We start from the raw sequence: 54,549 nt of genomic DNA, 5'->3' as shown, positions 1-54,549 counted from the left end.
CGCCTGCGTGCTGGCCTCGTTCGTCCTGGTCCGCGGCTATCGCCGGCACCAGCGCCCGTTGCCGTTGCGGCTGGCGGTGCCGGGGCTGGCCTTGCTGCTGCTCGGCGTCATCTATCTCGATGGTTCCTCGCCGATCCTGCACAGCGTGCTGGTGACCTGCGGCGGCCTGCTGCTGGCCGGCGCGCATTTCGTCAACCTGCGGCTGGACAGCCACGGCGATGGCGCCCACGTGCACGGCCCGCAGTGCGCGCACTGAGCGGCACTGAACAACGTGGTGATTGTGTAACGGCGGCGGCCGTTCCTAGCATGCACGCATGAACACGGCCCACGTCCACCAGCACGATCACGCGCATCACGAACATGCGCACGGCCACGCCGTTGCGTCCGGAGGGCGCAGTCGCAAGCTGCTGTTTGCGTTCATCTTGACCACCGTGATGATGGTGGTCGAAGTGGTTGGCGGCGCGTGGTCCGGCTCGCTGGCCTTGCTGGCTGACGCCGGACACATGATGGTCGATGCGCTGGCCCTGCTGCTGGCGGTGGTCGGCGCATGGATGGCGACCAGGCCGGCCGATGCGCGGCGCAGTTACGGCTATGGCCGGGCAGAAGTGCTGGCGGGTTTCGTCAATGCACTCGGCCAGTTCGTGCTGGTCGGCTGGATCGCCTACGAAGCCGTCGTGCGGCTGCTGCATCCCGGGGAAATCCTGTCCGGGATGATGCTGGCCGTGGCCGTCGCGGGGTTGCTGGTGAACGTGCTGGTGCTGCGCACCTTGCACGGGCATGCGCACGACGACGTCAACCTGGCCGGCGCCAGTCTGCATGTGCTGGGCGACCTGCTCGGCTCACTGGCGGCGGTGCTGGCGGCGCTGGCGATCCGCTGGTTCGGCTGGCTGTGGGCCGATCCGGTGCTGTCGCTGCTGGTCTCGCTGCTGATCCTGAACAGCGCATGGCGGTTGCTGCGGATGTCCGCGCACATCTTGCTGGAAGGCGTGCCCGACGGCATGGACAGCGCGCTGGTGGAAGCGTCGCTGCGCACGGCCGATCCCGGCATCCGCGACATTCACCACCTGCACGTGTGGCAACTGGCGTCGGGTTCGCGCATGGCCACCGTGCATGCCGAGCTGGATGAGCATGCCGACGGCGCGCGGGCCTTGCAGGCGATCAAGCGGATGTTGCTGGAGCGTTTCGGGATCCAGCATGTGACCGTGCAGATCGACCCCGGCAAGTGCCTCGATGCCAGCGGAGACTGCGCCGGACACGGTCAACCCTGACTATCCCGTACGGCTCCGACACTGCTATGATGGCAGGCCGTTCATCCAATAAATCAAGGAGTTCCCCATGGGTAAGGGCGATCGCAAGACCCGTCGCGGCAAGACCTATCGCGGCAGCTACGGCAATACCCGTGCGCACGGCGTGCTGCCGGCCGTGGTGGGCGCCAAGCCCACCGTGACCAAGCCGGCCGCCGCCAAGAAGGCCGCGCCGAAGAAGAAGTCGGCCTGAGCCGACTCCGGCCTGCACTGGCTCACAGGACCCCCGCCTCGGCGGGGGTCTTTAGTTTTTGGAAGGGGCGGCTGTCGAAGCCGCCCCTGGCGTTTCGGGCAACCACTGCTGAACCCGGGTTGACGCCGGCGAAGGACGGGTTTGCCGCGGTGCCGCATGCCGTGTATGATGCGCACCACTGTGTTAATGCGTTAGTACATTATGAAACGTCGATCACTCGATCCGGAAACCCCCGTCGAATCCGCCGAGCAGAGCCTTTACGAGGCGCTGCTCTCGTTGAAGAACAGCGAGGAGATGGGCGCTTTCCTGAGCGACCTGTGCACGCCGGCCGAGCTCGAGGTGCTGGTGGACCGCTGGCGGGTGGTCCCGTACCTGCTGGAAGGCGTGTCGTACCGCGAGATCCACGAGCGCACCGCAGTCAGCATCACCACGATCGGACGGGTGGCGCGTTACCTCAACCAGGGCAGCGGCGGCTACCTGGCAGCCGCGGCCCGTGCGGCGCGGCGGCAGTCGCAGGCAGCCAAAAAGGCGAAGGCATGAAAACGCGCGATCGCTTGCGCATTGCGATGCAGAAGTCCGGCCGGCTGACCGAGCCGGCGCTGGAACTGCTGACCCGTTGCGGGCTCACCTTCCGGCAGAGCCGCGACAAGCTGTTCTGTTTCGGCGAGGGCGAGCCGGTCGACCTGCTGCTGGTGCGCGACGACGATATTCCCGGCCTGATCGCGCAGGGCGTGTGCGACCTCGGCATCGTCGGGCGCAACGTACTGAGCGAGTTCCAGCTCACCACGGGACGCGACGCCGAACCGCTCAGCGAACTGCGCCCGCTCGGCTTCGGGCGCTGCCGGCTGTCGATCGCGGTGCCGCAGGAGCTGGACTACCGCGAGCCGGCGCAACTGGAAGGCCGGCGCATCGCCACGTCGTATCCGGGCCTGCTGGGTGAATGGCTGCGCACGCAGGGAATCGCTGCCGGCGTGGTGACCCTGGCCGGTTCGGTCGAGATTGCGCCGAAGCTGGGCACCGCCGACGCGATCTGCGATCTGGTGCAGAGCGGCGGCACCCTGGTGGCGAACCAGTTGCGCGAAACCGAAGTGCTGCTGCAGAGCGAGGCGGTGCTGGCGGGACCGCTGACCCTGCCGGTGGACGAGCGCGGCGACATGCTGGAACTGCTGCTGAAGCGGCTGGACGGAGTGATCCAGGTGCGCGAGTCGCGCCTGCTGCTGCTGCAGACCTCGCGCCATACGCTGGAAGCCGTCACCCGCCTGCTGCCCGGCGGTCCGCAGCCGACCCTGCTGCCGGTGGCCGGCCAACCGGACCAGTTGATGCTGCAGGCGCTGTGCGCCGGCGAGATGAGCTGGCGGCAACTGGAAGAAATCAAGAAGGCCGGCGCGCGCGAGATGTTCGTGCTGCCGGTGGAGAAGATGCTTGCATGAAGAGCTGGTTGGCATGAAACGTCTGGACTGGAACGTACTGGATGAAACGGCACGTCGGGATGCGCTGGCGCGGCCCGCGCAGTTGCGCGCGGACGAACTGCGCCGCGGTGTCGAGCGGATCGTTGCCGCCGTGCGCGAACGCGGCGACGCGGCGCTGCGTGAACTCAGCGCGACATACGACCGCTGCACATTGGACGCGATCGCGGTGGACGAGGCCGAATTCGCTGCGGCCGAAGCCTTTCTCGATCCGGACCTGAAGGCGGCGATCCGCGAAGCAGCCGCACGCATCGAGCTGTTCCATCGCGCGGCGGCACCGCAACCGGTGGCGGTGGATACCGCACCCGGCGTGCGGGTGGAGCGCGTGTTGCGTCCGATCAGCCGGGTCGGCCTGTACGTGCCGGCCGGCAGTGCGCCGCTGCCGTCGACCGCCCTGATGCTGGGCGTGCCGGCGCATATCGCCGGTTGCCGCGAAGTGGTGCTGTGCTCGCCGGCGCGCGCCGATGGGCGTTGCGACGAGGCGGTGCTGTATGCCGCGCGCCTCACCGGCGTGCACCAGGTGTTCAAGCTGGGCGGTGCGCAGGCGATCGCCGCGATGGCCTACGGCACCGCCAGCGTGCCGAAGTGCGACAAGCTGTTCGGCCCCGGCAACGCCTGGGTCACCGAGGCGAAGCTGCAGGTGTCGTCCGACCCGGACGGCGCCGCGATCGACATGCCCGCCGGCCCGTCGGAAGTGCTGGTGATTGCCGATGCCGAGGCGAATCCCGTGTTCGTCGCCGCGGATCTGCTGTCGCAGGCCGAGCACGGGCCGGATTCGCAGGTGATCCTGCTGAGTCCGTCCGCCGAGTTGCTGGACCAGGCGGCGGCCGAGGTCGAACGCCAGTGCGCCGCATTGCCGCGTGGCGCGATCGCCCGCCAGGCGCTGGCGCAGAGCCGGTTGATCGCGGTCGACTCGCTGGCGCAAGCGGTCGAAGTCAGCAACCGCTACGCGCCCGAGCACCTGATCCTGCAAGTGGCTGCGCCGCGCGCCTTGCTCGACGGCATCGACAGCGCGGGCTCGATCTTCCTCGGTCAGTGGACGCCCGAATCGGTAGGCGACTACTGCAGCGGCAGCAACCATGTGCTGCCGACCTACGGCTACGCGCGCAGCTACAGCGGCGTGTCGGTGGCCAGTTACCAGAAGCAGATCAGCGTGCAGGAAGTCAGCGAAGAAGGCCTGCGCAACATCGGTCCCTGCACGGCGATGCTGGCGGCGGCCGAACAACTCGAGGCGCACCGCCGCGCGGTGACCTTGCGATTGGCCACATTGGAGGCACTGTCATGAGCGTGCTCGATCTGGCGCGGCCGGAAATCCGCGCGATGCAGCCGTATTCCTCGGCGCGGATGGAGGCCAGCGGCGGTGAGGTATTCCTCAACGCGAACGAGTCGGCGTGGGTCCCGGTGGGCGACGACGGCCTCGGCTGCAACCGCTATCCCGAGCCGCAGCCCGCGGCGCTGGTCGAGGCGCTCGCGGCACTCTACGGCGTGCGGCGCGAACAGTTGCTGGTCGGCCGCGGCAGCGACGAGGCGATCGACCTGCTGGTGCGCGCGTTTTGCCGCGCCGGCCGCGACGCCATCCTGATCCAGCCGCCGACGTTCGGTATGTACGCGGTGTGCGCGCGGGTGCAGGACGCGGGCATCGTCGAGGTGCCGCTGGCGGCGGATTTCACCCTGGACGTGGACGCCGTGCTGGCAGCACTGACCCCGGCGGTGAAGCTGGTCTTCATCTGCACGCCGAACAATCCCACCGGCCAGCCGGTACCGCGCGCCGCGGTCGAGCGGCTGGCGCAGGCACTGAGCGGTCGCGCCTTGCTGGTGGTGGACGAGGCCTATGTCGAGTTCAGCGACGCAGGCAGCGTGGCGGACCTGATCGATCGCTACGACAATCTCGCCGTGCTGCGCACCTTGTCCAAGGCCTGGGCGCTGGCCGGTGCACGCGTCGGCAGCTTGCTGGCGAATGCCGAGGTGATCGCGCTGCTGCGCCGGATCATGGCGCCGTACCCGCTGCCGCTGCCGTGTGTGGACGCCGCGTTGCTGGCGTTGTCCGGCTGGGGCCGGGCGAATGCACGAGGGCATGTCGGCATCGTGCGCGAGCAGCGCGCGCGGATGCAGGCAGCGCTGCGCCGGTTGCCCGGTGTGCGCGAGGTATTGCCGTCGCAGGCGAATTTCCTGGCCGTGCGCTTCGACGATGCCGGTGCCGTCTACCAGTGCCTGCTCGCGGCCGGCATCGTGGTGCGCGACGTGCGCCGTTACCCGAACCTCGGCGATGCACTGCGCATCACCATCGGCACGCCAGCGGAGAATGACCGGGTGCTGGCCGTACTGGCTGCGGCTCGAAGTGTTGCCGGGAAAGCGGCTTTTCCGAGGAGTCCGACCATGGACGGCCGGAGTTCCGCCGAGGGATCGGCATGAACAAGCGCAAGATCCTCTTCGTCGACCGCGACGGCTGCCTGATCGAGGAGCCGGCCGATGAGCAGATCGACAGCTACGAGAAGCTGGCCCTGCTGCCGGGCGTGATCGCCGCGTTGCAGCGCTTCGTCGCCGCCGGCTATGAGCTGGTGATGGTGACCAACCAGGACGGCCTGGGCACCGACCGTTTCCCGGAGCCGCATTTCACCGGACCGCACGAACTGCTGCTGCGCATCCTCGCCTCGCAGGGCATCCGCTTCCGCGAAGTGCTGATCGACCGCAGCTTCCCGCACGAAGGCCGCGACACGCGCAAGCCCGGCGTCGGCATGCTGCGCCACTACCTGGCCGACGACGGCTGGAGCCGCGCGGCGTCGGCGATGGCCGGCGATCGCGAAACCGACCTGCAGTTCGCCGCGAACATGGGCGTGCGCGGCTTCCGCGTCGGCCCGCAGGGCGTGGCTTGGGAGGAACTGGCGCACCAGCTGCTCGACGCGCCGCGCGTCGCCACGGTGGTGCGCAACACCAAGGAAACCCGGATCACGGTCAGCGTGGACCTGGACAAGGTGGCCGAGCCGCAGGCGCACACCGGCCTCGGCTTCTTCGACCACATGCTGGAGCAGATCGGCAAGCACGGCGGCTTCGCGCTGAAGCTCGACTGCGACGGCGACACCCACATCGACGAACACCACACCATCGAGGACTGCGCGCTGGCGCTGGGCAGCGCCTTGAAGCAGGCGCTCGGCGACAAGCGCGGCATCGGCCGCTACGGCTTCACCCTGCCGATGGACGAGGCGCAGGCCAGCGCGGCACTGGACTTGTCCGGCCGGCCGTACTTCGTGTTCGAGGGCAGCTTCCCGCGCGAGCGCGTGGGCGAGGTGCCGACCGAACTGGTGCCGCATTTCTTCCGTTCGCTGTGCGAGAGCCTGGGCGCGAACCTGCAGCTGGTGGTGCGCGGCGACAACGCGCACCACATGGTCGAGGCCTGCTTCAAGGTGGTGGCGCGTACGCTGCGCCAGGCGATCCGCCGCGAGGGCAGCGAGCTGCCCAGCACGAAGGGCGCGCTGTGATGAGCGTGGTCCTGGTCGACGCCGGCGGCACCAATATCGGTTCGGTGCGTTACGCGCTGCAACGGTTGGGCGTGGATGCCGCGCTGACCGCGGACGCGGCGACGATCCGCGCCGCCGACAAGGTGATCCTGCCCGGCGTGGGCGCCGCCGGTCCCGGCATGGCACGGCTGCGCGAGCTGGGCCTGGTCGAGCTGTTGCGTTCGCTGAAGCAGCCCGTACTCGGCGTCTGCCTGGGCATGCAGCTGTTGTGCGCGCATTCGGAGGAGGGCGATACCGAATGCCTCGGCCTGATTCCGGCGCCGGTGCGCCGCTTCGCCGAAGCTCCCGGCTTGCGCGTGCCGCACATGGGCTGGAACCGCTTGAGCGCGAAGCAGGCGCATCCCTTGCTGGCCGGGCTGGGCGGCGATGAGCAGGCGTACTTCGTGCACAGCTATGCAGTGCCGGTGAGCGACTGGACCCTCGCCACCAGCGACTTCGGCGCGGCATTTTCCGCCGTGATCGCGCGCGACAACTACTACGGCATGCAATTCCATCCCGAGCGCTCCGCCGCCGTCGGCGCGAAGCTCCTCAAGAACTTCCTCGAACTATGAGCTTCGACGTGATTCCCGCGATCGACCTGCGCGGTGGCCAGGTGGTGCGCCTGAAGCAAGGCGACTATGCGCAGCAGACCACGTATGCGGCCGATCCGCGTGAACTGGCGCGGCGTTACGCCGACGCCGGCGCACGCCGGCTGCACCTGGTCGATCTGGATGGTGCGCGTTCGGGTCGGCTCGACAATCTCGCCGTGATCGGAACGATTGCTGCGGACGGCATGCAGGTCCAGGCCGGTGGCGGGGTGCGCGACGAGAATGATCTTGAGCGATTGTTCGACGCCGGCGTGGATCGCGTGGTGCTGGGCAGCGTGGCGATCCGCGATCCCGAACTCGTCGCCGGCTGGCTGGGCAAATACGGTGCCGAACGGTTGACCCTCGCGCTCGACACGCGTTGCATCGATGGCCGCTGGACCCTGCCCAGCGCCGGCTGGACCGAAACCGAGGCGCGTACGCTGGACGAGCTGGCGCCGTGGTATGCCGCGCGCGGCGCGCGCCACCTGCTGTGCACCGACATCGACCGCGACGGCATGCTGGCCGGTTTCAACCTCGATCTTTATCGTCACCTTGCCGACAGCGTGCCGCAGCTGGCGGTGCAAGCTTCCGGCGGCGTGCGCACGCTGGACGATATCCGCGCCGCGCGTGAGGCAGGTGCGCAGGGCGTGATCCTCGGCCGTGCGCTGCTGGAAGGGCGCTTCACCGTCGGGGAGGCCTTGGCATGCTGAGCCGCCGCATCATTCCCTGCCTCGACGTGCGCGACGGCCAGGTGGTCAAGGGCGTGCGCTTCCGCGACCACGTGGTGATGGGTGAGATCGTGGACCTGGCCCTGCGCTACCGCGACGAGGGCGCCGACGAACTGGTGTTCTACGACATCACGGCGAGCCCGGAAGGACGCAGCGTGGATCGTGGCTGGGTCGAGAAGGTCGCCCGCGCGATCGACATTCCCTTCTGCGTGGCCGGCGGCATCCGCTCGGTCGACGAGGCGCGCGCGGTACTGCACGCGGGCGCGGACAAGATCTCGGTGAACTCGCCGGCGCTGGAGCGGCCCCGGTTGATCGACGAGCTGGCTGCCGCGTTCGGCGTGCAATGCGTGGTGGTCGGCATCGACTCGCTGCGCGATGCCGACGGCGAATGGCGCGTGCGCCAGTACACCGGCGACCCTGCGAAGACGCGGGCGCTGCCGCGCCGCACGCTGGACTGGATGGTCGAGGCGCAACGGCGCGGCGCCGGCGAGATCGTGCTGAACTGCATGGGCAGCGACGGCGTACGCGGCGGCTACGATTTGGAACAGCTGGCGGCGGCGCGTGCGGTCTGCCATGTGCCACTGATCGCCTCGGGCGGTGCCGGTGCGCCGGAACATTTCCGCGACGCCTTCATCGAGGCCGACGTGGATGGTGCGCTGGCGGCCAGCGTGTTCCATTCGGGCGCCATTGCGATCCCGCAACTCAAGCACTATCTGCGCGGCCAGGGTGTGGCCGTTCGCCTCTAATCCTCTGGAGCCCGCCATGGCCACCGAATCCGTCATCGATGTCAGCCGCCTCGACTGGGCCAAGGGCGACGGCCTGCTGCCGGCGATCGTGCAGCACTGGCTCAGCGGCGAAGTGCTGATGCTCGGCTACATGAATGCCGAGGCGCTGGCGCAGACCCAGGCCGGCGGCCAGGTGACGTTCTTCAGCCGCAGCAAGCAGCGGCTGTGGACCAAGGGCGAGAGCTCCGGCCACGTGCTGGCGCTGAAGTCGATCCGCGTCGACTGCGACGCCGACACCTTGCTGGTCCAGGCCGAGCCGCATGGCCCGACCTGTCACCTCGGCACGTCCAGTTGCTTCGGCGAAACCGTGCGGCCGCCGCTGGGCTTCCTCGCCGAACTCGACGCGCTGGTCGCGCAGCGCCATGCCGAGCGGCCGGCGGGCAGCTATACCACCAAGCTGTTCGAAGGCGGCATGCGCCGGATCGCGCAGAAAGTCGGCGAGGAAGGTGTCGAGACGGCGTTGGCCGCCGTCGTGCAGGACGATGCCGAACTGCTGGGCGAAGCGGCGGACCTGGTCTTCCATCTCACCGTGGCGCTGCGCGCGCGCGGACTCGGCTTGGCCGATGTCGCCCGCGTGCTGGCCGACAGGCACGCGGGACGCGGCTGAGTCGATTTACCGTGGAGTGGCGACGGAGGCGCTGCCGGCCGGTGTCGCGGGTTTGAATGGCAGCTTCGGTCCCGGTGTGATCCCTTTGCGCCACGAGGCGAGCTGCCCCGCGATGCCGCTGCCGATGTCGATCTGCGGTTCCGACGGCGTCAGCTTGTCCTTCTGCTCCCACTGGCTGATCTCGCCGCTGGCCTGCTTGAACGCTTCGATGAAATCGGGAGTGCGGTTCAGCGCATCGACCAGCCAGGCCTTGCCGAAGTAGGTGATGTCCGAGTCGCTGCCGCAGCCGAACGAGCTGCGGTCGCTGCGGGCGGCGGTGAGCACCAGGGTGCCGGGGCCGCGCAGCGGCGGCACGAAGCCGCCCGAATAGCAGGCGTTGACCACGACCACCTTCCACTTGAACGGGTGCATGGACAGGATGCCTGCCAGGTCGCTGGCGCCGAGCTGGTCCAGCGGCAGCGGGTCCATGTCGACCAGCAGGCTGTGATCCTCGCTGCCGTGGCTGGTGAGGTACAGCAGCAGGATGTCCTGGTCCGGCTGCATCACCTTGCCCAGGCCTTCGAGCGCGGTTTCCAGGTTGCTCCAGCTGGCCAACGGGCGGGTGGCCAAGCTGGCCGGGTTGTTCTCCAGCACCAGGCTGTGGGTGGTGGCGCCGAAGCGCTGCGCGAACAGCCGCGCGGCGTATTCGGCTTCATTGCGGAATACGTCCTCGCTGCCGTCGCCGGCGAAGACGAGCAGGTACAGGTTGGGTTTGCCAGGTACGCGCGGGCCGAGCTCCGCCAGCGCGTCGCGCATCATCCGCGGCTGCGCGTACAGCACCTGTTCCGGCGTCGGAGCCCGGCTGGGCCAGTTGTCGACCTCGGCGTCGCTGTCCAGTGCGGTGTCCGGCTCCACATCGACGGACGCAGCGGGCGCGGGATGACCGATGGTCGAACGCATCATTGGGTGGCCAGGCCACCACATCGCCAGCAGCACTCCGGCGGCGAACGCAAGCAGGACGGTCAGGACGCTACGCATGGCGGGATTCGCGCGGCAGGTTCAGGGCGTGATCGCGTCGAAATCGCGATAGACCGGGTGGCGCGGTGATTCGGGCAGGGCCTGCGGCTCGCGGACCAGCCAGCCGGTATGGAAACCGGCTGCCCGTGCGGCGTCGAGCTCCTCCACGATATCGGACAGGAACAGCAGGTGCCGTGGCTGTTCCTCGATCGCCTCGGCGATGCGCCGGTAGGATTCGGATTCGCGCTTCGGGCCGGTTTCGGTATCGAAGTAGCCGGCGAACAGCGCGCTCAGGTCGCCCGCTTCGCTGTGGTGGAAGAACAGCTTCTGCGCCGGCACCGAGCCGGAGGAGTAGACGTACAGCCGCAGCCCGTCGGCGCGCCAGTCGCGCAGTCGCGCGGCCACTTCCGGATAGATGTGGGCGCGGTAGTCGCCGGCCTCGTAGCCGTCCTTCCAGATCATTCCCTGCAGCGCCTTCAGCGCGGTGGATTTGCGATCCTGGTCGATCCACTGCAGCAGCAGTTCGATGATGTCCTGGCGGCGGGCCTCCACCAGCCCGGCTTCGATGGCCGCCTCATGCAGCCAGTGTTGCACTTCGGGCTTGTTGCCGTGGGTTTCGACGAAGGCTGGCAGGCGCTTGCGCGCGTACGGAAACAGCACGTCGCGGACGAAGTCGATCGAGCTGGTGGTGCCCTCGATATCGGTGACGATGGCGCGGATTTCGATCATGGCGACGGTGGCGTAGGTGGGTGGGCCAGCATAGACGAATGGCGCGTCGGCGGCCGTTATCAGCCCGGCGTAGCCTGGTGCGGCTGCATCCGCGGGAACTGCTGCGCGATGTCGTCGCCGGTGAAGTTGGCCACCCAGCCTTCCTTGTTGGTGAACAGCCGGATCGCCACGAAGTAGGGCGCCTCGCTCATGTCGAACCAGTGGCGGGTGCCGTCCGGCACGCCGATCAGGTCGCCCTGTTCGCACAGCACGTCGTACACCTTGCCGCCGATGTGCAGGGTGAACTGGCCGGCGCCGGCGACGAAGAAGCGCACTTCGTCCTCGCTGTGGGTGTGCTCGCTGAGGAACTTCTGGCGCAACATGGCACGGTCGGGATGATCGGGGGCGAGGCTGATCACATCGACGGACTGGTAACCCTTCTCGCCCATCAGCCGGTCGATGTCGCCGCGATAGGCCGCGATCACCTCGTCCTGGCTGGCGCCCGGCGCGATCGGCTGGCTGGCGTCCCACCGTTCGAAGCGGACGCCGACCTTGCCCAGCTCGGCGGCAATCGCGGCGTGCTCGTCGATCGCTGCCAGCGGCGATTGCGGTCGGGTTTCGTCGAAGATGCGCAGTCGGCTCATGATGCCCTCAGCTTTTTCAGGTCAAGTTCGCAGCCGAGCAGGAACTCCAGCGCCTCCAGATGGCGCCGGGTCTCGGCCATGTCGCGGCCCCAGGTGTAGATGCCGTGGCCGTCGATCAGGTAGGCGTGCAGCGGCTTGCCTGCGTCCAGCCAGGCGTTGACCCGGGCCACCAGTTCGGGCATGTGCTGGGTGTTCGGGAACACCGGGATCTCCAGCACGCTTTCATGGGTGTGGTAGCCGGTGATCGCCTTCTGCAGTTCCCAGCCCTGCAGGCGCACGGCGCCCTCGGCAGCGAACAGCCGCGACGCCACGCTTTGCGTGCGCGAGTGGGTGTGCAGCACCACGTTCATCTCCGGACAGCGCCGGTAGACCTGGGTGTGCAGCGCCGTCTCGGCACTGGGGCGGGCATCGGTGCCGACGGCATTCCCGTCCAGGTCGATCAGCATGATGTCGTCGCGGCCGAGCCTGCCCTTGTGCCGGCCGGAGATGGTGATCGCCGCGTGATCCGCATCGACCCGCATCGAGAAATTGCTGCTGGTCGCCGGCGTCCAGCCAAGCGTGGACAGCTCGCGCGCGGCGTCGGCAACGGCGTCGGCGCGCTGCTCGAACAAGCTGGCGGGGATCGTGGCTGGAAGGGTCTGGCTCATGCGGTTTGGACGTCCAAATGAGCGCCGACTATACCATGCGCCAGGTCGCCACCCGGTTGGAATGAGAGCCATTCTCGCAAGTCAGGAAAAATTGGGATGGTGGGCGTAACATCGGCACGAATCCGGCGCAGAGTGTGCTGGATAGATCCCGACGGAGGCTTGCCCATGTCGAAAGAACAAGATATCGAATCGCGTCGCCGATTCCTCAAGGTGGCTGCCGGCACGACGGCGGCAGCCGTGGTGTTCGGTGGCTTGCCGCGCTTTGCGCGTGCGGCGGACCTGCCGCCGGTGAGCGAGTCGGACCCGACCGCGAAGGCATTGGGCTACGTGGAAGATGCCAGCAAGACCACCAACGCCAAGTACAAGGCCGGTGACGATTGCGCGAACTGCCAGTTCTACAGCGGCGGCGCCACCGGTCGCGGGCCGTGTCAGCTGTTCCCCGGCAAGTCGGTGAACGCGAAAGGCTGGTGCGTGTCGCACACGCCGAAGAAGGCCTGATCGCCTCCCGATCACATCGGGAATTCCGCCATGCAAAAGGCCGGCTGATCGCCGGCCTTTTTGTTTTCCCTGATGGAGCGCGAGGCGGAAAGGGGTCGCGCGGACAAAAGTGCGGCCCGGACACATCAGGCTGAGGAGCTTACCCACCTGACGCGCCGAGCCGCGATCCGGGGCCCACTGCCAAGTGATCAACCCGCGGACTGAGGATGATACTCCCGAGTTCGGCGAAAGGGCGACCGGTCCCTCGATTTCTCTTGAAAAGTTCTCGTTAAATCATGCAAAAACAATAACTTGCCATTGAATTCGTAAGATTTATGAAGAACTGTGCCGTTTCGTGCGGATAGAAGAAATTTACTTTATTTCGGCGAAATTTGGAGATTTTTACAGATATTTGCCGAAATTGATGAATCAGGGCTTCGGCGTGTCGGCCATGGCGCGGCGCAGATGGCTGTGCCGGTTGCCGTAACCAAAATAGATCACCAGGCCGAGGATGGTCCAGACGATCATCAGCGACCAGTTGTACCAGGCCATCGTGGACAGCAGGGCGAGGCAGCTGAGGATGCCGAGCGTGCAGATCACCGGTGCGAACGGCACGCGGAAGGTGCGCGGCAGCTCCGGCCGGGTATGCCGCAGGATCCACACGCCGGCACAAACCGCCATGAACGCGATCAGTGTGCCCATCGACACCAGGTCGCCCAGCACGTCCAGCGGGAAGATCGCCGCGAGCAGGGCGATGCCGGCACCGGTGATCAGCGTATTCAGGTGCGGCGTGCGGTAGCGCGGATGGATCCGCGTGAACACCTTGGGCAGCATGCCGTCACGACCCATGATCATGAAGATGCGCGGCTGCGCGATGATCATCACCAGCACCACCGACGACAGCCCCAGCAGCGCGCCGATCTCCACCAGCCAGCGCAGCCATTCCAGTTGCGGGTGCCCGTGCAGGGCGGTCACCACCGGCTCGTCGGTGCCGAGCAGGGTGTAGGAACTGAGGCCGGTCATCACCGCGGCCATCGCGATGTACAGCACGGTGCAGATCGCCAGCGAGGCGAGGATACCGATCGGCAGGTCGCGCTGCGGGTTGCGTGATTCCTGCGCCGCCACCGAAGTCGCCTCGAAGCCGATGTAGGCGAAGAACACCATCGCCGCACCGCGCAGTACGCCGCCCCAGCCATATTTGTAGTGACCCTGCGACTCGGGCACGAACGGAGTCCAGTTGGAAGGGTCGACATAGCGCCAGCCGACCACGATCACCAGGGTGATCAGGCCGACCTTGAGCGCCACCATCGCGGCGTTCGCCAGGCTCGACTCGCGGATGCCCACGTAGCAGATCCAGGTCAGCAGCAGGATGAGCACCACCGCCGGCAGGTTGAGCAGTGCGCCGGTGGCGACCAGGTGATGGTCGGCTGTGAATGCCAACGGCGCACTGGTCAGCGCTGCAGGGATGCTCAGATCCATCTGGAAGAGCGTGCCGACGTGCTCCAGCAGGCTGAGGAAATAACCGGTCCAGCTCACCGCCACCGCCGAGGCGGACACGCCGTATTCCAGCACCAGGTTCCAGCCGATGAACCACGCCATCAGTTCGCCGAGCGTTGCATAGGCGTAGGAATAGGCGCTGCCGGAAACCGGTATAAGCGTGGCGAATTCGGCGTAGCACAGCGCGGTGAACGTGCTGCAGATCGCCGCCAGGATGAAGGAAAGGATCACCGCCGGGCCGGCATGGTCGGCCGCTGCCTGGCCGGTGATCACGAAGATGCCGCCGCCGATCACCGCCCCGATGCCGAGTGCAGTCAGACCCCACGGTCCGAGTGTGCGGCGCAGGGTGGGGCCGTGGGTGTCGTCGGGTTCGTTGAAATCGGTCTTGCGGGCGAGCAACTGCTTGAGCATGGGAGGTCGTCTTCGAAAGCGGGGCGTCCGGTTCTATCCGGTTGGCATTACAAACGCGGCAGCCGGCGCTGTGGGCGCCGGCTGCCGGTGGTTTGTCAGTGGGCGTTCTGGCGCAACTTGCTGTTGCGATAGCCGTAGAAGACGTAGATCAGGAAGCCGATCGCGATCCAGCCAAGCATCAGCGGCCAGCGCTCCTTGAAAGCCTGCCAGAACAGGAACAGGCAGGCAGCGGCACCCAACGGGCAGACGATCCACGGCAGCGGCACGCGGAACGCGCGTGGCAGATCCGGTCGCGTGCGACGCAGCACCAGCACGCCGATGCAGACGGTGGCGAAGGCCAGCAAGGTACCCATCGAGACCAGGTCGCCGAGCACGTCCACCGGGAACAGGCCGGCCAGGATGCAGGCGATCACGCCCACCAGGATGGTGCCGATATAGGGCGTGCGGTGTTTCGGATGCACGCGCCCCAGTGCCGGCGGCAGCAGGCCGTCGCGCGACATCGAATAGAAGATGCGCGGCTGGCCCATCAGCATCACCAGCACCACCGAGCTCAAGCCCGCGAGGGCGGCGAACACCACCAGGATCTTCAGCGTGCCCAGGAGGTAGCTGGACGCGCTGCCGGCGGCGACGGTGCCGAGCACATAGTTGATCGCGGTAGCGACCGGCTCAGGCGTATTGAGCATGCGGAACGGGGTCGTGCCGGTCATGACCGCGGCCATCGCCACGTACAGCACGGTGCAGATCAGCAGCGAGCCAAGAATGCCGATCGGCATGTCGCGCTGCGGGTTCTTGGCTTCACCGGCTGCGGTGGAGACCGCGTCGAAACCGATATAGGCAAAGAACACCAGGGTGGCGCCGCGGTAGACGCCGCTCCAGCCGAACTTCGAGCCGCCTTCGTTGGCCGGAATGAATGGATGCCACAGGTCGGCGTTGATGTAGTTGAACATCACCACCAGAAACAGCAGGATTACGCTCACCTTGATGGCCACGATGATCGCGTTGACCGCCGCCGACTGCGTGATGCCGAGATAGCAAAGCCAGCTGATCGCGGCGACGATCAGAACGGCCGGCATGTTGACCAGGGCGCCGGTGAACACCAGCTTGTGGCCTCCTGTGGCGAAGGTGAGCGGGGCCGAGGAGAGTGCCGTCGGCAAGTTGAAATTCAGCCCCGTCATCGAACTGAGCATGCGCAGCATTTCGCCGAAGTAGCCCGACCAGGCCACCGCCACGGTCGACGCAGCGAACAGGTATTCGAGTACCAGCGCCCAGCCGACGAACCAGGCGACCACTTCACCCAGGGTGGCGTAAGAATAAGAATAGGCGCTGCCGGAAACCGGCAGCATGGCGGCGAATTCCGCGTAGCACATGCCGGCCAGGCCACAGGCGACGGCGGCAATCAGGAAGCTGAGGATCAAGGCGGGGCCGGCGAATTGTGCAGCCGCCGTGCCGGTGATGGCGAAGATGCCGGCGCCGATCACCGCACCGATGCCAAGCATCACCAGGTGGCGTGCGGTCAGTGCCCGCTTCAGCGTGACCTCGCCGGTCGAGTTGCCTTCGACGGGTTCGCCGGCGTCCACATGAGGCATCGCCTCGATGGCGTGAGTGGCAAATAGACCTTTTATCATCAAGCTCCCCTCAAGTGATTTTTGCCCGCTTCCGCTCTGCGGCGGATAGGCGTTACGGGCAGGCAATGGCGGGCCAACATAGCCCAGCAATAGATGATGTACAAGCTTCGTTCATGTTGCGGCGAAACATGCCGCGATGCGTTTCAGCCTACTCAACGGATGTCCATGCAACAGCCAGCCATCATCATGATCGATGCAATCCGGCGCTACCGTGACCAATGGCAGGGGGAGGCAGCGACGGCCGCGCAGTTCGAGACCTTCCTGCATACGCACGCGGATGCATTCGAGCGCAGCAATACGACTGGCCATTTCACCGGTTCGTGCTGGCTGGTGAGCGCGGAAGGGACACGCGTACTGTTGATGCATCACCGCAAACTGGATCGCTGGCTGCAACCGGGCGGCCATGCCGATGGCGACCCCGATCTGGCGCGCGTGGCGTTGCGCGAGGCACAGGAGGAAACCGGCGTCGCCGGCCTGCGCGTCGAGGGCGGCATCTTCGATATCGACCGGCATCGTATTCCTGCGCGCGCCGATGAGCCGGAACATTGGCATTACGACGTGCGCTACGTGGTTCGCGCGGGGACGGAAGATCGCTTCGCGGTGAATGCCGAATCGCGCGCGCTGGCGTGGCGAGCGGTGACGGATGTGGCCGCCGACGCCAGCCTCGATGCTTCGCTGCGGCGGATGGCGCACAAGTGGCTGGGCCGTTCACCGGCTCCGTAGGCTGGCGATGCCGGCCATGGTTTCCTAGGCGTACTTCGCAGGCGCCGGGTTGAGGTGGCCGCAGGCGTCGCAGGTGCGCGCTTCGCGCGAGCCGTAGAAGCGCTCGAACACCGGCGGAAAATCACGCTCGATGCTGTCGAGCACGAAGTACTCCTCGTACAGCTTGTGGTTGCAGTGCTCGCAGAACCACAGCAGGCCGTCCTTCTCGCCGGCGACGCGGCGGCGCTCGATCACCAGGCCGATGGAGCCGGCGGCGCGGTTCGGCGAATGCGGTACGCGTGGCGGTAGGTAGAAGATCTCTCCGGCGCGCAGCGGGATGTCGCGTGCCGCGCCGTCGACCTGCACTTTCAACGTGATCTCGCCCTCAATCTGGTAGAAGAACTCGGGGCCTTCGTCGTAGTGATAGTCGGTGCGCGCGTTCGGGCCGCCCACGATCATGATGATGAAGTCGCCGTCGACGATGCACTTGTTGCCCACCGGCGGCTTCAGCAGGTGACGGTGCTCGTCGATCCAGCGCTCGAGGTTGATGGGCGGCAGCAAGGCCATGGCGGTGGTTCCTGGAAAAGTAACGGGTACCTTAGCGCCGGCGTGGCCGCAAAAAAAGCCGCGGCGGCTCAGACCTCCAGCGTCGCCAGGTCGCCCTTTTCTTCCAGCCAGGACTTGCGGTCGCCGGCGCGTTTCTTGGCCAGCAGCATGTCCATCAGCTTGGCGGTGCCGTCGTCGTCGCCGACGGTGAGCTGCACCAGGCGACGCGTGTCCGGGTGGATCGTCGACTCGCGCAGCTGTGGCGGGTTCATCTCGCCCAGGCCCTTGAAGCGGGTGGTGCTGACCGCACCCTTCATCTTCTCGCGCTCGATCCGCTGCAGCATCGCCTGCTTCTCGCTCTCGTCCAGGCAATAAAACACCTGCTTGCCCACGTCGACGCGGAACAGCGGCGGCATCGCCACGAACACGTGGCCCTCGCTGACCAGCCGCGGGAAATGCCGCAGGAACAGCGCCGACAGCAGGGTGGCGATGTGCAGGCCGTCGGAGTCGGCGTCGGCCAGGATGATCACCTTGCCGTAGCGCAGGCCGGACAGGTCGTCCTTGCCCGGGTCGCAACCGATCGCCACCGCCAGGTTGTGCACTTCCTCCGAGGCCAGCACCGAGGTCGACTCGACTTCCCAGGTGTTGAGGATCTTGCCGCGCAGCGGCAGGATCGCCTGGAACTCCTTGTCGCGCGCCTGCTTGGCGCTGCCGCCGGCGGAGTCGCCCTCGACCAGGAACAGTTCGGTACGGCTGAGGTCGGTGGCGGTGCAGTCGGCCAGTTTGCCGGGCAACTGCGGACCCTGAGTGATCTTCTTTCGGATGATCTGCTTGGCTGCCTTCAGGCGTGCGCTGGCGCGTTCGATCGCCAGCTGGGCGATGCGCTCGCCCATCTCGACATGCTGGTTGAGCCACAGGCTGAAGGCGTCGTGGATGACGTTTTCGACCATGCCGGCGGTTTGCCGCGAGGACAGCCGCTCCTTGGTCTGGCCGGCGAACTGCGGATCCTGCAACCGCGCCGACAGCACGAACGACAGCCGTTCCCACACGTCTTCCGGCGCCAGCTTCACGCCGCGCGGCAGCAGGTTGCGGATGTCGCAGAACTCGCGGATCGCGGTGGTCAGGCCGGTGCGCAGGCCGTTGACGTGGGTGCCACCCTGCGCGGTGGGGATCAGGTTGACGTAGCTCTCCTGCACCAGCTCGCCTTCCGGCAACCAGGCCAGCGCCACCTCCAGGCCTTCCACGTCGCGTGCCATGTGGTGCACGAACAGTTCGTTCGGCAGCGCCTCGATGCCGTCCAGTTCGCCGCGCAGGTAATCGCGCAAGCCGTCCTCGTAATGCCATTCGACGACTTCGCCGCTGGCGACATCGGTGAGCTTGACGTTGAGGCCGGCGCACAGCACCGCCTTGGCGCGCAGCAGGTGCTTGAGCTTGCCCAGCGAGATCTTCGGCGAGTCGAAATACTTCGCCTCCGGCCAGAAGCGCAACGTGGTGCCGCTGCGCTTCTTCGGCACCGTGCCGATCACCTCCAGCGGGCTGACCTTGTCGCCGTGGGCGAACACCATCTGATACTCGGAACCATCGCGCCGGATCGTCACTTCCACGCGATCCGAAAGCGCATTGACCACCGATACGCCGACACCGTGCAGGCCGCCGGAGAAGTTGTAGTTCTTGCCGCTGAACTTGCCGCCCGCATGCAGCCGGGTCATGATCAATTCGACGCCGGACACGCCTTCCTCCGGGTGGATGTCCACCGGCATGCCGCGGCCGTCGTCGCTCACTTCCACCGAGCCGTCGTCGTGCAGCACCACCTCGATGGTCTTCGCGTGGCCGGCCAGCGCCTCGTCCACCGAGTTGTCCACCACCTCCTGCACCAAGTGGTTCGGGCGGGTGGTGTCGGTATACATGCCGGGGCGGCGTTTGACCGGATCCAGGCCGGAGAGGACTTCGATATCGGCGGCGTTGTAACGACTGCTCATGCGTGTTTTCGATCCAGACAAGACGGCAAAGCATGGGGCGCGCGGGCGGGCAGGGTCAAGCCGATCAGCGATAACCCTGCGCCTGCAGCGAGAACAGGTGGGCATAGTGGCCGCCCAGCGCCATCAGCTGTTCGTGACTGCCGTGTTCGACGGTGCGGCCGTCCTGGATCACGATGATCTGGTCGGCCATGCGCACGGTGGAGAAGCGGTGCGAGATCAGGATCGCGATGCGGTTGCCGGCCAGTTCGCGGAAGTGTTCGAAGATGGTGGCCTCGGCAGCGGCATCCATCGCGGCGGTGGGTTCGTCCAGCACCAGGATGTCGGCGCGCGAACGCATGAAGGCGCGCGCCAGCGCGATCTTCTGCCATTGCCCGCCGGACAGCTCGCGGCCGTCGCGGAACCACTTGCCGAGCTGGGTCTCGAAGCCGGCCGGCAGGCTGTCGATGAAGTCGCTGGCCATGCCCTTGTCGCTGGCCTCGCGCCATCGTGCTTCGTCCTCGAAATGGCTGACGTCGCCGGCGCCCACGTTCTCGCCCACGCGCATCTGGTAGCGCGCGAAGTCCTGGAAAATCACGCCGATGCGCTGCAGCAGGGTACTTTCGTCCCAGTCGCGCAGGTCGGTGCCGTCGAGCAGGATGCGGCCGCTGTCGGGCGAGTACAGCCGGGTCAGCAGCTTGATCAGGGTGGTCTTGCCGGAGCCGTTCTGGCCGACCAGGGCCAGCGATTCGCCGGGACGGATGTGCAGGTCGATGTCGTGCAGCGCCGGCTCGCTGGCGCCGGGGTAGGTGAAGCCGACGTGCTCGAAGCGGATGCCGTCATCCGGTTTGGCGCCGCGTTGCGCGACACCCAGCGAAGGCGACACCGGGGTTTCCAGGTATTCGTACAGGGTCGACAGGTACAGGTTGTCCTCGTACATGCCGCCGATCGCCGACAACATCGCCGACACCGCCGCCTGGCCCTGGCGGAACAGCATCAGGTACATCGTCATCTGGCCCAGCGTGATGCGCGCGACCACCGTGCTGGCGGCGATCCACGCGTACGCGCCGTACAGGGTGAGCGTGCCGAGCAGGCCCAGGCCGAAGCCCCAGCTCTCGCGGCGCACGGTGAGGTCGCGGTCGTCGCCGTAGAGCTTGTCGAAGATGTCGCGGTAGCGGCCCAGCAGCAGCGGGCCGAGGCCGAACAGCTTCACTTCCTTGGCATGGTCCTCGCGCGCCAGCACGGTCTCCAGGTACAGCTGCATGCGCGTTTCCGGCGAGCGCCAGCGGAACAGCCGGAACGCGTCACCGGAGAATTTCGTCTCGGCGAAGAATGACGGCAGCCCGGCCAGCAGCAGCACCGCCACCGCCCATGGCGAGAACTGGAACAGCAGGCTGCCGTAGCTGACCAGCGAGATCGCGTTCTGGCCCAGCCCGAACGTGCGCGTCACCAGCGACAGCGGCCGGCTCGACGCCTCGCGGCGGGCGCGGGTGAGCTTGTCGTAGAACTCCGAATCCTCGAAGTGCGCCAGCTGCAGAGTCAGCGCCTTCTCCAGGATCATCACGTTGACGCGCTGACCCAGTTGCGCACGCAGCAGCGACTGGCACATCGACAGTCCGCGCTGCGCGCCGGCCAGCGCCGCCACCAGCAGGCCTTCCAGCGCCACCCATTCGAATACCGTGCGCAACGGGGCATGGCCGCTGGCGGTCCACGACCGGCTGGCGTTCACCACCGCGTCGACGATGTGCGCACCGACGTAGGCCACGCCGGCCGGCAACAGGCCGGCGACCAGGGTCAGCAGCGCCAGTGCGATGGTCAGCGGCCGGCTGGTACTCCACACCAGTTCCAGCGCGCGCCCGCTGTAGCGGAACACGCCCAGGAAACTGCGCGTGAGTTCGGTCGATTCGGCGGGTCCGGGGGAATGGTGGGGCGGCACGTGGGATTCGTCAGGGCGTGGGCGCCGTTTGCGCGGAACTCCCGAGATGGGGGCCGTGCCGCTTCACGCAAGACGGGAGGCATGCCGCCTCGTGCAAGTCACGGCAGCTGAACTTCCACGACCCGTCGGTCCGGCTGATACAACGCCGGGAACAGTCGCTTCAGCTGCGCCACTTTCGGCGCATCGTTGAAGACGATGTACGGGTTGTTCGGGTGCAGGCGGAAGTAGTTCTGGTGGTACGCCTCGGCCGGGTAGAACGCCTTCAGCGGCACCACCTGGGTCACGATCGGTGCCGGGAAGGACTTCGCCGCGGTCAGTTGCGCGATGTAGCTGCCGGCGATCCGCTGCTGCTCGGTGTTGCCGTAGAAGATCACCGAGCGGTACTGCGTGCCGCTGTCCGGGCCTTGCCGGTTCAGCTCGGTGGGATCGAGCGCGACCGAGAAGAACACCTGCAGCAGCGTGCCGTAGCTGACCTCGGCCGGATCGAAGTGCACCTGCACCGATTCGGCGTGGCCGGTATCGCCCTCGCTGACTTCGTCGTAGTGCGCCGTGTCGGCGTCGCCGCCGGCGTAGCCGGCGATCACCTGGTGCACGCCCTTGACGTGCTCGAACACCGCCTCGATGCCCCAGAAGCAGCCGCCGGCCAGCACCGCGACCTGTTCGCCGTGGGCGGTGGTTTTCGGAGCATCGACGGTCGGCGCCGGGAGCGCGTCGCTGGCTGCGGACACCGGCTGGCACGCGCTCATGCCCAGCATCAGCAGGGCGGCCAGCGGCATGACATGGAGTGTGCTGCGACGGATCATGCTGCGCCTCGTCGGGATGGTCATCGGGTGGCCCGATACCTGTTCTTCGCCGGCCGTAGGTCATCGGTTACCTGTGCGGCGCCGGCTGGCCCGGTACCATGGCTGCCGGTCGATTTTCGTGGAGTACGGGATGCACGGTTCCATTGATCTGGATGCCTATCTGCGGCGCGTCGGCTGGCGTGCTGCCGTCGCTGCCGACCTGGCGACCCTGCGCGGGCTGGCCGTCGCGCATGTGGCCACGATCCCGTTCGAGAACCTCAATCCGCTGCTCGGCCTGCCGGTCGAGCTCGATCCGGCAGCACTGCAACAGAAGCTGGTGCACGACGGCCGTGGCGGCTACTGCTTCGAGCAGAACCTGCTGTTCGCCGAGGTGCTGCGGACGATCGGATTCGAGGTGTCAGGGCTGATCGCGCGCGTGCTGTGGCAGCACCCGGAAGATGCCGTCACCGCGCAGACCCACATGCTGCTGCGCGTCGAACTGGACGGTGAGAGCTGGCTGACGGACGTCGGTTTCGGCGGCCAGGTGCTCACCGGCGCGTTGCGGCTGCAGGCCGACGTCGAGCAACCGACCGGCCACGAGCCGTTCCGGCTGGTCGTGCGCGACGGCGACTGGCGCATGCAGTCGCTGGTGCGCGGACAATGGCTGTCGCTGTACCGGTTCGACCTGCGGCCCAGCCAGTTGATCGATTACGTGGTGGCCAACCACTACGTGTCCACGCATCCGGCGTCGCGCTTTCCAAGCAACCTGATCGCGGCGCGCACCACCGCCGACCGGCGCATGAGCCTGCTCAACCATGAGTACACCGTGCGCCGGCTCGGCCAGGAGCCCGAGCGGCACAGCTTGCGCGACAGCGCCGCGATACGGCGCGTGCTGGAAGAAGAATTCCTGCTGCGCCTGCCCGTGCACGCCGACCTTGACCGGCGACTGGACAGCCTGCCCGGTTAGGACTGCGGATCGGCCAGCACGTGGATTTCCACGTCATCGATGCCGACCACCTGGCCTGCGTGGATCTTGCAGGTCTTGCGCAGTTCCATGGCGCCGTCGACGCGCACCGCGCCGCTGGCCACGATCGCCTTGCCGGCGCCGCCGCTGTCGCACAGGCCGACCAGCTTCAACAGCATGTTGAGCTCGACGTAGTCGCCTTCCAGTTCAAAGTCGATGGTTTGCATGGTTTTCCAGGGTGAAGGGAGCGGCCCGCTTTCAGGCGGACGGATGATGGTCGTCGAACGCGCTGTCGGGCAGCGCCAGGAAGGCGAACCACGGCATGTCGTGGTCGCTGCCGAAGGTGGCCGCATCATCGAGGATGCCGAGCAGGATGTCGTAGTCCGCTGCGGCGGACTGGCGCAGTTCGTCGGCGTGCTCGAACAGCAGCACGTAGCCCCAGGCCGGCATCCAGCCGAGATCGCGCAGGCAGTCGGCCAGGGCGTCCCAGTTGTGGCCGAACGTGGCCGGCAGCTGCAGTGACACGGCGAGCCGGCGCAGCAGTGCGTCCTTGTCGTGGCAACCGGCGAGGTCGGTGCGGCAGACGCGCAGCTCGTCGCGTGTGGCGGCGCGCGCGAGCCGGTCGAGATCGTTGACGCCGACGAAGTACACCCCGCTCTGGGTGGGCTTGGTCAGGTCCAGATCGAAACCGTGCGGACTCATCGGCCTGCCTCGAAGCGGCGGAAGCTGCGGTAATGGTCGTCGGTGTAGTACCAGGCCACCGGCGGCGTGCCGCCGGTGATGATGCGCCGCGCACCGCGGTTGCGCGCGCCGGGCGTTTCCACCGTGTACTCGTGGTAGTAGCCGCGCGGCTGCTTCGGCAGCAAGCCCTCGTAGTTGCCGAACACGCTGCCGTCCTGGCTGTGCTCGAACGGGCCACCGCGGGCGATCCGATCCAGCGTGGCGTGCGCCTCCGCTGGCAGGAAGGCGGGAGCGTCGGTGCCGGCGGGGCGGTCCGGCGCGTGGGGCGATGCGCTGCTGTCCGCGCTCGCCACCGGGCCGGTGCTGGCCGACGGCGTGCTGGCGTGGCGGTTCCACAGCGTCACCGCGAGGACGATGAATGCCAGCAGGATCAGGGGTTTGAGTCGGCGCATGCGGTATGGATTGGCGGTGGATGCGCCGCGAGCTTAACAGGGCGGGGCGACGGGCCACGCGAGAGGCGTTGCCCGCGGGGTTTCGTGATCGCAGGAAATTGCGCACACTCCGGCGGACCCGTGGAGACGGCGCTGCGCGCCGCCCACCCGATCCTTAGGAGTATGGATGAGCACCACCCCCGACCACGCCGGCGGGCGCCTGCCGCGGCAGATTGCCTACATCATCGGCAACGAAGGCTGCGAGCGTTTCTCGTTCTACGGGATGCGCAACATCCTCACCCCGTTCCTGATCACCACCTTGCTGCTGTACCTGCCCGAGGGGCAGCGCACGCTGGCGGCGAAGGACGTGTTCCATACCTTCGTGATCGGCGTGTACTTCTTCCCGCTGCTGGGCGGCTGGCTGGCCGACCGCTTCTTCGGCAAGTACAACACCGTGCTGTGGATGAGCCTGGTGTACTGCCTCGGCCACGCCTGCCTGGCGATCTTCGAGCACAACCGCCTGGGCTTCTTCACCGGCCTGGGCCTGATCGCGCTGGGCGCGGGCGGCATCAAGCCGCTGGTGGCGTCGTTCATGGGCGACCAGTTCGACCGCTCGAACAAGCACCTGGCGAAGGTGGTGTTCGACGCGTTCTACTGGATCATCAACTTCGGCTCGTTCTTCGCCTCGCTGCTGATGCCGCTGTTCCTGCACCACTTCGGCGCGGCGGTGGCGTTCGGCATTCCCGGCGGCCTGATGTTCATCGCCACCGTGGTGTTCTGGCTGGGCCGCCGGCAGTACGTGATGCTGCCGCCGACGCCGCCGGACCCCAACGCGTTCTCGCGGGTGCTGCGCACGGCGCTGCTGACCCATCGGCCCGGGCAGGCGCGGCCCGGTTTGTGGATCGCGGTCGCCGGCGTGCTGGTGGCGCTGGGCGGCTTCGCCTTCGTCGGCACGCTGGGTTTCGTGATCGTCGCCTGCCTCGCCCTGGTGGCGCTGATCGGCGGTGTCGGCGGCGGCGCCTGGCTGCAGATGGAGCGCGCCCGCGGCCAGCACCCGGACGCGGCGGTGGACGGCGCGCGCAACGTGCTGCGCGTGCTGGTGATCTTCGCGCTGACCACGCCGTTCTTCTCGCTGTTCGACCAGAAGGCTTCGACCTGGGTGGTGCAGGGCCACGAGATGACCATGCCGTCGTGGTTTCATGCCGCGCAGATGCAGGCATTGAACCCGATGCTGGTGATGCTGCTGATCCCGTTCAACAACCTGGTGCTGTATCCGCTGCTGCGCCGCCTAGGCTACGAGCCCACCGCGCTGCGCCGGATGACCGCCGGCATCGCGTTCAGCGGCCTGGCCTGGATCGTAGTGGGCGGCTTGCAGGTGGTGATCGACGACGGCGACCCGCTGTCGATCGTGTGGCAGGTGCTGCCGTACGCGCTGCTGACCTTCGGCGAGGTACTGGTGTCGGCGACCGGGCTGGAGTTCGCCTACAGCCAGGCGCCGGCGTCGATGAAAGGCGTGGTGATGAGTTTCTGGAACCTCACCACGACCATCGGCAACCTGTGGGTACTGCTGGCCAACGCGGCGGTGCGCAACGGAACCGTCACGGGTTCCATTGCCAGCACGGGGCTCAGCGTCACCGCGTTCCAGATGTTCTTCTTCGCCGCGTTCGCGCTGCTCGCCGCACTGGCGTTCGGCCTGTACGCGCGGCGTTACCGCGAGGTGGACAACTACCGCTCCGGCTGATCAGGCCAACGCGTCCACGCGCGACTGCAGCGCCATCGCCGCGGCCGGGTTGCGGTGCTTGGCGGCGCTGATGAAGAACACGAACACGTCGCGCGGCGGGCCCGGCGGCTGCGGCGTGGCGACGTGCGGCAGCTCGGCGACGTCGCTGCCCGCTGCCCAGGTGCGCGCGTGGCCGGCCCAGCGATCCAGTTCGGCGGGTGCGTAGCCGGCGGGGTTGCCGTCCTCGCTGCGCATCAGCCGTGCGTAGCTGAAGTCGCCGGTGAGGTCGGCCAGCGAGGGATAGTCGGGCGAGTCGGTGAACACGGTGGGCACGCGCTGTGCGCTCGCCAGTTCCACGTAGCTTTCGCTCAGGAAGCTGGGGTGGCGCACTTCCAGCACGTGGCGCAGGGGCTGGCCGTCCAGTTCGCGCGGCAGCGTGTCGAGGAAGGCGGCGAGGTCGCCGGCGTCGAACGGCCGCGACGGCGGCAGCTGCCACAGGATCGGCCCCAGCCGGTCGCCCATTTCGGCCAGGCCACCGTGCACGAAGCCGCTGACGCCCTTGCCGGTATCGGCGAGCCGCTTGCCTTCGGTGATGTAGCGCGGCGCCTTCAATGAAAAGATGAAGCCGGCCGGCGTCTCGGCCGCCCACTTCGCGTAGGTCGCCGGCTTCTGCGCGCCGTAGAACGTGCCGTTGATCTCGATCGCGCGCAGCTGGCGGCTGGCGTATTCCAGTTCGCGCCGCTGCACCAGTTTCGCCGGGTAGAAATTGTCGCGCCACGGCGCGTAGTTCCAGCCGCCGATACCGACGCGGATACGTGGAGCGTCGTGGCTGGCGGGGGCGAACAGGTCGTTCATGGCGTGGCGTCTCTTGCCGGGGCACGCAGATGTTCGGCCATGCCGATGCACAGCACCAGCCATGCCGCGCCCGCGGCGTAGCCGGCCATCACGTCGCTGAAATAATGCACCTGCAGCAGGATGCGGCTGATCCCGACCACGCCGACCAACAGCACCGTGGCGGCGATCACCGCGCGGTGGAAACGCGGCGGCAGCAGGCGCAGCAGCACGTAGGCGAGCATGCCGTAGAACACGATGGAGCCGAACGCATGGCCGCTGGGGAAACTCCAGCCGCGTTCGACGATGAAGCCGTGGTCGTGCAACGGCCGTACCCGCTGGAACAGCGCCTTGAGACTGCCGTTGATCGGCAGGATGCCGAGCAGGGCCACTATCCAAAGGCCCGCCAGTTGCCAGTGCCGGCGAAGCAGCAGGAGCAGTGCCACCACGGCGGCCGCGGGCGCCACCCACCGCAGGTCGCCGAGATGCGTGACCACCGCGATGCCGCGCAGCGCCGGCAGCGACAACTGCGCGCGCAGGTTCTCGGCCAGGCCGGCGTCGAAGCGCACCAGCTCGCCAGCCTGCTGTCCGGCGATGGCGGAGGCGATGGCGAGGAACAGCAGGCCCAGCGCCAGCAGCAGGATCAGCCCGACCTGCCAGCGCAGCGCGGTCGATGCACGACCGTGGGCGAGTGCATGGCGCTGCCAGCGTGCGTTGTGCCGCCAGGCGAGGTCGCCGGCCAGCAGGGCCAGCAACAGCAGCAGCGCCCACAGCCGCAGGGCATGGGCGGCGATCCATTCCACCGTGGGGTCCATCGTGTTCCTCGGTTCGACGCGGCCGCGCTGCGCGGCACGATGGCACCATGATCGGGGTTGCCGTGCGCCGCGTCGAGCCGGGCGGCGCTGGTCATGACTTCCAGCGCTGGCCTTGCATCCGGTTTGCCGCGATAGTTGCGCGACTGTCACCCGCGGAGCCTTCGATGTCCCAGCGACCCCTCTCCCTGCGCCTGGCGCTCTGCTGCGCGCTGCTCGTTCCCGCCACCGCCGCGTGGGCGCAGGCCCCGGCCGCGCAGTCGCCGCCGCCGGTTTCGACTGGCGACATCGTGCGGCCGATGCTGCCGGCGCAGCTCGAGGATTTTTCTGCCTACGTCGACGGCGCGCGCAAGACCTTCGACGTGCCGGGTATCGCCGTGGCGATCGTCAAGGACGGCCACGTGGTGCTGGAGCAGGGTTTCGGCCTGCGCGAGATCGGCAAGGCGGCCCCGGTGGACGCGCGCACGCTGTTCGCGATCGCCTCCAACACCAAGGCGTTCACCGCCGCCGCGCTGCAGCAGCTGGCCGGTCAGGGCAAGCTGAAGATGGACGACCGCGTGATCGACCACCTGCCGTGGTTCCGCATGTCCGACCCGTATGTGACGCATGAGATGCGCATCCGCGACCTGCTGGCGCATCGCAGCGGCCTCAGCCTCGGTGCGGGCGACCTGCTGTACTGGCCGCCGACGTCGTACAGCACGAAGGAAGTGGTCGAGCGGCTGGCCCACGTGCCGATCAAGAACGGCTTCCGCAGCGGCTATGCCTACGACAACATCCTGTTCGCGGTGGCCACCCTGGTGATCGAGCAGGCGTCCGGCCAGAGCTACGCCGACTACGTGCGCGAGCACCTGTTCAAGCCGGTCGGCATGGACGAGTCGCTGGTCGACATGACCTATCTGAAGCCGGGCATGGACGTGGCCACCGGCCACGCCAAGGCCGACTTCAAGGACCTCAAGCCGGTGCCGCCGATGGCCTGGCTGAATGACCCGGGCGCCGGCGGCATCTATTCCAGCGTGCACGACATGGCGAAGTGGATGGCCGTACAACTGGCCGGCGGCGTCTTGCCGACGACCGGCGCCGACGGCAAGCCGGCGCGGCTGTTCTCCGAGGACAGCCAGCGCGAGATGTGGAGCGTGCTGACTCCGATCAAGGTCGGCAAGCCGCCGGTTCCCGAATTGGCGCCGCTGGTGCCGAATTTCTCCGGCTACGGCGAAAGCTGGTTCCTGTCCGACTACCTCGGCAGGAAGCTGGTCTGGCACACCGGCGGCTGGCCGGGCATGGTCTCGCGGGTGACCCTGGTGCCGGAGCTGAAGCTCGGCGTGGTGGTGCTGACCAACGCCGAATCCGGCGCCGCGTTCAACGCGGTGACCTACCGCGTGCTCGATGCGTACCTGAATCCCGACCACAAGACCGACTGGGTCGCCGCATACGACAAGGCGGTGAAGAAATCCGAGGCCAAGGCCGACGACAGCATGGCCAAGCATGAAGCGGCGCGCGACAAGCGCAGCAAGCCCTCGCTGGCGCTGGCGAAATATGCCGGCACCTACCGCGATCCGTGGTATGGCGACGTCATCGTCAGCCATGAGAACGGCAAACTGCGCCTGCGTTTCTCGAAGACCGCGCAGCTGGTCGGCACGATGACGCTGTGGCAGCACGACACCTTCACCGTGCGCTGGGACGATCGCACGCTCAACGCCGACGCCTTCATCACTTTCAGCCTGGACGTGGACGGCCATGTCAGCGAAGTGCGCATGCAGCCGATCTCGCCAATGACCGACTTCAGCTTCGACTTCCAGGACCTGCGCATGGTGCCGGTCGCGGACAAGCCGGATACCGACAAGCATTGAACAGGCGCCGGGGCCGATCGCGGCCCCGGCCTCTCCACCGCCGTGATATGGGGGAATCGACATGCGTGACATGCATCGTGCAGTAGCGATCGTGCTGGGCTGCGGCCTGTTCGCCGGCGTGGCATTGGCGCGCGCCGAGGCGCCGGTGGCGCACAGCCAGTTCCATGTCGAGATGGGCAGTACGCTGACCCAGCCGGCATCGGGCCGGCTGCTGCTGTTCGCCACTGACGCGAAGGCAGCCATCGCCGCGGCGAAGGACGGCAAGGTCGACGAGGTGGATGCGAATCCGTTCGGTGCCACCCAGGCCTCGGTGGCCGCGCGCGAAGTGAGTCGGCTGGCACCGGGGCAGGGCGTGGACATCGACGCCGATGCGCTGGCGTACCCGGCCGGCTGGTCGCAACTGCCGCCAGGCGACTACTTCGTGCAGGCCGTGCTCGACAGCAACCACGACTACAACTACGGCGGACGCGGTGCGGGCGATCTGGTCAGCGAGGTGGTGAAGATGCACCTGCCAGCCGCGACGCCGCCCAGCCTGAGCCTGGACCGCGTGCTGCCCGCGCGCGAGCCATGGGATCTGCCCATGCGCTATTTCAGCGAGGCCACCCGCAAGCACCTCGACGAGGCGCGCCGCGCCGCGCAGCCGCTCGACTTCGTCAGCCCGGCGCTCAGCGCGTTCTGGGGACGCCCCATCCACATGCGCGGCTGGGTGCTGTTGCCGCCGGGCTACGACCCCGGCGCGAAGCAGACCTGGCCGGTGGTGTATTCCACTCACGGCTACGGCGGCAGCGCGGCATCGCTCGCCGGCAGCGCCGCGATGGTCTATGGCGCGATGGCCGAGCATCAGATGCCGCCGATGATCTGGGTATTCCTCGACGAGTCCAGCCCCACCGGCACGCACGAATTCGCCGACTCGGTGAACAACGGCCCGTGGGGCCAGGCGCTGACCACCGAGCTGATCCCGCAGCTGGAGTCGCGTTACCACATGGACGCGCGACCGTCCGGCCGTTTCCTCACCGGCCATTCCTCCGGCGGCTGGGCCACGCTGTGGCTGCAGACACGCTATCCGAAGATCTTCGGCGGCACCTGGTCGACCTCGCCCGACCCCAGCGATTTCCACGATTTCACCGGCGTGGACCTGTACGCGCCGAACGCGAATGTCTACCGCCGGGCGGACGGTTCCGCCTACCCGCTGGTGCGCGACAAGGGCAAGGTGCAGGCCAGCTATGAGGCGTTCGCGAAGCTCGAGCGCGTGCTGGGCGAGTACGGCGGCCAGATGGCCTCGTTCGAGTGGGTGTTCTCGCCGCGCGGTGCGGATGGACGGCCGATGCCGATGTTCGATCGCGACACCGGCGCGGTCGACCCGGCGGTGGTTGCCTATTGGCGCGAGCACTACGACATCGCCCATCTCGTGCAGGCGAACTGGCCGCGGCTGAAGGCCGACCTGGACGGCAAGATCCATGTGGCCGTGGGCACCGCCGACACGTTCTATCTCGACGGCGCTGCGCACCGGCTCAAGGCGGTGCTGGATGGTCTGGGCGCGAAGTCGGACTTCCGCTTCCTGCCGGGCAAGACCCACTTCGACCTGTACGTGCAGGGCAAGGACCGTCAGGGGCTGCTCAAGCAGATGGCGTGGGAGATGTACGCGGTGGCGCGGCCGGATGCGAAGCTGAAGCGCGCCGCGGCGGCGCCGTAATCCGGCAAATGCGCAAGATCCGGACCGCGGGGCGGGGAGCATCCATGCAGACTGCTTCCCGTCCCCACGGAGACTTGCCATGAAAAACCGCACCCGCAACGACTACCTGCGCCGCATCGATCGCGTGATCGCCCTGCTGCAACAGGCGGTGGCGAACGATGCCGAACTGCCGGACCTGGCGGAACTGGGCCAGGCCGCGCAGCTTTCGCCGTTCCATTTCCATCGCGTGTATCGCGCGCTGACCGGCGAGACGATCGGCCGCACGGTGGCGCGGTTGCGCCTGCTGCGCGCCCTGCAGTTGCTGTCCGATCCGGCACGGGCGGTGACCGACGCCGCGCTGGCGGTCGGCTACGAAACGCCGCAGGCTTTCGCGCGGGCGTTTCGCCAGGCCTTCGGCGCCAGCCCGAGCGAACTGCGCGCGCAGCCTGCACGCCTGGCCGGTGAACTCGCGAGGCTCAGCCGGGCGCCAGTGGACGAGGCCATGCCGATGTCGCTACTGCAGGTCGACGTGGTCTCGCTGGAGCCGTTCGCGCTGGTGGCCACGCGCAACACGGGCGACTTCGCCGACCTCGCCGTGGCCTACGAGGCGCTGTTCGGCTGGGCTGCGCAGCACGGCCTGATCGAGTGCATTGCCGGCATCTACGGCGTGCCGCAGCAGGATCGCCGCGACACGCCGCCGGCCGAATGCGAGTTCGATTGCGCGCTGGCGTTCAGCGCTGAAGCCATTGCCGGCGACGGTACCGTGCCGCTCACCCTGGGCGGTGGCCTGTGGGCTCGCCTGCGCCACGTGGGGCCCTATGCCGGACTGGAGCCGGCGACCGACGCACTGCTGGCCGAATGGCTGCCGCACAGCGGCTATGCGTTGCGCGACGAGCCGTTGTTCCACCATTACCTCGACGATCCGGAGCAGACCCCGGAAGCGGTGTTGCGTACGGATGTCTACCTGCCGGTGTCGGCGTTGCCGTAGCCGGCCGGCGTCATTCGGGCTGCCATGGGTCGTAGCTGCCGAAGTACCACAGGTGGCCTTCCGGGTCGTGGCAGCTGTAGCCGGCGCCGCCGTAGTCCTTCTCGGCGTAATCGTCGACGATCAACGCGCCGGCGGCTTTCGCCTGCTGGTAGTGCGACTTGCAGTTGCCGACGATCACGCAGGCGCATTGCGTTTCGCGGCCGCCGATCTCGTCGGGCTGGGCGATGTGCCGGCCGAACTCGTTGTCGCGCACTTCGCCGAGCATGACCATGCCGTTGCCGAACGTGAGCTGGGCGTGTTCCACGCCGCCACTGTCGTTTTCGTAGACGGCCTGCTTCTCGAAACCGAACGCCTTGCACAGCCAGTCGATCGCGGCGTGGGCGTCGCGATAGCGCAGGCAGGGGATGATGGTGCTGCCGTGGGGATGGGGTGTCGGCATGACGGGACTCCGTTGGCGGAAACCGCACACAGGCTAGCGCGCCCACCGTCGCCTGTCTCGTCGGCAGCCGCCGCGGATGGTCGCCGCGGCGGCCGCCGCCTCAGCCGGTGTGCTCGTCTTCCTCGGGCAGCGGCGGCAACGTGCGCACCAGCATGCTTTGCGGGCTGGTCATCGGCAGCCGCTCGCTGCGCAGGCGTTCGAGGATCTCGAACAACAGCTCGCTCTTCACGCCGCCGACCTCGCGCGGGCTGCCGACGTAGGCGACGCAGTTGAAGGTCATCACGCCGGTGGCCACACTTTCCAGTTGCACGTACGGCCCCGGCGTGGACAGCGTGCCGTGATGCGCGCGCAGCACCCCCAGCACCAGCTCGCGCACCTTGCCGGCGTCGGTATCCAGCGGCATCGGCAGCTTGATCTGCACGCGGCCCTGCGCGTTGGCCAGGGTGACGTTGCGCACGTTCTGCGTGATCAGCTGCGAGTTCGGCACGATCACGGTGGAACGGTCCCACATCTGGATTTCGGTGGCGCGCACGTTGATGCGGCGGATGTCGCCCTCGACGTCGCTCGACAGGCTAACCCAGTCGCCCACCTTAACCGGCCGCTCGACCAGCAGGATCAGGCCGGAGATGAAGTTCTGCACGATCGCCTGCAGGCCGAAGCCGATGCCCACCGACAGCGCGCTGACGATCCACGCGATGCTCTTCAGGTCCACGTGCAGCGCGGCCAGCGTCAGCACGAACACCAGCATGCCGCCGAGGTAGCCGAGCAGGGTGGCGATGGAGTCCTGCATGCCAGGTTCCATCGTGGACTTCGGCAGCAGTTGCTCGCGCAGCCAGCGCTTGAGCGTGCGCAGCACGAACAGTCCCGCCGCCAGCACCAACGCGGCGCTGAAGATGCTGCCCGGGTTGATCGCCAGGTCGCCGAGCCTGAAGCTGCCGAGGGTTTGTTCGGCGCTGGCTAGCAGATCCTTCGGGCCGGCGCCGAACGGGGTCAGCACGGTAGCCAGCGCCAGCAGCACCAGCCCGACGCGGCAGACGGCGGTGAGCAGGATGGCGGTCTGCTCCAGTGTGTGCGGTGCCAGCTGGAAGGTGGCCTGCAGCCGCTGGCCGCTGCGCCCGCGCGGCAACAGCAAGGTGTCGATCAGGTCGGTGAGCAGGTGGATCAACAGGTACACCGTGACCACGATCACGCCGACCCACAGCATCTGCACGGCGACGAAGAACGCCATCGCGATGAAACCGGTGGCCACTCCCAGCCAGCTGACCGCCACGCCGAGCGTGGCGGCGGCGGTGAGCAGGCCGATCCATACCGGCCGGTGCTCCGGCTCGGCGCCGCTGGCGGCCAGTTCCCGGCGGGTGCGGCGCAGGCGCAGCAAAGCCAGGCCGATCAGGCCGCTGATGACCAGCGCGAACAGGCCGCGCGTGGCCACCGAAGCCGGCAGGCTGGTACCGATCGCCCGGCTGGTGCGGTCGAGCAGGCCGAACAGCAGCGCTGCCGCGGCCAGCAGCCACGGGAACAGGCGCAACCGCTGCGCCGCCAGATCCGACAGCGCCGGCAGGCGCCACGATGGCCGCGGTACCGACAGCAGCGCCCGGCCCAGCCCGGTCACGTAGGCGGCGAAGCACACCAGCCCGACCACGCTGGTGGCCAGCGCCGCGAGGTCATCTTCCAGGATGTCGTACCAGTTCAATCCCAGGTAGGCCAGCTGCGCCGCCAACCCGGTGGTGAGAACCGCGGTCAGCGCCACCGCAGCGGCCATCGCGCTGCGCCGCAAATGGCCGTCCGGCACATGGCGCGTGGCCAGCTGCAGCAGCAGCCGTTCCAGCACCCAGCGGCCACCGCCCAGCAGCAGCGCGGCGGCGATCAGGCACCACGCCAGGGGTTGCCAGTTCGGTGGCTGCCAGGCCTGTTCCATGGCGCCGGCGAAGCGCGAGCCGAGACGCTTGAGCCGCACGATGTCGTCCGGAAACGTCCGCACCGGATCGGCCCAGAACGTGCGGCTGAACGGCGTGGCCGTGCGCGAGGCCAGCCGTGCCTGGAACTCGTCGTTGCGCAGGCCGGAAATCTGCGCCGCCAGTTGTGCCGCGTTCTGGCCGAGCAGCTGCGCCTGCTTGATCTGCGCGTCCAGGTCGGCCTGCGCCTTGTCGAGTTTGCGGCGCTGCGCAGCGACTTCCGGCGCTTCCGCTGGCGTTCCCTTCGCCGGTGCCGGACCCAGCACGGCAAGCTGCGCCTGCAGGGCGGTCATCTGTGGCGCGAGGTTGGCGGCCAGCTGGCGCGCCTGGTCCTGCACGCCGAGCGCGGTGGTGCGCAAGTCGGCCAACGGCACGTCGGATTTCTTGTCCTGCAGCGCGGCCTTGACGGTGTCGAGCTGGCTGCCCAGCTGATCCAGAGTCTGCGCGGGTGTCGCCGCCGGCGCGACCGGCGACGGGTCGCCGTTCTGGGCAAGCGACGCGGTGCTGCCGAGAGTCAGCAGCAGGATCAGGAGGCAACGGGACAGGATAGGCATCCGCCCATGATCGGAGCGCCGCCGCAGGCGGTCAATCGCGCCGGCCTGATGAGTGCCCGCCTTCGCGGCTGGCGTTCAGATTACGAACGCCTTGCCGCCCGCAGTGCTGCGCGGCGTTCCAGGCTGGCCGGCGACCAGACCTGGTCGATGTCGTAGAACTCCTGCACGGCGGGAACGTCCGGCGGCAGCGTCACCCAGGGCTGTCTGGTCGAGGTGTAGATATGGACGTCCGGCGGCAACCGCCACGGTTCCTTCAGCGTGCCCACGCGCACGAAGGCCACCGCCTTGCCGCCGCCGGGGTAATGGCTCCACAGCGCCACATGACATTGTGCACAGCGCGCGATCTGCTGCCCCTTGCCGCTCTCCGACGGCGTGTTCACCATGATCGGCTCGCCTTGCAGCAGTTGCAGCCGGTCGGTCTCGATCATCGCGTTCAGGGCGAATGCGCTGCCGGTCTCGCGCTGGCACCAGCTGCAGTGGCAGCAGTGCACGATCAGCGGCGCGCTGGTCAGTCGGTAACGGATGGCACCGCAGGTGCAGGCGCCTTCGAAGGTTTCGGTGGTCATGCTGCTGATCCCGTGTGTCACGACGGAGAGGCCGCATCGTCACACCGCATCGTGCGGGCTTCAAGCACAATAGATGGCTCCCGCAGGTCCGGAATGCCCATGATCTTCCGCTGGTTCGAATCCCTCATCGACGCGTTCAAGGAGCCGGTCGACGGCATGCCGCCGGCGTCGGTGTGGCGCTTCTACGCGTTCTACCTGCGCCAGGTGTGGCCGGTGTTCGCGGTGGCGATCGCGGTGGGTTTCGTGGTGGCGATCGTCGAGGTATCGCTGTTCGGCTTCATCGGCAGCATCGTGGACATGGCCAAGGGTGCGCCGGCGGCGGACTTCTTCCAGCGGCACGGCAACGAGTTGCTGTGGATGGGTTTCGTCGCGCTGATCGTGCGGCCGCTGGCGATCGGCGCGCACGACCTGCTGGTGAACCAGGCGATCGTGCCCAGCCTGACCAATCGCATCCGCTGGCAGAACCATCGCTACGTGATCCGCCAGAGCCTGGGCTTTTTCCAGAACGACTACGCCGGGCGCATCGCCAACCGCATCATGCAGACCGGCGGCGCGCTGCGCGAGTCGGCGGTGCAGATCGTCGATGCGATCTGGTACGTCACCATCTACACCGGCAGCGCGGTCGTGCTGTTCGCGCAGGCGGATGTCTGGCTGGCTGCGCCGTTGGTCGCGTGGGTGTTCGCCTATGTCGGGTTGCTGGCGTTCTTCATCCCGCGCATCAAGCAGCGCTCGTGGCTGGCCTCGGAGGCGCGCTCGAAGCTGATGGGGCGCATCGTGGACGGCTACAGCAACGTGCTCACGCTGAAGCTGTTCGCGCATACGCGCCGCGAGGAAACCTACGTCGCCGACGCGATGGCGGAGCAGACCGACAAGCTGCGCCGGATGACCCGCGTCACCACCGCGCTGGACGCCAGCATTACCACGCTCAACGGCTTCCTGATCGTGGGCACCTCGGCGCTGGCGCTGTGGCTGTGGAGCGAGGGCCGGGTGACGGTGGGCGCGATCGCGCTGTCGACCGGGCTGGTGATCCGCATCAACAACATGTCCGGCTGGATCATGTGGGTGGTCAACGGCATCTTCGAGAACGTCGGCACGGTGCAGGACGGCATCACCACGATCTCGCGGCCGCGCGCGGTGCAGGACCGCGAGGGCGCGATGCCGCTGGAGGTGACCAACGGCGGCGTGCATTTCGAGCACATCCACTTCCACTACGGCAAGCAGGGCGGGGTGATCGCCGGGCTCGACCTCAGCGTGCGCGCGGGCGAGAAGATCGGCCTGGTCGGCCCGTCCGGCGCCGGCAAGTCCACCCTGGTCAACGTGCTGCTGCGGCTGTACGACCTCGAAGCCGGGCGCATCCTGATCGACGGCCAGGACATCGCCCACGTCACCCAGGAAAGCCTGCGCTCGCAAATTGGCGTCGTCACCCAGGACACCTCGCTGCTGCACCGTTCGATCCGCGACAACCTGCTGTACGGCCGCCCCGAGGCCAGCGAGGCGCAGGTCGCCGAGGCCGTGCGCAAGGCGCGCGCCGACGAGTTCATCCCGAACCTCAGCGACGGCGAAGGCCGTCGCGGCTACGACGCGCTGGTCGGCGAACGCGGCGTGAAACTCTCGGGCGGCCAGCGCCAGCGCATCGCGATCGCCCGCGTGCTGCTGAAGGACGCGCCGATCCTGGTGCTGGACGAAGCGACCTCGGCGCTCGACTCCGAAGCGGAAGCGGCGATCCAGGACAGCCTGGACATCCTGATGCAGGGCAAGACAGTGATCGCGATCGCGCATCGCCTGTCGACCATCGCGCGGATGGACCGGCTGGTGGTGCTGGACAAGGGGCAGATCGTCGAGACCGGCACGCATGCGCAGCTGATCGCGCACGAGGGCCTGTACGCGCGGCTGTGGAAACGGCAGACCGGCGGCTTCGTTGCGGCGGAGGATGCACCGGTTTAGTCAGCGGCGCAGGTACTGGAGCGTCGTTCCGTGGTGGGTATCGCGTGACCCGGCGGGCAGCCATGTCGGGTCATTTCAGCCCCGGTTCCGTGCATGGCCGTTCATCTTGCGCGCGCTGCAGCGCACTCCTGCCGTTGCCGGGCGCTGGCACGTCACTTGCTGAGATTGGGCACGGGCCGATCGGCGCCGGGCGGCAGGCAGGCCGCCGGGTTCCGCTGGCGTCGATCCCCGTCATCGTCCGGACAACCGGCAATCCAGCGCAGGAGGCTTTTCCTCATGGCCACGACCCGCAAGACCGCAAGCAGCGCGAGCAGAGGCTCGGCCAAACTGTTCACGCTCAAGCCGCACGACCACGCCGGCATCGCCAAGGCTCTCGGCATGGCGCGCAGCGATTATGAAGTGAAGTGGTGGTGGAAGTACGGGCAGCCGGCGATCGACCTGATCCAGGCACAGCTGGAGGTCAATACCAAGCAACTCGGCCCCGTGGTCAGCCAGCTGATGCGGCTGAACGGCCCCGCGATGCAGGTCACCGCGTATTGCTTCCCGTATGGCATCCCGGTGCCGGAGTGGTACCGGGTCGAAGTCGACATACGCAACGCCGGTCGCTGAGGCCGGTCAGTGCAATCCACGGCCGGGCGGAATCGTCCGGCCGCCGTCCTGTCTTGCTGCGAGAACGCCATGGGCCCGACCGGCGACGTCGTCAACGTCATCCAGATCCATCCCACGCTGCGCTGCAATCTGCGTTGCCGGCACTGCTACTCGGTCTCCGGGCCGGAACAGAAGGGCGAGTTGTCGGTGGAAGTGCTGGAGCGCTTCCTGGCCGACGCGGCCGATGAAGGCTACAACGCGATCGGCCTGTCCGGCGGCGAGCCGCTGACCTGGAAGCCGCTACCGCGATTGCTGGCGTCGGCGCGCGCGCTGGGCTTCGCCACCTCGGTCACCAGCAACGGCCTGCTGCTCAGCGCCAGTCGGCTGGCGCAGCTGGCGCCGCATCTGGGCCTGCTGGCGATCAGCCTGGATGGCGTGCCCGAAAGCCACAACCGCATGCGCAACCGCGCACATGCGTTCGAGCAGATGCGCGCGAAGCTCGACCTGGTGCGCGCGGCGGGCGTGCCGTTCGGTTTCATCTTCACGCTGACCCTGGACAACCTGCCCGAACTGGACTGGGTCACCGGCTTTGCCTGTGCCGAGGGCGCGCGCCTGCTGCAGATCCATCCGCTTGAACAGGTCGGCCGCGCCCGCGATTACGAACTGCAGCCGCCGGATGATTTGGAGTTGTCGTATGGCTTTCTCGAGGTGGCGCGGCTGCAGCGGCAGTATCAGGGTCGGCTGACGCTTCAGTACGACGTAGCCGATCGCCAGCTGATCGCCCGCGAACCTTGCCGCGCCTTTGCCGGCCCCGCGCCCGCGGCGGACGTGGCGGGCGGCAGCCCGCTCGCTGCACTGGTCTCGCCGCTGGTGGTGCAGGAGGATGGCTGGGTGGTGCCGGTCCAGCACGGCTTCGGCGCCGGTTACGCGATTGCCCATCTCGATCTCGGCCCATTCCGCGAGCAGGCAGCTCGCTGGAAACGCGAACGCTACCCGCGCTTCCTCGATCTTGCCGGACAGGTCTGGGCGGACATCAGCGAGGCTCCCGAACATCTGCCGTTCACCAACTGGTACGCCGCGATCACCACCGCCAGTGCACGGCGGCCGGTACGACCGCTGGGCACGCCGGTGCGGCTGACGGCGTAGGGCGCAACCACGTGGCCTGACTCGTCAGGGTCGGTGCAGATGGCGCCGCGCCTCAGCACGCTGCGCCGGCGCAGCAGCTTGGCTTGCCTGCGGCGGCCGTGGTTTTCGCGACGCCTTTCGCCGTCGCCGGCATGTCTTCCGTCACGCCGGCCGCGGCCGCCAGCGCACGTGCCGCCGCGGCGCCCTTGCGCTCGCTGTAGCGGTCGACCAGGTAGTCGCTGCGGCCGCGCACCATCAGGGTGAACTTGAACAGCTCTTCCATGACGTCCACCACGCGGTCGTAGAACGGCGACGGCTTCATCCGGCCGTCGTCGTTGAACTCCTGCCAGGCCTTGGCCACTGAAGACTGATTCGGGATGGTCACCATGCGCATCCAGCGGCCCAGCACGCGCAACGCGTTCACCACGTTGAACGACTGCGAGCCTCCGCTGACCTGCATCACGGCGAGCGTGCGCCCCTGCGTGGGCCGCACGCTGCCGTCTTCCAGCGGCAGCCAGTCGATCTGGTTCTTGAACACGCCGGTCACCGCGCCGTGCCGCTCGGGGCTGATCCAGACCTGGCCTTCGGACCACAGCGACAGCGCGCGCAGTTCCTGCACCTTGGGATGACTGGCCGGCACGCTGTCCAGAAGGGGCAGTTCGTGCGGGTCGAACACCCGCGTCTCGGCGCCGAACTGGCGCAGGATGCGCTCGGCTTCCAGCGCCAGCTTGCGGCTGAACGATTGCGGGCGCAGCGAGCCGTACAGGATCAGGATGCGCGGCGGGTGCCCGGCGTCGGCCGGCAAGGCCAGCTTGGCCAGGCTGGGGGTGTCCAGCACTTCGGTGGCGATATGGGGCAGATCCTGGATCGGCACGGCGCGGTTCCTGTTGCTTTGGTTTGATGATTCTATCATTATGGAAATATAGAAACCAATCCGGAGCCGCCGCCATGCACCCGTGCCGCGTCCTGTTCATCTGCACCGGCAACTCGGCCCGCAGCATCCTGTCCGAGGCCACTCTCAACCATCTGGGCAAGGGACGCTTCGAGGCATTCAGCGCCGGCAGCCAGCCGACCGGGCGCGTCAATCCCTATGCGATCGAGGAGCTCAAGGCCCTGGGCATCGCCACGGAGGGACTCAGCAGCAAGTCGTGGGACCGCTTCACCGGAGCGGGCGCGCCGCCGCTGGATATCGTGATCACGGTTTGCGACAACGCCGCGAACGAGACCTGCCCGGTGCTGTTCGGCGACTTCGTGAAAAGTCACTGGGGCCTGCCCGATCCGGCCGCGGCGCAGGGCGCGGGCGCCGCGATCGCGGCGTTCCGGCGTGCCCACACGCTGATCCTGTATCGCATCACGGCGCTGCTGAAGCTGCCGGTGGAAACGATGGGGCGCGACGAGCTGAAACAGGCGCTCGATCACATCGGCAGCATCACCGACGAAGAAGCCGACGCATGAGCCAGGCATCCGCAGAACTGACCGCTTGTGCGGTTTCCTCGGAGGGTGCCCGCATCGGCTTCTTCGAGCGTTGGCTCACCCTCTGGGTGCTGCTGTGCATCGTGGCCGGCACGCTGCTGGGCCACCTGCTTCCCGACAGTTTCGAGGCGCTGGGCGGCATGCAGGTGGCCCAGGTGAACCTGCCGGTCGCCGTGCTGATCTGGCTGATGATCATCCCGATGCTGCTGAAGATCGACTTCGGCGCACTCGGCGGCGTGCGCCGCCAGTGGAAGGGCATCGGCGTCACGCTCTTCATCAACTGGGCAGTGAAGCCGTTCTCGATGGCGCTGCTGGGATGGATCTTCATCCGCCACCTCTTCGCCGGCCAGCTGCCGGCCGCACAGCTCGACTCCTATATCGCCGGCCTGATCCTGCTGGCCGCCGCGCCGTGCACGGCGATGGTGTTCGTGTGGAGCAACCTGTGCAACGGCGAACCGGCATTCACGCTGAGCCAGGTCGCCTTGAACGACGCCATCATGGTGGTGGCGTTCGCGCCGATCGTGGCGCTGCTGCTGGGCATCTCCTCGATCACGGTGCCGTGGAACACGCTGCTGCTGTCGGTGCTGCTGTACATCGTGGTGCCGGTGGTGCTCAGCGTGCTGCTGCGGCGCCGGGTGCTTGCGCACGGCGGCTCGGCGCGCTTGCAGAAGCTGCTGCAGCAACTCGGGCCGGCGTCGCTGTTCGCGCTGCTGGCCACCCTCGTGCTGCTGTTCGGTTTCCAGGGCCGGCAGATCATCGCGCAGCCGGCGATCATCGCGCTGCTGGCGGTGCCGATCCTGATCCAGGTGTATTTCAATGCCGGCCTGGCGTACTGGCTCAATCGCCGTTTCGGCGTGCCGCACTGCGTGGCCGGCCCCTCGGCGCTGATCGGCGCCAGCAACTTCTTCGAGCTGGCCGTGGCCACCGCGGTGGGCCTGTTCGGCGTGCATTCCGGTGCGGCGCTGGCGACCGTGGTGGGCGTGCTGATCGAGGTGCCGGTGATGCTGTCGGTGGTGCGCATCGTCAATCGCAGCAAACGCTGGTATGAATCGCCGTAACAAGTTGGAGCGTTGCCCGCCATGCAGAACAAGCAAGCCATCACGATTCTCGCCGCGCTCGCCCAGGAGTCGCGGCTGGCGGTCTATCGGCTGCTGATCGAGCATGCGCCGGAAGGACTGGCGGCCAGCGCGATCGCGGAGAAGCTGGGTCTGCCCAACGCCACGCTGTCCTTCCACTTGAAGGAGCTGTCGCACGCGGGCCTGGTGAGCAGCCGGCAGAGCGGGCGCTTCATCTACTACGCGCCGGTGATCGAGGCGATGAATGATTTGATCGGCTACCTGACCGATCACTGCTGCAGCCAGTCCGCCGGCACCTGCTCGACCGCCACGGCCAAGTGCGTCCCGGGCAAGCGGCCGGCTGCGGCCACCAGGCGTCGGCCAACTTCGGCCTGAGCCGCCTGACGTCGCCGCGATCAGTCCAGCAGGTCCTGGATCGCCAGCCCATGCTCGCGGCAGTAGCGTTCGTAGTCGGCCAGCTGGGTGCTGGCCGAGGCGCGGCCGGTCACCACGCCGCCGGGGCCGAGGAACTCGACTGTGCCCATCACGATCACCAGCGCCAGCATCGTTTCGTCGCCGACGATCTTCCACCAGTCGGTGTTGCCCGGCGGCTCATAGACATAGTCGCCCGGACCGATCAGCTCGCCGGTGCACAGCTTGCGCGTGCCGCTGAGGTTGTACGCATGGATCTCGCCGCTGTGGCGATGCAGCGGCATCACCACGCCGGGTTCCATGCGCAGCAGCTCCACGAAGCCGCGGTCGTCGGCGAAGAAGCGCAGCGGGCTGGAGGATTTACCCGGTGTCGCGGACGGGATCCATTGCCGTTCGGCCGCGGTGTTGAAGCGGGCGGGCAGGTAGTCGTGCAGGCGGGTGGTGGTCATGCGGGCGGACTCCTTCAATGGACGGATGGGACGCGCGATCAGGCGGCCAGCGCGGCGAGATGGCGTTCGAACGAGGCGTCGACGGCGGCGCGACCGCCGCCGATGATGTTGCGGCCCCAGGTGTAGCCATAGACGTCCTCGAACGCGTAGCCCGCGAGGCGCGCCTGCATGCCGCGCACGGCGTCGGGCCGCATCGGCATGTAATTGGGATAGCTGTACATGAAGCCGACGTGGCGGCGGTCGCTCGCCACTTGCGGCGTGTCGCCCGAGAACAGCGCGCCGCCGGCGCGCGGGCCGTCCTTCCAGTGCAGCGCGGTACTGCCGGGGAAATGGCCGCCGTTGCGGATCAGCGTCACCGCGTCGGACAAGCGGTGCGTGTCGCCGTGCCAGAACCGGATGTTGGGCGACGGCCGACGTACCCAGTCGCGGTCCGCCTCGTGCAGCAGGATCGGCACGTTGCCGAATGCCTCGCTCCATTCCAGCATCGATGCGTAGAAATGCGGGTGCGAGATCGCGATCATGTCCACGCCGCCGCGCGCCTTCAGCTCGGTGACCGCCTCGTCGGTGACCAGGCTCAAGGCTTCCCACAGGATGTTGCCCGCGTCCGTGGGCAGGTACAGCGCGCGCTGGTTGATCGCGAAATCGGGCGCCAGCCCGATGCCGAGCACACCGGCCTCGTCCTGCATGCGCAGCGCGTGGGTGGCCTTCAGGGCCTCGTGGGTCGTCCAGGTCTGGCCGTTCGCGCCGACGTACTGGCGCTCGTCCTCGCACACCGGGCAGTGGCTGGGTGTATCCGGGTACTGGGTGCCGCAGGTCTCGCAGATCGACATCGTCATGGCCTGGTCTCCTTGGAATCGAGCGTCGCTTCGAGGTCCACTCTAGGAGTAATCTGGATCCTTGATTGATCCATTCGCGAGATATTCGATGGAGCCAGTTTTTCCGTTTCCCGTGAACCTGCCGCGCCACCACGGCAAGCTCGCGCACGAGTTGCACCGGCAGTTGCGCGCGGCCATCCTCGACGGCCGCCTGCCGGCCCATGCGCCGTTGCCCGCGACCCGGAAAGTCGCCGAGGCGCTGGGCGTGGCGCGCAACACCGTGGTCACCGTCTACGATCTTCTGATCGCCGAGGGCTACCTGATTCCGCGCAAGGGCGCGAAGCCGCAAGTCGCCGAATTCGCCCGGCGCCGGGCGTCGAAACCGCCCGGGGCCAGCGTCGGCATCGACGAGTCGCGTTTCGCGCCGGTCTGGCGCACGCCGTTCATGGCGCCGTCGCCCGCACGCGTGTTGCCCGAGCGCAATTTCCGCCTCGGCATTCCCGATCATCGACATTTCCCGCACGACATCTGGCGCCGGTTGATGGCGCAGACGCTGCGCAAAAGCTCGCGCGAGCCATTCGCCTATGCGCCATCGCAAGGCATTCCTGCATTGCGCGACGCGATCGCGCAACACGTCGCGTTCGCCCGTGCGGTGGCCTGCGCGGCCGATGACGTGATCGTCACCTCAGGCGCGCAGCAGGCGTTCGACCTGATCGCCCGCCTGCTGGTCACGCCTGGACAGACGAAGGTGGCGGTGGAAGAGCCGGGCTACCCGCCGGTGCGCGCCGCGTTCGCCGCCGCTGGCGCGCAACTGGTGCCGCTGCCGGTGGACGACGAGGGCCTGTGCGTCGAGCGCTTGCCCGACGACGTACGCATCATCAGCGTCACCCCCTCGCACCAGTCGCCCACCGGCGTGGCGATGTCGCTGCGCCGGCGCAGCGCCTTGCTCGAGTTCGCACGCCGCCATCGCGCCGTCATCGTCGAAGACGACTACGACGGCGAATTCCGTTTCGGTGGCCGCCCACTCGATGCGCTGCAGACGCTGGACCGCGATGCCCTGGTGTTCTACGTGGGCACCTTCTCCAAGAGCATGTTCCCCTCGTTGCGCAAGGGCTTCGTGGTCGCGCCGGCATGGGCGCGCGACGGACTGATCACCGTCAAGCACTGTGTCGACTCGCACTGCGACAGCATCACGCAGTCCGTCCTCGCCGCCTTCATCCGCGACGGCCATCTCGCCCGCCACGTGCGCCACATGCGGCCGATCTATGCCGAACGCCGCGAAGCCCTGCTCGACGGACTGCAGCGCGCGCTCGGCGAGTGGCTGCGACCGATCCCCTCCGAAGCCGGCCTGCACCTCGCCGCGCGCATCCGCGATCCGGCACTGGCACCGACGATCATGCCGATCGTGCTGCGCTTCGCCGCCGGCGCCGAAGCGACGGCGGATTACGCGATGACGCGCGGCGTCGAACCGGCAGTGACGTTCGGCTATGGGGTGATCGATGCGGAGGAGATTACGGTGGTGTTGAAGAAACTGCGGACGGCGTTGAAAGGGTCTGTTGCCTAGATCTGGTCAACCGATGGATTGTCCGGCAGGTGCGCTCTCAAGGTGACGGCAAACAGCTTTGCAGGCGCAGCTGTTCAGAGCCCGTTGTTGCCTGCGGCGTCGGCGAACTGTTTCAGGTAATCCTCGAACGCACGTTGGTAGGCCAGCTGCCAGTTGGCTTCACGGGCGACCTGGATGGCGTTGTACCCGTACCCTTTCACGGTGACCTGGCGATGCCCTTGCGGGCTGTCGATCTTGAGCAAGGTATCCAGCTTCGCCTCGATGCTGGCACTCCAAAAGCCGGGCGTGAACCATGCCCAGAACTGGCGTATGTCCACGCTGATATGTGGTGCATCCGCCGGGGCATTGGCAGCGTCCACGACGCTGTAGCCGCGCGTGGCGAATGCATTGGTCAGCAGTTGCCGCGTCACCGTTTCCACGTTCTCGCCGGGTGTGAGCAGGATGTCTCCGAAGGCTTTGCCGAAACCGCCGCGTTTGCGCGCTATCGCCTGTTTGCGCTGGGTTGCGTCCAGCGCATAGCTCGCACCCTTCTTCAGCGATGGTGTGCTGGGATCGTCCGGATCGGCCTCGAACACGCGCATGTCGTGGATGGCATCGATGACCACGGGCTTGCCGCCGCTGACCACGGCCGACCCGGGCGACGGCACATCGAGTGACATTTGGGTGCGGGTGGTCGCGCAGCCTGACATCAGAGCAAGGACAACGGCGGCAACGAGGCCGTGAATGACGTGCTTCATGAGTTTTCCCCTGTAGCTGTTGTGTGGCGTATTCGAATGGAACAGGGGAGTTGTCGCAAATGTCGCGACGAAAAGAAAGTGGCGAGTTGATTGAAGAGATGGCCTGTGTCGATGTGTCACTTGACTCTAGACCTTGATCAAAGGTCTAGACTATGCAGCATGAACACACAAACTTCCCCCCTGACCATCGGTGCCGTCGCCAAGCGCGTCGGTGTGGCGATCGACACGATTCGTTATTACGAGCGGGAGGGCCTGTTGCCCGAGCCGCAGCGGCGCGCCTCCGGCTATCGCAGTTACGGCGAGGGCACGGTTGCGCAGCTGCGCTTTATCCGCCGCGCGAAGGATCTCGGCTTCACGCTGGAGGAAATCCGCGAGTTGCTGGCGCTGTCGGCCGACCGCCAGCGCGGAGTGAAGGCGGTGAAGCGGCGGGCGCAGCAACGGCTGGCGGCGATCGAGCAGCGCATCGTCGAATTGCAGCGCGTGCGCGACGGATTGGCGCAGCTGGTGGCGTCGTGTCCGGGACATGGCAAGCCGGAGGAATGTCCGATCCTGCGCGCGCTCAGCGACGAGCAGGTGTCGGCATGAACGCTCATGCATGCTGCCATGGCGGCGACGAGACGACAGGAATGACGACCGATCCGGTCTGCGGCATGTCGGTGGACCCGGCCACCTCGAAGCATCGATCCACGCATGACGGGCGGACGTTCCATTTCTGCGGCGGCGGCTGCAAGGCGAAGTTCGACGCCGCGCCGTCGGCGCACCTGGGCGGCGGCCATGGCGGGACAGACGACTGCTGCGCAGCGAAGCCGGTGCTGCAGGTGCCTGCTGTCCACGAACATCACGGCCACGCCCATCACGATCACGCGCACGCCCGCACGGTGAAGGACCCGGTCTGCGGCATGGATGTCGACCCGTTCACCGCGAAGCATCGCGCCGAGCACGACGGCCATGCGTATCACTTCTGCTCCGCGCGCTGCCGGGAGAAATTCGTGGCCGATCCGCCGGCTTGGCTGGAGGATCGCCCGGCACCGCCAGCGGCACCACCCGGCACGATCTACACCTGTCCGATGCATCCCGAGGTCCGGCAGGTCGGCCCCGGCCATTGCCCGATCTGCGGCATGGCGCTGGAACCGATGATGCCGACGCTGGACGCGGACGACGGCGGCGAGCTGTCGTCGATGACGAAGCGTTTCCAGGCGCTGCTGGCGTTGACCATGCCGGTGTTCGTGCTGGCGATGGGACCGCATCTGTTCGGCTGGCATCTGCCTGCGCCTTGGGATGGCGTGGCGGCGTGGATCGAGGCGGTGCTGGCCAGCATCGTGGTGCTGTGGGGCGGTGCGCCGTTCTTCGCGCGCGGCTGGCGTTCGCTGAAACCGTGGTTACCGAACATGTACACGCTGATCGCGCTGGGTACCGGCGTGGCGTGGCTGTACAGCGCGGTGGCGTTCCTGCTGCCGGGGATCTTTCCGGACGGTTTCCGCGACATGCACGGCCGGGTCGCGGTGTACTTCGAGTCGGCGGCGGTGATCGTCACCCTGGTCACCCTGGGCGATTTCCTGGAACTGCGCGCGCGCCGACGCACCGGCGCGGCGCTGAAGGCGCTGCTCGGGCTGGCACCGAAGACCGCGCGGCGGATCGCTGCCGACGGCAGCGAGAGCGACGTGGCGCTGGACGATGTGCGGGCCGGCGACGTGCTGCGCGTGCGCCCCGGCGAGAAGGTGCCGGTCGACGGCGTGGTGCTGGATGGCGAAAGCCACGTCGACGAGTCGATGCTCACCGGCGAGCCGATGCCGGTGGCCAAGGCATTGGGCGACCCGCTGACCGGCGCCACGGTGAACCAGGACGGCGCGCTGACCATGCGCGCGCAGAAAGTCGGCGGCGAGACGATGCTGGCGCAGATCGTGGCGCTGGTGGCGCAGGCGCAACGCAGCCGGGCACCGCTGCAGCGCGTGGCCGACCGGGTCGCGGCGTGGTTCGTGCCGGCGGTGGTGGTGGTCGCGCTGCTGGCGTTTGCGGCGTGGGCGCTGCTGGGGCCGGAGCCGCGGTTGACGCACGCGCTGATCGCCGCGGTATCGGTGCTGATCATCGCCTGTCCGTGCGCCCTGGGCCTGGCCACGCCGATCTCGATCATGGTGGCCAGCGGCCGCGGCGCGCAGCACGGCGTGCTGTTCAAGGATGCCAGCGCAATCGAGGGCATGCGCGACATCGACACCCTGGTGGTCGACAAGACCGGCACGCTGACCATGGGCAAGCCAGCGCTGACCGAACTGGTGGTCGTGGGCAGCCAGCCGCGCGAGCGCCTGCTGGCGCTGGCTGCCGCGCTGGAGCGGCCGAGCGAGCATCCGCTGGCGCGGGCGATCGTGACGGCGGCCGATGCCGAAGGCGTGCCGACGCCGGCGGCGACGGACTTCCGTTCGCTCACCGGCCGCGGCGTCAGCGCGAAGGTGGACGGCAGCGAGGCGGTGCTGGGCAACGCGAAACTGATGGCCGAGTCGCACGTCGCGATCGGCGACGACGCCAACGCCCGCGCCGAGCAGTTGCGCGGGCAGGGCGCCACGGTGATGTTCCTGGCCGTCGACGGCGCGCTCGCCGCCTTGCTGGCGGTGGCCGACCGGATCAAGCCGGACACGCCCGCCGCGATCGCGGCGCTGCACGCAGCGGGCCTGCGCATCGTGATGCTGACCGGCGACAACGCCACCACTGCGCAGACGGTCGCGCGCACGCTGGGCATCGACGAAGTGCACGCCGACGTGTCGCCGGCCGACAAGGCCGCGGTGGTGAACCGGCTCAAGGCCGAGGGCCGCCGTGTGGCGATGGCCGGCGACGGCATCAACGACGCGCCGGCGCTGGCGGCGTCCGACATCGGCATCGCGATGGGCAGCGGCACCGACGTGGCGATGGAGAGCGCGCAAGTGACCCTGGTGAAGGGCGAACTCGGCGCGATCGTGCGGGCGCGCAAGCTGTCGCAGGCGACCGTGCGCAACATTCATCAGAACCTGTTCTTCGCCTTCGTCTACAACGCGGTCGGCGTGCCGCTGGCGGCCGGTGTGCTGTATCCGTGGTTCGGTATCACGCTGTCGCCGATGATCGCCGCACTGGCGATGAGCCTGAGTTCGGTGTCGGTGGTGGGCAACGCGCTGCGCCTGCGCAAGACGACGTTGTGACGCCGTGTCCCCGATGGGCGGCTTGCACTGCAGCGGCATTCATCCGTTCGTTTGAGACGATGCTTTAAACTTTGTGCTTTCCATTTGCACAAAGTCACCGCATGAGCCGCACTCTCGCCGAATGGCTGGCGTACCAGGAACGCGTCAACGTCCATACCATCGAGCTGGGGCTCGACCGGGTGCGTGAAGTGTGGCAGCGGATGGGTGCGCCGGCGCCGGCGAAACAGGTGATCACGGTCGGCGGCACCAACGGCAAGGGTTCCACCGTCGCCTTGCTGGAGGCGATGCTCACCGCCGCCGGCCTGCGCGTGGGCGCGTTCACCTCGCCGCACCTGCTGGAATACAACGAGCGCGTGCGCATCGACGGCGCGAATGCCGATGACGCCGCGCTGGTCGCCTCGTTCGAGCGGATCGAGGCGGCGCGGGAGGACACTCCGAATAGTTCTGTCCCGCTGACCTATTTCGAGTTCGGCACGCTGGCCGCGCTGGACCTGTTCGCCCGCACCGGCGTCGACGTGGCGGTGCTGGAAGTGGGGTTGGGCGGGCGACTGGATGCGGTCAACATCATCGACGCCGACGTGGCGGTGATCACCACGGTGGACCTGGACCACATGGACTGGCTGGGCCCGGACCGCGACAGCATCGGCCGCGAGAAGGCCGGCATCGCGCGGGCCGGGCGGCCGGCGATCGTGGGCGAGCTGGATCCGCCTACCGGCCTGCTCGATGCGTTGGCCGCCCGCGGCGCACGGGTCGAGCGGGCCGGGATCGATTTCGGCGTCGAGCGGCACGAGGATGGCTGGCGCTGGCGCCACCGCGACGGCAGCGCGATGGAACTGCCCGATCCCGCGCTGGCGGCGCCGGTGCAGTATGCAAATGCGGCGGCGGCGATTGCCGCGCTGCATGCGCTCGACCTGGGGACGCTCACGCCCAGCGCTTTCTTCGCGGCGGTCAGCGCCGGCCTGCATGAGGTGCGCGTACCGGCGCGGCTGCAGTCGCTCGGTGGCGAACCGCCGGTCATCGTGGACGTGGGGCACAACCCGCAGGCCGCCCGCGCGCTGGCCGAATGGCTGGATGCGCAGCCGCCGGCACGGGTACACGCGGTGTACGGTGCACTGGCGGACAAGGACGTGGCGGGAGTGATCGGCGCGCTCGGCACGCGCATCGGCCACTGGCACCTGGCCGGGCTGGATCGGGCCACTCCGCGCGGCATGGCGGTGGCGGCGCTGGCCGCGATCCTGCAGCAAACCTTGCCGCAGGCCCCGTTCGATACGCATGCCGACGTGGCCGCCGCGCTGGCGGCAGCACGTGCGGCGGCGCAACCGGACGAACGCATCCTGGCGTTCGGCTCGTTTTTCGTGGCCAGCGCTGTGCTCGCTGAACGCATCGGCTGAAGGTGGCTCATGGCATCCGGCGCAGGCAGGTATAATCGCGCCGTTGTGCACCGCGTTTGCCGCCCTGGAGCGAAAACTTGAAAACACGCCTGCTGGGAGCCGCCGTCCTGATCGCGTTGGCGGTTCTGTTCGTGCCGATGTTCTTTTCCAGTACCCCGCCGGCTCCAGGTGGCGACCAGGCGGTCAGCCTGGCGATCCCGCCGGCGCCGGATCGCGACCTGCAAACCCGGACCATGAGCCTGACTCCGGATACCGCTGCCAGCGGCTCGAGCACCGCCGCGGCATCGGCGCAGTCGGTGACGCCGGCATCCAGTGATCGCTTGGCCACGGTGGACATCGGTTCCAGCCGCCCGCGCGACGTCGAGACCGACCCCGAAGCCGGCAAGCCGCCGCAACCGACCACGGTGACCACCGGTTCGGGCACGTCGCCGAGCCAGCCGGTGATCCCGCAGCAGACCACGGCAAACACCAGCGCACCGCCGGCGACCAAGCCGCAGCCGGCGGTCGCCACGCCGCCCCGGACGACCCCGGTCGCGTCGTCTGCTTCTGCAGCGGCGGCACCCGCCGCGGGACGCGGCAACTACACGCTCAACCTCAGCGCCTACGCCAGTGCAGCCGGCGCCGCCAACCTGGAACGCCGCGTGCGCGGGCTGGGTTACCCGGTCAGCGGCCATGCGATCACCCAGGCCGGCAAGTCGCGCACCCTGGTCATCGCCGGGCCGTTCGAAACGCGCGCCGCGGCCGAGGCTGCGCGGCTGAAGATCACCCAGTCGATTCCCGGCGTGCCGGCCCGGCTCGAACAGGACGCCAGCCACGAAAGCAGCGCAGCGGCGACACAGCCGCCTGCGGCCACAACCACCGCCAAGGCGGGTGGCTGGGCCGTGCAGCTGGCGGCGATGAGCAACCAGGCCGATGCGAATGCGTTGCGCGACAAGTTGCGCGCGAACGGTTTCGACGGCTTCGTCGATTCGGTGCAGTCCGGCGGCAAGCGGTTGTGGCGCGTGCGCGCCGGCCCGCAGACCCAGCGCAGCGACGCGACGCGCGTACACGACCAGATCAAGGCGAAGCTGGGCATCGACGGCAACGTCGTGTCGGTGCCCTGATGCCGGTACCGGCACGCGGACCAGGCGGATGAACGGATGAACTGGACCGACTACATCATCATCGGCGTGCTGGCCCTGTCGGTATTCGTGGGGTTGTGGCGTGGCCTGATCTCCGAAGTGATGGCGCTGGCGATCTGGATCGCCGCGTTCTGGGTGGCGTGGACGTTCGGCCCGATGGTGGCGGAGCGTTTCAGGCAGGTGATCGAGCTGCCGTCGGCGCGGATCATCGTGGGCTACGGGCTGTGCTTCGTCGCCGTGCTGGTCCTCGGCGCGCTGCTGCGTTTCGTGATCGGCAAGCTGATCGAGAGCACCGGGCTGTCCGGCACCGACCGGCTGCTGGGCATGCTGTTCGGCTTCGTGCGCGGCGTGCTGCTGGTGACCCTGCTGGTGTTCCTGATCGGCTTCACCGCGTTCACGCGCGATCCGTGGTGGCAGCGGTCGGTGCTGCTGCCGCGCTTCCAGCACGTGGCGGCCTGGCTGAGCCAGCAGGTGCCGCCCAGCGTCCGCGAGTACCTCCATCCGCCGGCGGTGCTCGGCCGCCTGCACGGCTTGCCGGCTGCGTTGCCGGCCCCCATATCGGGCACGACGCCCGCGCCCGCGGCGAGCGTGATGCGCCCGGCGGTGGCGGCCAGCACGGCCGGCCCATCCCCCACTTTCTGAACATACCCTCTGAAGCAGGCAACAAACCATGTGCGGAATCATCGGCATTGTCGGTACCACCGAAGTGGCATCGGCGCTCTATGACGGCTTGACGGTGCTGCAGCACCGCGGCCAGGACGCGGCCGGCATCGCCACGGTGGACGGCTCGCGGCTGCGCCTGCACAAGGGCAACGGGCTTGTGCGCGACGTGTTCGGGCAAGCCGCGATGAGCGGCCTGCGCGGGCGCATCGGCATCGGCCATTGCCGTTATCCCACCGCCGGCTCGGAAGGCTCGGCCGAGGCCCAGCCGTTCTACGTCAACTCGCCGTACGGCATCGCGTTCGCGCACAACGGCAATCTGGTCAACACCGACGCGCTGCGCCGCGAGATGTTCCAGGACGACCGCCGCCACATCAACACCGATTCCGATTCCGAGGTGCTGCTGAACGTGCTGGCGCACGAGCTGCAGATCCAGGACCGGATGGAGCTGACCCCGGACCACATCTTCAAGGCGGTGGCCGGCGTGCATGCGCGCGCACGCGGCGGCTACGCCTGCATCGCCCTGCTGCTGGGCTACGGCCTGATCGCGTTCCGCGATCCGAACGGCATCCGCCCGCTGGTGCTGGGCGAGCGGATCACGGCGGAAGGTCACGAGTACGCGGTGGCGTCCGAGTCGGTGGCGCTGGATGTCCTGGGTTTCAAGCGCATCCGCGACGTGGCGCCGGGCGAGGCGGTAATCATCACCGACGCCGGCCAGCTGTACACCCGCCGCTGCGCCGAGGGCGCGCCGCACACGCCGTGCATCTTCGAATACGTCTACCTGGCCCGGCCGGACTCGATGATCGAGGACGTTTCGGTGTACAAGGCGCGCCTGCGCATGGGCGAGAAACTGGCCGAGAAGATCCTGCGCGAACGGCCCGACCATGGCATCGACGCGGTGATCCCGATCCCCGACACCGCGCGCACCGCCGCCAGCGCGCTGGCCGGCGCGCTTGGCGTGCCGTTCCGCGAGGGTTTCGTCAAGAACCGCTACATCGGCCGCACCTTCATCATGCCGGGGCAGGGCGAGCGGGTGAAGTCGGTGCGCCGCAAGCTCAACGCGATCGACCTCGAATTCCGCAAGAAGAACGTGCTGCTGGTGGACGACTCGATCGTGCGCGGCACCACCTCGAAGCAGATCATCCAGATGGCCCGCGACGCCGGCGCGAAGAACGTCTACTTCGCCTCCGCCGCGCCGCCGGTGCGCTACCCGAACGTATATGGCATCGACATGCCGTCAGCCTCGGAGCTGGTCGCTGCGGGGCGCACCGAAAAGGAAGTCGAGCAGACGCTCGGCGCCGACTGGCTGATCTACCAGGACCTGAAGGATCTGGTCTGGGCGGTGCAGGACGGCAACGAGGAGCTGAAGCGGTTCGACACTTCGTGCTTCTCCGGCGAATACGTCACCGGCCTCGACCAGCGCTATCTGGAGCAGATCGAGATGCTGCGCTCGGACGACGCCAAGGCCGCGCGGCGAGTGGTTTGAGCGCAGGGACGAGCCTGCAGCTCGCCCCGTGCTGTCGAAATGAATGATCTCCACGCCGCCGCCAAACGCTGCCTGGACGCCACCGAGCCGGCCGAAAAATTGCGCCTCACCCACGAGGCGTGGCAGGCCTTCCTGGCCGGCGACCTGCACGCCGACCCGGCGGCGTCGCCGCCCGAACCGGTCGGTCCGCCCGGCCGTCCCGCGAAACCGCAGCTGGTCAACGCCCGCCAGCTGCCGCAGCGCGGACTGGGCAGCGATGAAGGCCGTGCCGCCCTGGTGCACGCCGTCGCGCATATCGAATTCAACGCGATCAACCTGGCCTGGGACGCGGTCTACCGCTACCGAGGCAAGCCCGCGGCGTACTACCGCGACTGGGCCAGCTGCGCCCACGACGAGGCGCGCCACTTCGCGCTGCTGTCCGGCCGGCTAGCCGAGCTGGGCCATGCCTACGGCGATTTCGACGCCCATAACGGCTTGTGGGAGATGGCCGAAAAAACCGCCGACAGCGACACCGCGCGGATGGCACTGGTGCCGCGCGTGCTGGAGGCGCGCGGGCTGGACGTCACCCCCGGCATGATCGAACGGCTGCGTGGACTCGGCGACGAACGCACGGTGGCGATCCTGGAAGTGATCCTGCGCGAGGAAGTGGCCCACGTCGCGGCCGGCACGCGCTGGTACCGCCACTGCTGCGAGCGCGACGGCATCGACCCGATCGAGACTTTCTTCACCCTGTTGCGCGACTACATGGGGGTGAGCCTGCGTGGCCCGTTCAACCGCCCGGCACGGCTGGAGGCCGGTTTCGTCGAGGAGGAGCTCGACCGGCTGGCCGCGTTGGCCCTGGCCGGCTGATGAAGCCGCACCGGGCACACAAAAAAGCCGGCGCAAGGCCGGCTTTTTCATCGAATTTGGTCGGGGTGACAGGATTCGAACCTGCGACTTCTACGTCCCGAACGTAGCGCTCTACCAGGCTGAGCTACACCCCGTGGGAAGCCGCGTAT

55 protein-coding genes and 1 tRNA gene (1 of these 56 cut by a window edge) are annotated in these 54,549 nt (G+C 67.8%); 33 read left to right on the top strand and 23 right to left on the bottom strand.

Going from position 1 to position 54,549, the window contains the following annotated elements; all coding sequences use genetic code 11:
* The 12 genes from ABIE04_RS02100 to hisIE form a co-directional block, all read left to right on the top strand.
* A protein-coding gene (locus ABIE04_RS02100) for a MerC domain-containing protein (RefSeq protein WP_354546924.1) crosses the window boundary here: on the top strand, positions 1 to 256 show its 3' portion. The gene continues 179 nt to the left of window position 1, outside the view; only the last 256 of its 435 coding nucleotides appear in the window; its start codon lies off the left edge, out of view; the stop codon is at positions 254 to 256.
* 58 nt (positions 257 to 314) lie between these two features.
* Positions 315 to 1,268, top strand: a complete 954-nt coding sequence (locus ABIE04_RS02095) for a cation diffusion facilitator family transporter (protein WP_354546923.1) — start codon at positions 315 to 317, stop codon at positions 1,266 to 1,268.
* Positions 1,269 to 1,335: 67 nt separating this feature from the next.
* Positions 1,336 to 1,497: a 30S ribosomal protein THX gene (locus ABIE04_RS02090; protein WP_015447337.1), complete on the top strand. Its 162-nt coding sequence runs from the start codon at positions 1,336 to 1,338 to the stop codon at positions 1,495 to 1,497.
* Between the two features lie 201 nt (positions 1,498 to 1,698).
* Positions 1,699 to 2,037, top strand: coding sequence for a YerC/YecD family TrpR-related protein (locus ABIE04_RS02085; protein ID WP_354546922.1), 339 nt, complete (start codon positions 1,699 to 1,701; stop codon positions 2,035 to 2,037).
* Positions 2,034 to 2,927, top strand: coding sequence for an ATP phosphoribosyltransferase (gene hisG, locus ABIE04_RS02080; RefSeq protein ID WP_354546921.1), 894 nt, complete (start codon positions 2,034 to 2,036; stop codon positions 2,925 to 2,927). The genes ABIE04_RS02085 and hisG overlap by 4 nt, the downstream gene beginning before the upstream one ends.
* Positions 2,928 to 2,940: 13 nt before the next feature.
* Positions 2,941 to 4,248 (top strand): histidinol dehydrogenase, encoded by a 1,308-nt coding sequence (gene hisD, locus ABIE04_RS02075; protein ID WP_354546920.1) that lies wholly within the window; start codon positions 2,941 to 2,943, stop codon positions 4,246 to 4,248.
* Complete coding sequence (gene hisC, locus ABIE04_RS02070) at positions 4,245 to 5,375, top strand: histidinol-phosphate transaminase (protein WP_354546919.1); 1,131 nt, start codon at positions 4,245 to 4,247, stop codon at positions 5,373 to 5,375. The genes hisD and hisC overlap by 4 nt, the downstream gene beginning before the upstream one ends.
* A complete protein-coding gene (gene hisB / locus ABIE04_RS02065) occupies positions 5,372 to 6,439 on the top strand; it encodes a bifunctional histidinol-phosphatase/imidazoleglycerol-phosphate dehydratase HisB (protein ID WP_354546918.1) in 1,068 nt (355 codons plus the stop codon). Before hisC ends, hisB begins: the two co-directional genes overlap by 4 nt.
* Positions 6,439 to 7,029: an imidazole glycerol phosphate synthase subunit HisH gene (gene hisH, locus ABIE04_RS02060; protein ID WP_354546917.1), complete on the top strand. Its 591-nt coding sequence runs from the start codon at positions 6,439 to 6,441 to the stop codon at positions 7,027 to 7,029. The genes hisB and hisH overlap by 1 nt, the downstream gene beginning before the upstream one ends.
* Entirely contained in the window at positions 7,026 to 7,754 is a 729-nt protein-coding gene (gene hisA, locus ABIE04_RS02055; RefSeq protein WP_354546916.1) for a 1-(5-phosphoribosyl)-5-[(5-phosphoribosylamino)methylideneamino]imidazole-4-carboxamide isomerase, read from the top strand. Before hisH ends, hisA begins: the two co-directional genes overlap by 4 nt.
* A complete protein-coding gene (hisF, locus tag ABIE04_RS02050) occupies positions 7,748 to 8,518 on the top strand; it encodes an imidazole glycerol phosphate synthase subunit HisF (protein WP_354546915.1) in 771 nt (256 codons plus the stop codon). The genes hisA and hisF overlap by 7 nt, the downstream gene beginning before the upstream one ends.
* A gap of 16 nt (positions 8,519 to 8,534) precedes the next feature.
* Positions 8,535 to 9,164, top strand: a complete 630-nt coding sequence (hisIE, locus tag ABIE04_RS02045; RefSeq protein WP_354546914.1) for a bifunctional phosphoribosyl-AMP cyclohydrolase/phosphoribosyl-ATP diphosphatase HisIE — start codon at positions 8,535 to 8,537, stop codon at positions 9,162 to 9,164.
* Positions 9,165 to 9,170: 6 nt separating this feature from the next.
* Here hisIE and ABIE04_RS02040 read toward each other — a convergent pair whose 3' ends face one another.
* The 4 genes from ABIE04_RS02040 to ABIE04_RS02025 are packed head-to-tail and all read right to left on the bottom strand — an operon-like array spanning position 9,171 to position 12,159.
* Entirely contained in the window at positions 9,171 to 10,181 is a 1,011-nt protein-coding gene (locus ABIE04_RS02040; protein WP_354546913.1) for a C13 family peptidase, read from the bottom strand.
* Between the two features lie 21 nt (positions 10,182 to 10,202).
* Positions 10,203 to 10,889: an acireductone synthase gene (gene mtnC, locus ABIE04_RS02035; protein WP_354546912.1), complete on the bottom strand. Its 687-nt coding sequence runs from the start codon at positions 10,887 to 10,889 to the stop codon at positions 10,203 to 10,205.
* Between the two features lie 59 nt (positions 10,890 to 10,948).
* Positions 10,949 to 11,512: a 1,2-dihydroxy-3-keto-5-methylthiopentene dioxygenase gene (locus ABIE04_RS02030; protein ID WP_354546911.1), complete on the bottom strand. Its 564-nt coding sequence runs from the start codon at positions 11,510 to 11,512 to the stop codon at positions 10,949 to 10,951.
* Positions 11,509 to 12,159, bottom strand: a complete 651-nt coding sequence (locus ABIE04_RS02025) for a methylthioribulose 1-phosphate dehydratase (RefSeq protein WP_354546910.1) — start codon at positions 12,157 to 12,159, stop codon at positions 11,509 to 11,511. The genes ABIE04_RS02030 and ABIE04_RS02025 overlap by 4 nt, the downstream gene beginning before the upstream one ends.
* A gap of 165 nt (positions 12,160 to 12,324) precedes the next feature.
* On the opposite strand from ABIE04_RS02025, the gene ABIE04_RS02020 reads away from it, so the two are divergent.
* On the top strand, positions 12,325 to 12,657 hold the full coding sequence (locus tag ABIE04_RS02020; protein ID WP_354546909.1) for a high-potential iron-sulfur protein: 333 nt from the start codon (positions 12,325 to 12,327) through the stop codon (positions 12,655 to 12,657).
* Positions 12,658 to 13,065: 408 nt separating this feature from the next.
* Here the strand turns inward: ABIE04_RS02020 and ABIE04_RS02015 are convergent, their stop codons facing one another.
* Both ABIE04_RS02015 and ABIE04_RS02010 read right to left on the bottom strand, forming a co-directional pair.
* Positions 13,066 to 14,544 carry an amino acid permease gene (locus tag ABIE04_RS02015; protein WP_354546908.1) on the bottom strand — a complete coding sequence of 493 codons (1,479 nt, stop codon included), beginning with the start codon at positions 14,542 to 14,544 and terminating at the stop codon, positions 13,066 to 13,068.
* A 95-nt stretch (positions 14,545 to 14,639) separates the two neighbouring features.
* Positions 14,640 to 16,169 (bottom strand): amino acid permease, encoded by a 1,530-nt coding sequence (locus tag ABIE04_RS02010; protein ID WP_354546907.1) that lies wholly within the window; start codon positions 16,167 to 16,169, stop codon positions 14,640 to 14,642.
* Positions 16,170 to 16,334: 165 nt separating this feature from the next.
* Between ABIE04_RS02010 and ABIE04_RS02005 the strand changes: the two genes are divergently transcribed.
* Complete coding sequence (locus ABIE04_RS02005) at positions 16,335 to 16,892, top strand: NUDIX hydrolase (protein ID WP_354546906.1); 558 nt, start codon at positions 16,335 to 16,337, stop codon at positions 16,890 to 16,892.
* 24 nt (positions 16,893 to 16,916) lie between these two features.
* Here ABIE04_RS02005 and ABIE04_RS02000 read toward each other — a convergent pair whose 3' ends face one another.
* From ABIE04_RS02000 to msrA, 4 genes are all read right to left on the bottom strand, one after another.
* A complete protein-coding gene (locus ABIE04_RS02000) occupies positions 16,917 to 17,438 on the bottom strand; it encodes a 3-hydroxyanthranilate 3,4-dioxygenase (protein WP_354546905.1) in 522 nt (173 codons plus the stop codon).
* Positions 17,439 to 17,506: 68 nt separating this feature from the next.
* Complete coding sequence (parE, locus tag ABIE04_RS01995; RefSeq protein WP_354546904.1) at positions 17,507 to 19,396, bottom strand: DNA topoisomerase IV subunit B; 1,890 nt, start codon at positions 19,394 to 19,396, stop codon at positions 17,507 to 17,509.
* A 64-nt stretch (positions 19,397 to 19,460) separates the two neighbouring features.
* A complete protein-coding gene (locus ABIE04_RS01990; protein ID WP_354546903.1) occupies positions 19,461 to 21,308 on the bottom strand; it encodes an ABC transporter ATP-binding protein in 1,848 nt (615 codons plus the stop codon).
* A 98-nt stretch (positions 21,309 to 21,406) separates the two neighbouring features.
* A complete protein-coding gene (gene msrA, locus ABIE04_RS01985) occupies positions 21,407 to 22,111 on the bottom strand; it encodes a peptide-methionine (S)-S-oxide reductase MsrA (protein ID WP_354546902.1) in 705 nt (234 codons plus the stop codon).
* A 130-nt stretch (positions 22,112 to 22,241) separates the two neighbouring features.
* Between msrA and ABIE04_RS01980 the strand changes: the two genes are divergently transcribed.
* Complete coding sequence (locus ABIE04_RS01980) at positions 22,242 to 23,057, top strand: arylamine N-acetyltransferase family protein (protein ID WP_354546901.1); 816 nt, start codon at positions 22,242 to 22,244, stop codon at positions 23,055 to 23,057.
* Here ABIE04_RS01980 and ABIE04_RS01975 read toward each other — a convergent pair.
* The 3 genes from ABIE04_RS01975 to ABIE04_RS01965 are packed head-to-tail and all read right to left on the bottom strand — an operon-like array spanning position 23,054 to position 24,187.
* Positions 23,054 to 23,281, bottom strand: a complete 228-nt coding sequence (locus ABIE04_RS01975; protein WP_354546900.1) for an RNA-binding S4 domain-containing protein — start codon at positions 23,279 to 23,281, stop codon at positions 23,054 to 23,056. The two genes, ABIE04_RS01980 and ABIE04_RS01975, sit on opposite strands and share 4 nt — an antisense overlap.
* A gap of 31 nt (positions 23,282 to 23,312) precedes the next feature.
* Complete coding sequence (locus tag ABIE04_RS01970) at positions 23,313 to 23,756, bottom strand: barstar family protein (RefSeq protein ID WP_354546899.1); 444 nt, start codon at positions 23,754 to 23,756, stop codon at positions 23,313 to 23,315.
* Entirely contained in the window at positions 23,753 to 24,187 is a 435-nt protein-coding gene (locus ABIE04_RS01965; RefSeq protein WP_354546898.1) for a ribonuclease, read from the bottom strand. The genes ABIE04_RS01970 and ABIE04_RS01965 overlap by 4 nt, the downstream gene beginning before the upstream one ends.
* 166 nt (positions 24,188 to 24,353) lie before the next feature.
* On the opposite strand from ABIE04_RS01965, the gene ABIE04_RS01960 reads away from it, so the two are divergent.
* The gene (locus tag ABIE04_RS01960; RefSeq protein ID WP_354546897.1) at positions 24,354 to 25,907 is read left to right on the top strand and encodes a POT-type proton-dependent oligopeptide transporter; all 1,554 of its coding nucleotides are present in this window, start codon (positions 24,354 to 24,356) and stop codon (positions 25,905 to 25,907) included.
* On the opposite strand, the gene ABIE04_RS01955 is transcribed toward ABIE04_RS01960, so the two are convergent.
* Together ABIE04_RS01955 and ABIE04_RS01950 are read right to left on the bottom strand one after the other, a co-directional pair.
* Entirely contained in the window at positions 25,908 to 26,741 is an 834-nt protein-coding gene (locus ABIE04_RS01955) for a DUF72 domain-containing protein (protein ID WP_354546896.1), read from the bottom strand. It abuts the gene before it with no gap.
* Positions 26,738 to 27,532 carry a phosphatase PAP2 family protein gene (locus tag ABIE04_RS01950; RefSeq protein ID WP_354546895.1) on the bottom strand — a complete coding sequence of 265 codons (795 nt, stop codon included), beginning with the start codon at positions 27,530 to 27,532 and terminating at the stop codon, positions 26,738 to 26,740. The genes ABIE04_RS01955 and ABIE04_RS01950 overlap by 4 nt, the downstream gene beginning before the upstream one ends.
* 164 nt (positions 27,533 to 27,696) lie before the next feature.
* On the opposite strand from ABIE04_RS01950, the gene ABIE04_RS01945 reads away from it, so the two are divergent.
* The 3 genes from ABIE04_RS01945 to ABIE04_RS01935 all read left to right on the top strand — a co-directional run bounded on the left by ABIE04_RS01945 (position 27,697) and on the right by ABIE04_RS01935 (position 32,036).
* Positions 27,697 to 29,376, top strand: a complete 1,680-nt coding sequence (locus ABIE04_RS01945; RefSeq protein ID WP_354546894.1) for a serine hydrolase — start codon at positions 27,697 to 27,699, stop codon at positions 29,374 to 29,376.
* Between the two features lie 61 nt (positions 29,377 to 29,437).
* On the top strand, positions 29,438 to 31,069 hold the full coding sequence (locus ABIE04_RS01940; protein WP_436410347.1) for an alpha/beta hydrolase: 1,632 nt from the start codon (positions 29,438 to 29,440) through the stop codon (positions 31,067 to 31,069).
* Positions 31,070 to 31,148: 79 nt separating this feature from the next.
* A complete protein-coding gene (locus ABIE04_RS01935) occupies positions 31,149 to 32,036 on the top strand; it encodes an AraC family transcriptional regulator (RefSeq protein ID WP_354546893.1) in 888 nt (295 codons plus the stop codon).
* 10 nt (positions 32,037 to 32,046) lie between these two features.
* Here ABIE04_RS01935 and ABIE04_RS01930 read toward each other — a convergent pair whose 3' ends face one another.
* From ABIE04_RS01930 to ABIE04_RS01920, 3 genes are all read right to left on the bottom strand, one after another.
* Positions 32,047 to 32,475 carry a VOC family protein gene (locus tag ABIE04_RS01930; RefSeq protein WP_354546892.1) on the bottom strand — a complete coding sequence of 143 codons (429 nt, stop codon included), beginning with the start codon at positions 32,473 to 32,475 and terminating at the stop codon, positions 32,047 to 32,049.
* Positions 32,476 to 32,575: 100 nt separating this feature from the next.
* Positions 32,576 to 34,981: a DUF3772 domain-containing protein gene (locus tag ABIE04_RS01925; protein ID WP_354546891.1), complete on the bottom strand. Its 2,406-nt coding sequence runs from the start codon at positions 34,979 to 34,981 to the stop codon at positions 32,576 to 32,578.
* An 80-nt stretch (positions 34,982 to 35,061) separates the two neighbouring features.
* A complete protein-coding gene (locus ABIE04_RS01920) occupies positions 35,062 to 35,547 on the bottom strand; it encodes a GFA family protein (RefSeq protein WP_354546890.1) in 486 nt (161 codons plus the stop codon).
* A gap of 102 nt (positions 35,548 to 35,649) precedes the next feature.
* Between ABIE04_RS01920 and ABIE04_RS01915 the strand changes: the two genes are divergently transcribed.
* The 3 genes from ABIE04_RS01915 (at position 35,650) to ABIE04_RS01905 (ending at position 39,225) form a co-directional block, all read left to right on the top strand.
* A complete protein-coding gene (locus tag ABIE04_RS01915; protein WP_354549752.1) occupies positions 35,650 to 37,491 on the top strand; it encodes an ABC transporter ATP-binding protein in 1,842 nt (613 codons plus the stop codon).
* Between the two features lie 276 nt (positions 37,492 to 37,767).
* Entirely contained in the window at positions 37,768 to 38,100 is a 333-nt protein-coding gene (locus ABIE04_RS01910; protein WP_214554931.1) for a hypothetical protein, read from the top strand.
* A gap of 69 nt (positions 38,101 to 38,169) precedes the next feature.
* A complete protein-coding gene (locus tag ABIE04_RS01905; RefSeq protein ID WP_354546889.1) occupies positions 38,170 to 39,225 on the top strand; it encodes a radical SAM protein in 1,056 nt (351 codons plus the stop codon).
* A 52-nt stretch (positions 39,226 to 39,277) separates the two neighbouring features.
* Here ABIE04_RS01905 and arsH read toward each other — a convergent pair whose 3' ends face one another.
* Entirely contained in the window at positions 39,278 to 40,078 is an 801-nt protein-coding gene (arsH, locus tag ABIE04_RS01900; protein ID WP_354546888.1) for an arsenical resistance protein ArsH, read from the bottom strand.
* Positions 40,079 to 40,152: 74 nt separating this feature from the next.
* Here arsH and ABIE04_RS01895 point away from each other — a divergent pair, with 74 nt between their 5' ends.
* Genes ABIE04_RS01895 through ABIE04_RS01885 form a run of 3 tightly spaced genes read left to right on the top strand, consistent with a single transcriptional unit; the run spans position 40,153 to position 42,128 of the window.
* A complete protein-coding gene (locus tag ABIE04_RS01895; RefSeq protein WP_354546887.1) occupies positions 40,153 to 40,659 on the top strand; it encodes an arsenate reductase ArsC in 507 nt (168 codons plus the stop codon).
* Positions 40,656 to 41,735, top strand: a complete 1,080-nt coding sequence (gene arsB, locus ABIE04_RS01890; protein ID WP_354546886.1) for an ACR3 family arsenite efflux transporter — start codon at positions 40,656 to 40,658, stop codon at positions 41,733 to 41,735. The genes ABIE04_RS01895 and arsB overlap by 4 nt, the downstream gene beginning before the upstream one ends.
* Before the next feature lie 21 nt (positions 41,736 to 41,756).
* Positions 41,757 to 42,128: an ArsR/SmtB family transcription factor gene (locus ABIE04_RS01885; protein WP_354546885.1), complete on the top strand. Its 372-nt coding sequence runs from the start codon at positions 41,757 to 41,759 to the stop codon at positions 42,126 to 42,128.
* A gap of 20 nt (positions 42,129 to 42,148) precedes the next feature.
* Here the strand turns inward: ABIE04_RS01885 and ABIE04_RS01880 are convergent, their stop codons facing one another.
* A complete protein-coding gene (locus ABIE04_RS01880; protein ID WP_354546884.1) occupies positions 42,149 to 42,613 on the bottom strand; it encodes a cupin domain-containing protein in 465 nt (154 codons plus the stop codon).
* A 38-nt stretch (positions 42,614 to 42,651) separates the two neighbouring features.
* On the bottom strand, positions 42,652 to 43,449 hold the full coding sequence (locus ABIE04_RS01875; RefSeq protein ID WP_354546883.1) for an MBL fold metallo-hydrolase: 798 nt from the start codon (positions 43,447 to 43,449) through the stop codon (positions 42,652 to 42,654).
* An 88-nt stretch (positions 43,450 to 43,537) separates the two neighbouring features.
* Between ABIE04_RS01875 and ABIE04_RS01870 the strand changes: the two genes are divergently transcribed.
* Positions 43,538 to 44,992 carry a PLP-dependent aminotransferase family protein gene (locus ABIE04_RS01870; protein WP_354546882.1) on the top strand — a complete coding sequence of 485 codons (1,455 nt, stop codon included), beginning with the start codon at positions 43,538 to 43,540 and terminating at the stop codon, positions 44,990 to 44,992.
* A gap of 74 nt (positions 44,993 to 45,066) precedes the next feature.
* Here the strand turns inward: ABIE04_RS01870 and ABIE04_RS01865 are convergent, their stop codons facing one another.
* A complete protein-coding gene (locus ABIE04_RS01865; RefSeq protein WP_354546881.1) occupies positions 45,067 to 45,729 on the bottom strand; it encodes a YajG family lipoprotein in 663 nt (220 codons plus the stop codon).
* A 159-nt stretch (positions 45,730 to 45,888) separates the two neighbouring features.
* Here ABIE04_RS01865 and ABIE04_RS01860 point away from each other — a divergent pair, with 159 nt between their 5' ends.
* From ABIE04_RS01860 to ABIE04_RS01830, 7 genes are all read left to right on the top strand, one after another.
* Positions 45,889 to 46,314 (top strand): heavy metal-responsive transcriptional regulator, encoded by a 426-nt coding sequence (locus ABIE04_RS01860; protein ID WP_354546880.1) that lies wholly within the window; start codon positions 45,889 to 45,891, stop codon positions 46,312 to 46,314.
* Positions 46,311 to 48,893 carry a heavy metal translocating P-type ATPase gene (locus ABIE04_RS01855; RefSeq protein WP_354546879.1) on the top strand — a complete coding sequence of 861 codons (2,583 nt, stop codon included), beginning with the start codon at positions 46,311 to 46,313 and terminating at the stop codon, positions 48,891 to 48,893. Before ABIE04_RS01860 ends, ABIE04_RS01855 begins: the two co-directional genes overlap by 4 nt.
* A gap of 101 nt (positions 48,894 to 48,994) precedes the next feature.
* Positions 48,995 to 50,284 (top strand): bifunctional tetrahydrofolate synthase/dihydrofolate synthase, encoded by a 1,290-nt coding sequence (folC, locus tag ABIE04_RS01850; RefSeq protein ID WP_354546878.1) that lies wholly within the window; start codon positions 48,995 to 48,997, stop codon positions 50,282 to 50,284.
* Between the two features lie 77 nt (positions 50,285 to 50,361).
* Complete coding sequence (locus ABIE04_RS01845; protein WP_354546877.1) at positions 50,362 to 51,387, top strand: SPOR domain-containing protein; 1,026 nt, start codon at positions 50,362 to 50,364, stop codon at positions 51,385 to 51,387.
* A gap of 36 nt (positions 51,388 to 51,423) precedes the next feature.
* Entirely contained in the window at positions 51,424 to 52,047 is a 624-nt protein-coding gene (locus tag ABIE04_RS01840) for a CvpA family protein (protein ID WP_354546876.1), read from the top strand.
* A 28-nt stretch (positions 52,048 to 52,075) separates the two neighbouring features.
* Positions 52,076 to 53,551, top strand: a complete 1,476-nt coding sequence (gene purF / locus ABIE04_RS01835) for an amidophosphoribosyltransferase (RefSeq protein ID WP_354546875.1) — start codon at positions 52,076 to 52,078, stop codon at positions 53,549 to 53,551.
* A gap of 39 nt (positions 53,552 to 53,590) precedes the next feature.
* Positions 53,591 to 54,400, top strand: a complete 810-nt coding sequence (locus tag ABIE04_RS01830; protein WP_354546874.1) for a ferritin-like domain-containing protein — start codon at positions 53,591 to 53,593, stop codon at positions 54,398 to 54,400.
* A 57-nt stretch (positions 54,401 to 54,457) separates the two neighbouring features.
* Here ABIE04_RS01830 and ABIE04_RS01825 read toward each other — a convergent pair.
* A tRNA-Pro gene (locus tag ABIE04_RS01825) sits at positions 54,458 to 54,534 on the bottom strand.
* Between the last annotated feature and the right edge of the window lie 15 nt (positions 54,535 to 54,549).

It is taken from the genome of Rhodanobacter soli (assembly GCF_040548735.1).
In the GTDB taxonomy this organism is placed as follows: Bacteria; Pseudomonadota; Gammaproteobacteria; order Xanthomonadales; family Rhodanobacteraceae; genus Rhodanobacter; species Rhodanobacter soli_A.
This window is presented reverse-complemented; position numbering and strand designations above follow the sequence as displayed.

Bases quoted from the DNA above. Each gene is read 5' to 3' on its own strand.
- ABIE04_RS02020 (WP_354546909.1), top strand. From the start codon at position 12,325: ATGTCGAAAGAACAAGATATCGAATCGCGTCGCCGATTCCTCAAGGTG.
- ABIE04_RS01950 (WP_354546895.1), bottom strand. From the start codon at position 27,532: ATGGACCCCACGGTGGAATGGATCGCCGCCCATGCCCTGCGGCTGTGG.
- ABIE04_RS02040 (WP_354546913.1), bottom strand. From the start codon at position 10,181: ATGCGTAGCGTCCTGACCGTCCTGCTTGCGTTCGCCGCCGGAGTGCTG.
- ABIE04_RS02015 (WP_354546908.1), bottom strand. From the start codon at position 14,544: ATGCTCAAGCAGTTGCTCGCCCGCAAGACCGATTTCAACGAACCCGAC.
- ABIE04_RS02095 (WP_354546923.1), top strand. From the start codon at position 315: ATGAACACGGCCCACGTCCACCAGCACGATCACGCGCATCACGAACAT.
- ABIE04_RS01980 (WP_354546901.1), top strand. From the start codon at position 22,242: ATGCACGGTTCCATTGATCTGGATGCCTATCTGCGGCGCGTCGGCTGG.
- ABIE04_RS01840 (WP_354546876.1), top strand. From the start codon at position 51,424: ATGAACTGGACCGACTACATCATCATCGGCGTGCTGGCCCTGTCGGTA.
- parE (WP_354546904.1), bottom strand. From the start codon at position 19,396: ATGAGCAGTCGTTACAACGCCGCCGATATCGAAGTCCTCTCCGGCCTG.
- hisD (WP_354546920.1), top strand. From the start codon at position 2,941: ATGAAACGTCTGGACTGGAACGTACTGGATGAAACGGCACGTCGGGAT.
- ABIE04_RS02010 (WP_354546907.1), bottom strand. From the start codon at position 16,169: ATGATAAAAGGTCTATTTGCCACTCACGCCATCGAGGCGATGCCTCAT.
- ABIE04_RS01960 (WP_354546897.1), top strand. From the start codon at position 24,354: ATGAGCACCACCCCCGACCACGCCGGCGGGCGCCTGCCGCGGCAGATT.
- ABIE04_RS01855 (WP_354546879.1), top strand. From the start codon at position 46,311: ATGAACGCTCATGCATGCTGCCATGGCGGCGACGAGACGACAGGAATG.
- hisB (WP_354546918.1), top strand. From the start codon at position 5,372: ATGAACAAGCGCAAGATCCTCTTCGTCGACCGCGACGGCTGCCTGATC.
- folC (WP_354546878.1), top strand. From the start codon at position 48,995: ATGAGCCGCACTCTCGCCGAATGGCTGGCGTACCAGGAACGCGTCAAC.
- ABIE04_RS01965 (WP_354546898.1), bottom strand. From the start codon at position 24,187: ATGCGCCGACTCAAACCCCTGATCCTGCTGGCATTCATCGTCCTCGCG.
- ABIE04_RS01880 (WP_354546884.1), bottom strand. From the start codon at position 42,613: ATGACCACCACCCGCCTGCACGACTACCTGCCCGCCCGCTTCAACACC.
- ABIE04_RS01865 (WP_354546881.1), bottom strand. From the start codon at position 45,729: ATGAAGCACGTCATTCACGGCCTCGTTGCCGCCGTTGTCCTTGCTCTG.
- arsB (WP_354546886.1), top strand. From the start codon at position 40,656: ATGAGCCAGGCATCCGCAGAACTGACCGCTTGTGCGGTTTCCTCGGAG.
- ABIE04_RS01860 (WP_354546880.1), top strand. From the start codon at position 45,889: ATGAACACACAAACTTCCCCCCTGACCATCGGTGCCGTCGCCAAGCGC.
- ABIE04_RS01975 (WP_354546900.1), bottom strand. From the start codon at position 23,281: ATGCAAACCATCGACTTTGAACTGGAAGGCGACTACGTCGAGCTCAAC.
- hisC (WP_354546919.1), top strand. From the start codon at position 4,245: ATGAGCGTGCTCGATCTGGCGCGGCCGGAAATCCGCGCGATGCAGCCG.
- mtnC (WP_354546912.1), bottom strand. From the start codon at position 10,889: ATGATCGAAATCCGCGCCATCGTCACCGATATCGAGGGCACCACCAGC.
- ABIE04_RS02005 (WP_354546906.1), top strand. From the start codon at position 16,335: ATGCAACAGCCAGCCATCATCATGATCGATGCAATCCGGCGCTACCGT.
- ABIE04_RS01935 (WP_354546893.1), top strand. From the start codon at position 31,149: ATGAAAAACCGCACCCGCAACGACTACCTGCGCCGCATCGATCGCGTG.
- hisIE (WP_354546914.1), top strand. From the start codon at position 8,535: ATGGCCACCGAATCCGTCATCGATGTCAGCCGCCTCGACTGGGCCAAG.
- ABIE04_RS02090 (WP_015447337.1), top strand. From the start codon at position 1,336: ATGGGTAAGGGCGATCGCAAGACCCGTCGCGGCAAGACCTATCGCGGC.
- hisG (WP_354546921.1), top strand. From the start codon at position 2,034: ATGAAAACGCGCGATCGCTTGCGCATTGCGATGCAGAAGTCCGGCCGG.
- hisA (WP_354546916.1), top strand. From the start codon at position 7,026: ATGAGCTTCGACGTGATTCCCGCGATCGACCTGCGCGGTGGCCAGGTG.
- ABIE04_RS01940 (WP_436410347.1), top strand. From the start codon at position 29,438: ATGCGTGACATGCATCGTGCAGTAGCGATCGTGCTGGGCTGCGGCCTG.
- ABIE04_RS01885 (WP_354546885.1), top strand. From the start codon at position 41,757: ATGCAGAACAAGCAAGCCATCACGATTCTCGCCGCGCTCGCCCAGGAG.
- ABIE04_RS01945 (WP_354546894.1), top strand. From the start codon at position 27,697: ATGTCCCAGCGACCCCTCTCCCTGCGCCTGGCGCTCTGCTGCGCGCTG.
- msrA (WP_354546902.1), bottom strand. From the start codon at position 22,111: ATGATCCGTCGCAGCACACTCCATGTCATGCCGCTGGCCGCCCTGCTG.
- ABIE04_RS01895 (WP_354546887.1), top strand. From the start codon at position 40,153: ATGCACCCGTGCCGCGTCCTGTTCATCTGCACCGGCAACTCGGCCCGC.
- ABIE04_RS02025 (WP_354546910.1), bottom strand. From the start codon at position 12,159: ATGAGCCAGACCCTTCCAGCCACGATCCCCGCCAGCTTGTTCGAGCAG.
- ABIE04_RS01830 (WP_354546874.1), top strand. From the start codon at position 53,591: ATGAATGATCTCCACGCCGCCGCCAAACGCTGCCTGGACGCCACCGAG.
- hisF (WP_354546915.1), top strand. From the start codon at position 7,748: ATGCTGAGCCGCCGCATCATTCCCTGCCTCGACGTGCGCGACGGCCAG.
- hisH (WP_354546917.1), top strand. From the start codon at position 6,439: ATGAGCGTGGTCCTGGTCGACGCCGGCGGCACCAATATCGGTTCGGTG.
- ABIE04_RS02030 (WP_354546911.1), bottom strand. From the start codon at position 11,512: ATGAGCCGACTGCGCATCTTCGACGAAACCCGACCGCAATCGCCGCTG.
- purF (WP_354546875.1), top strand. From the start codon at position 52,076: ATGTGCGGAATCATCGGCATTGTCGGTACCACCGAAGTGGCATCGGCG.
- ABIE04_RS01930 (WP_354546892.1), bottom strand. From the start codon at position 32,475: ATGCCGACACCCCATCCCCACGGCAGCACCATCATCCCCTGCCTGCGC.
- ABIE04_RS02000 (WP_354546905.1), bottom strand. From the start codon at position 17,438: ATGGCCTTGCTGCCGCCCATCAACCTCGAGCGCTGGATCGACGAGCAC.
- ABIE04_RS01875 (WP_354546883.1), bottom strand. From the start codon at position 43,449: ATGACGATGTCGATCTGCGAGACCTGCGGCACCCAGTACCCGGATACA.
- ABIE04_RS01870 (WP_354546882.1), top strand. From the start codon at position 43,538: ATGGAGCCAGTTTTTCCGTTTCCCGTGAACCTGCCGCGCCACCACGGC.
- ABIE04_RS01925 (WP_354546891.1), bottom strand. From the start codon at position 34,981: ATGCCTATCCTGTCCCGTTGCCTCCTGATCCTGCTGCTGACTCTCGGC.
- ABIE04_RS01970 (WP_354546899.1), bottom strand. From the start codon at position 23,756: ATGAGTCCGCACGGTTTCGATCTGGACCTGACCAAGCCCACCCAGAGC.
- ABIE04_RS01905 (WP_354546889.1), top strand. From the start codon at position 38,170: ATGGGCCCGACCGGCGACGTCGTCAACGTCATCCAGATCCATCCCACG.
- ABIE04_RS01910 (WP_214554931.1), top strand. From the start codon at position 37,768: ATGGCCACGACCCGCAAGACCGCAAGCAGCGCGAGCAGAGGCTCGGCC.
- ABIE04_RS01955 (WP_354546896.1), bottom strand. From the start codon at position 26,741: ATGAACGACCTGTTCGCCCCCGCCAGCCACGACGCTCCACGTATCCGC.
- ABIE04_RS01920 (WP_354546890.1), bottom strand. From the start codon at position 35,547: ATGACCACCGAAACCTTCGAAGGCGCCTGCACCTGCGGTGCCATCCGT.
- ABIE04_RS02085 (WP_354546922.1), top strand. From the start codon at position 1,699: ATGAAACGTCGATCACTCGATCCGGAAACCCCCGTCGAATCCGCCGAG.